58 protein-coding genes (2 of these 58 only partly in view) are annotated in these 56,081 nt (G+C 53.6%); 29 read left to right on the plus strand and 29 right to left on the minus strand.

What is annotated here, in order from left to right; all coding sequences use genetic code 11:
• Nucleotide 1 carries a 1-nt sliver of a YdcH family protein gene (locus AAC622_RS01190; protein ID WP_340259925.1) on the plus strand. 239 nt of this gene lie to the left of the window's left edge, so just 1 of its 240 coding nucleotides falls inside the window; the start codon falls outside the window, past its left edge; its stop codon straddles the left edge of the window (only 1 of its three bases is visible, at nt 1).
• A 44-nt stretch (nt 2-45) separates the two neighbouring features.
• Here the strand turns inward: AAC622_RS01190 and AAC622_RS01195 are convergent, their stop codons facing one another.
• From AAC622_RS01195 to serS, 4 genes are all read right to left on the minus strand, one after another.
• On the minus strand, nt 46-501 hold the full coding sequence (locus AAC622_RS01195) for a CoxG family protein (RefSeq protein WP_340259926.1): 456 nt from the start codon (nt 499-501) through the stop codon (nt 46-48).
• A gap of 71 nt (nt 502-572) precedes the next feature.
• Nucleotides 573-1,985 carry a helix-turn-helix domain-containing protein gene (locus AAC622_RS01200; protein ID WP_340259927.1) on the minus strand — a complete coding sequence of 471 codons (1,413 nt, stop codon included), beginning with the start codon at nt 1,983-1,985 and terminating at the stop codon, nt 573-575.
• 64 nt (nt 1,986-2,049) lie between these two features.
• Nucleotides 2,050-2,775 (minus strand): hypothetical protein, encoded by a 726-nt coding sequence (locus AAC622_RS01205; protein ID WP_340259928.1) that lies wholly within the window; start codon nt 2,773-2,775, stop codon nt 2,050-2,052.
• A complete protein-coding gene (gene serS / locus AAC622_RS01210) occupies nt 2,759-4,051 on the minus strand; it encodes a serine--tRNA ligase (RefSeq protein ID WP_340259929.1) in 1,293 nt (430 codons plus the stop codon). Before serS ends, AAC622_RS01205 begins: the two co-directional genes overlap by 17 nt.
• A gap of 335 nt (nt 4,052-4,386) precedes the next feature.
• Between serS and yajC the strand changes: the two genes are divergently transcribed.
• Genes yajC through AAC622_RS01230 form a run of 4 tightly spaced genes read left to right on the plus strand, consistent with a single transcriptional unit; the run spans nt 4,387 to nt 7,740 of the window.
• The gene (gene yajC / locus AAC622_RS01215) at nt 4,387-4,668 is read left to right on the plus strand and encodes a preprotein translocase subunit YajC (protein ID WP_340254518.1); all 282 of its coding nucleotides are present in this window, start codon (nt 4,387-4,389) and stop codon (nt 4,666-4,668) included.
• Between the two features lie 58 nt (nt 4,669-4,726).
• Complete coding sequence (secD, locus tag AAC622_RS01220; RefSeq protein ID WP_340259930.1) at nt 4,727-6,394, plus strand: protein translocase subunit SecD; 1,668 nt, start codon at nt 4,727-4,729, stop codon at nt 6,392-6,394.
• Between the two features lies 1 nt (nt 6,395).
• Nucleotides 6,396-7,364: a protein translocase subunit SecF gene (secF, locus tag AAC622_RS01225; protein ID WP_340259931.1), complete on the plus strand. Its 969-nt coding sequence runs from the start codon at nt 6,396-6,398 to the stop codon at nt 7,362-7,364.
• A 22-nt stretch (nt 7,365-7,386) separates the two neighbouring features.
• On the plus strand, nt 7,387-7,740 hold the full coding sequence (locus AAC622_RS01230) for an Mth938-like domain-containing protein (RefSeq protein ID WP_340259932.1): 354 nt from the start codon (nt 7,387-7,389) through the stop codon (nt 7,738-7,740).
• Here AAC622_RS01230 and AAC622_RS01235 read toward each other — a convergent pair.
• The 10 genes from AAC622_RS01235 to secG form a co-directional block, all read right to left on the minus strand.
• Complete coding sequence (locus tag AAC622_RS01235) at nt 7,737-9,113, minus strand: aminotransferase (protein ID WP_340259933.1); 1,377 nt, start codon at nt 9,111-9,113, stop codon at nt 7,737-7,739. The two genes, AAC622_RS01230 and AAC622_RS01235, sit on opposite strands and share 4 nt — an antisense overlap.
• Before the next feature lie 144 nt (nt 9,114-9,257).
• A complete protein-coding gene (locus AAC622_RS01240) occupies nt 9,258-10,484 on the minus strand; it encodes a DegT/DnrJ/EryC1/StrS family aminotransferase (protein WP_340259934.1) in 1,227 nt (408 codons plus the stop codon).
• 132 nt (nt 10,485-10,616) lie between these two features.
• The gene (locus tag AAC622_RS01245; RefSeq protein ID WP_340259935.1) at nt 10,617-11,918 is read right to left on the minus strand and encodes an NAD(P)/FAD-dependent oxidoreductase; all 1,302 of its coding nucleotides are present in this window, start codon (nt 11,916-11,918) and stop codon (nt 10,617-10,619) included.
• Nucleotides 11,915-13,282, minus strand: a complete 1,368-nt coding sequence (locus AAC622_RS01250) for a glutamine synthetase family protein (protein WP_340259936.1) — start codon at nt 13,280-13,282, stop codon at nt 11,915-11,917. Before AAC622_RS01250 ends, AAC622_RS01245 begins: the two co-directional genes overlap by 4 nt.
• On the minus strand, nt 13,279-13,968 hold the full coding sequence (locus AAC622_RS01255; protein ID WP_340259937.1) for a type 1 glutamine amidotransferase: 690 nt from the start codon (nt 13,966-13,968) through the stop codon (nt 13,279-13,281). The genes AAC622_RS01250 and AAC622_RS01255 overlap by 4 nt, the downstream gene beginning before the upstream one ends.
• 66 nt (nt 13,969-14,034) lie before the next feature.
• Nucleotides 14,035-15,369 carry a glutamine synthetase family protein gene (locus AAC622_RS01260; protein ID WP_340259938.1) on the minus strand — a complete coding sequence of 445 codons (1,335 nt, stop codon included), beginning with the start codon at nt 15,367-15,369 and terminating at the stop codon, nt 14,035-14,037.
• Between the two features lie 74 nt (nt 15,370-15,443).
• Nucleotides 15,444-15,881, minus strand: a complete 438-nt coding sequence (locus AAC622_RS01265) for a tellurite resistance TerB family protein (protein ID WP_340259939.1) — start codon at nt 15,879-15,881, stop codon at nt 15,444-15,446.
• Nucleotides 15,882-15,921: 40 nt separating this feature from the next.
• Nucleotides 15,922-16,710 carry a 23S rRNA (adenine(2030)-N(6))-methyltransferase RlmJ gene (gene rlmJ / locus AAC622_RS01270; RefSeq protein ID WP_340259940.1) on the minus strand — a complete coding sequence of 263 codons (789 nt, stop codon included), beginning with the start codon at nt 16,708-16,710 and terminating at the stop codon, nt 15,922-15,924.
• Between the two features lie 20 nt (nt 16,711-16,730).
• The gene (locus AAC622_RS01275; RefSeq protein ID WP_317655514.1) at nt 16,731-18,374 is read right to left on the minus strand and encodes a CTP synthase; all 1,644 of its coding nucleotides are present in this window, start codon (nt 18,372-18,374) and stop codon (nt 16,731-16,733) included.
• Nucleotides 18,375-18,566: 192 nt separating this feature from the next.
• The gene (secG, locus tag AAC622_RS01280; protein ID WP_340259941.1) at nt 18,567-18,950 is read right to left on the minus strand and encodes a preprotein translocase subunit SecG; all 384 of its coding nucleotides are present in this window, start codon (nt 18,948-18,950) and stop codon (nt 18,567-18,569) included.
• A gap of 283 nt (nt 18,951-19,233) precedes the next feature.
• Between secG and AAC622_RS01285 the strand changes: the two genes are divergently transcribed.
• Both AAC622_RS01285 and AAC622_RS01290 read left to right on the plus strand, forming a co-directional pair.
• A complete protein-coding gene (locus tag AAC622_RS01285; RefSeq protein WP_340259942.1) occupies nt 19,234-20,529 on the plus strand; it encodes an adenylosuccinate synthase in 1,296 nt (431 codons plus the stop codon).
• Nucleotides 20,530-20,562: 33 nt separating this feature from the next.
• The gene (locus AAC622_RS01290) at nt 20,563-20,796 is read left to right on the plus strand and encodes a DUF2842 domain-containing protein (protein WP_340254560.1); all 234 of its coding nucleotides are present in this window, start codon (nt 20,563-20,565) and stop codon (nt 20,794-20,796) included.
• 4 nt (nt 20,797-20,800) lie between these two features.
• Here AAC622_RS01290 and AAC622_RS01295 read toward each other — a convergent pair whose 3' ends face one another.
• Nucleotides 20,801-21,535, minus strand: coding sequence for an SDR family NAD(P)-dependent oxidoreductase (locus AAC622_RS01295; protein ID WP_340254563.1), 735 nt, complete (start codon nt 21,533-21,535; stop codon nt 20,801-20,803).
• 47 nt (nt 21,536-21,582) lie between these two features.
• Nucleotides 21,583-22,329, minus strand: coding sequence for an SDR family NAD(P)-dependent oxidoreductase (locus tag AAC622_RS01300; protein WP_340254566.1), 747 nt, complete (start codon nt 22,327-22,329; stop codon nt 21,583-21,585).
• Between the two features lie 208 nt (nt 22,330-22,537).
• Here AAC622_RS01300 and AAC622_RS01305 point away from each other — a divergent pair, with 208 nt between their 5' ends.
• The 11 genes from AAC622_RS01305 to AAC622_RS01355 all read left to right on the plus strand — a co-directional run bounded on the left by AAC622_RS01305 (nt 22,538) and on the right by AAC622_RS01355 (nt 32,270).
• Nucleotides 22,538-23,260, plus strand: a complete 723-nt coding sequence (locus tag AAC622_RS01305; RefSeq protein ID WP_340259943.1) for a thiamine diphosphokinase — start codon at nt 22,538-22,540, stop codon at nt 23,258-23,260.
• Nucleotides 23,261-23,364: 104 nt separating this feature from the next.
• Nucleotides 23,365-24,147, plus strand: a complete 783-nt coding sequence (rpiA, locus tag AAC622_RS01310) for a ribose-5-phosphate isomerase RpiA (protein ID WP_317655508.1) — start codon at nt 23,365-23,367, stop codon at nt 24,145-24,147.
• A 21-nt stretch (nt 24,148-24,168) separates the two neighbouring features.
• A complete protein-coding gene (gene gorA, locus AAC622_RS01315; protein ID WP_340259944.1) occupies nt 24,169-25,524 on the plus strand; it encodes a glutathione-disulfide reductase in 1,356 nt (451 codons plus the stop codon).
• A gap of 124 nt (nt 25,525-25,648) precedes the next feature.
• Nucleotides 25,649-26,785 (plus strand): FtsH protease activity modulator HflK, encoded by a 1,137-nt coding sequence (gene hflK / locus AAC622_RS01320; protein WP_340259945.1) that lies wholly within the window; start codon nt 25,649-25,651, stop codon nt 26,783-26,785.
• A complete protein-coding gene (gene hflC, locus AAC622_RS01325) occupies nt 26,785-27,663 on the plus strand; it encodes a protease modulator HflC (RefSeq protein WP_340254580.1) in 879 nt (292 codons plus the stop codon). The genes hflK and hflC overlap by 1 nt, the downstream gene beginning before the upstream one ends.
• Complete coding sequence (locus tag AAC622_RS01330; RefSeq protein WP_340259946.1) at nt 27,663-27,866, plus strand: DUF2065 domain-containing protein; 204 nt, start codon at nt 27,663-27,665, stop codon at nt 27,864-27,866. The genes hflC and AAC622_RS01330 overlap by 1 nt, the downstream gene beginning before the upstream one ends.
• A 192-nt stretch (nt 27,867-28,058) precedes the next feature.
• Nucleotides 28,059-29,561 (plus strand): Do family serine endopeptidase, encoded by a 1,503-nt coding sequence (locus AAC622_RS01335; protein WP_340261375.1) that lies wholly within the window; start codon nt 28,059-28,061, stop codon nt 29,559-29,561.
• Between the two features lie 273 nt (nt 29,562-29,834).
• Complete coding sequence (locus AAC622_RS01340; protein ID WP_340259947.1) at nt 29,835-30,266, plus strand: hypothetical protein; 432 nt, start codon at nt 29,835-29,837, stop codon at nt 30,264-30,266.
• A gap of 699 nt (nt 30,267-30,965) precedes the next feature.
• Nucleotides 30,966-31,283 carry an H-NS histone family protein gene (locus tag AAC622_RS01345; RefSeq protein ID WP_340259948.1) on the plus strand — a complete coding sequence of 106 codons (318 nt, stop codon included), beginning with the start codon at nt 30,966-30,968 and terminating at the stop codon, nt 31,281-31,283.
• A gap of 117 nt (nt 31,284-31,400) precedes the next feature.
• A complete protein-coding gene (locus AAC622_RS01350) occupies nt 31,401-31,691 on the plus strand; it encodes a hypothetical protein (protein ID WP_317655500.1) in 291 nt (96 codons plus the stop codon).
• Nucleotides 31,692-31,721: 30 nt separating this feature from the next.
• Nucleotides 31,722-32,270 (plus strand): hypothetical protein, encoded by a 549-nt coding sequence (locus AAC622_RS01355; RefSeq protein WP_340259949.1) that lies wholly within the window; start codon nt 31,722-31,724, stop codon nt 32,268-32,270.
• Between the two features lie 461 nt (nt 32,271-32,731).
• Here the strand turns inward: AAC622_RS01355 and AAC622_RS01360 are convergent, their stop codons facing one another.
• Nucleotides 32,732-33,631, minus strand: coding sequence for a LysR substrate-binding domain-containing protein (locus AAC622_RS01360; RefSeq protein ID WP_340259950.1), 900 nt, complete (start codon nt 33,629-33,631; stop codon nt 32,732-32,734).
• A gap of 92 nt (nt 33,632-33,723) precedes the next feature.
• Between AAC622_RS01360 and AAC622_RS01365 the strand changes: the two genes are divergently transcribed.
• Complete coding sequence (locus AAC622_RS01365) at nt 33,724-34,866, plus strand: TauD/TfdA family dioxygenase (RefSeq protein ID WP_340259951.1); 1,143 nt, start codon at nt 33,724-33,726, stop codon at nt 34,864-34,866.
• Nucleotides 34,863-35,591 (plus strand): class II aldolase/adducin family protein, encoded by a 729-nt coding sequence (locus AAC622_RS01370; protein WP_340259952.1) that lies wholly within the window; start codon nt 34,863-34,865, stop codon nt 35,589-35,591. Before AAC622_RS01365 ends, AAC622_RS01370 begins: the two co-directional genes overlap by 4 nt.
• Nucleotides 35,592-35,603: 12 nt before the next feature.
• Here AAC622_RS01370 and AAC622_RS01375 read toward each other — a convergent pair whose 3' ends face one another.
• The 7 genes from AAC622_RS01375 to AAC622_RS01405 form a co-directional block, all read right to left on the minus strand.
• On the minus strand, nt 35,604-37,082 hold the full coding sequence (locus AAC622_RS01375; protein ID WP_340259953.1) for an inorganic phosphate transporter: 1,479 nt from the start codon (nt 37,080-37,082) through the stop codon (nt 35,604-35,606).
• A 26-nt stretch (nt 37,083-37,108) separates the two neighbouring features.
• Nucleotides 37,109-37,606 (minus strand): NUDIX hydrolase, encoded by a 498-nt coding sequence (locus AAC622_RS01380; RefSeq protein WP_340259954.1) that lies wholly within the window; start codon nt 37,604-37,606, stop codon nt 37,109-37,111.
• A 121-nt stretch (nt 37,607-37,727) separates the two neighbouring features.
• Nucleotides 37,728-38,903 (minus strand): enolase C-terminal domain-like protein, encoded by a 1,176-nt coding sequence (locus AAC622_RS01385; RefSeq protein ID WP_340259955.1) that lies wholly within the window; start codon nt 38,901-38,903, stop codon nt 37,728-37,730.
• An 11-nt stretch (nt 38,904-38,914) separates the two neighbouring features.
• Nucleotides 38,915-39,877, minus strand: a complete 963-nt coding sequence (locus AAC622_RS01390) for a 2-hydroxyacid dehydrogenase (protein WP_340259956.1) — start codon at nt 39,875-39,877, stop codon at nt 38,915-38,917.
• An 11-nt stretch (nt 39,878-39,888) separates the two neighbouring features.
• On the minus strand, nt 39,889-40,656 hold the full coding sequence (locus AAC622_RS01395; RefSeq protein WP_340254619.1) for an SDR family oxidoreductase: 768 nt from the start codon (nt 40,654-40,656) through the stop codon (nt 39,889-39,891).
• A 119-nt stretch (nt 40,657-40,775) separates the two neighbouring features.
• Entirely contained in the window at nt 40,776-41,720 is a 945-nt protein-coding gene (locus tag AAC622_RS01400; protein ID WP_340259957.1) for a 2-hydroxyacid dehydrogenase, read from the minus strand.
• Between the two features lie 88 nt (nt 41,721-41,808).
• The gene (locus AAC622_RS01405; protein ID WP_340259958.1) at nt 41,809-42,609 is read right to left on the minus strand and encodes an HpcH/HpaI aldolase family protein; all 801 of its coding nucleotides are present in this window, start codon (nt 42,607-42,609) and stop codon (nt 41,809-41,811) included.
• Between the two features lie 228 nt (nt 42,610-42,837).
• Here AAC622_RS01405 and AAC622_RS01410 point away from each other — a divergent pair, with 228 nt between their 5' ends.
• Nucleotides 42,838-43,536, plus strand: coding sequence for an RraA family protein (locus tag AAC622_RS01410; RefSeq protein ID WP_340259959.1), 699 nt, complete (start codon nt 42,838-42,840; stop codon nt 43,534-43,536).
• 137 nt (nt 43,537-43,673) lie between these two features.
• Here AAC622_RS01410 and AAC622_RS01415 read toward each other — a convergent pair whose 3' ends face one another.
• From AAC622_RS01415 to AAC622_RS01425, 3 genes are all read right to left on the minus strand, one after another.
• Entirely contained in the window at nt 43,674-44,627 is a 954-nt protein-coding gene (locus tag AAC622_RS01415; protein WP_340259960.1) for a phytanoyl-CoA dioxygenase family protein, read from the minus strand.
• 205 nt (nt 44,628-44,832) lie between these two features.
• Nucleotides 44,833-45,435: a membrane protein YczE gene (gene yczE / locus AAC622_RS01420; protein ID WP_445322519.1), complete on the minus strand. Its 603-nt coding sequence runs from the start codon at nt 45,433-45,435 to the stop codon at nt 44,833-44,835.
• Nucleotides 45,436-45,575: 140 nt separating this feature from the next.
• Entirely contained in the window at nt 45,576-46,619 is a 1,044-nt protein-coding gene (locus AAC622_RS01425) for a LacI family DNA-binding transcriptional regulator (protein WP_340259961.1), read from the minus strand.
• 163 nt (nt 46,620-46,782) lie between these two features.
• Here AAC622_RS01425 and AAC622_RS01430 point away from each other — a divergent pair, with 163 nt between their 5' ends.
• The 3 genes from AAC622_RS01430 to rarD all read left to right on the plus strand — a co-directional run bounded on the left by AAC622_RS01430 (nt 46,783) and on the right by rarD (nt 49,627).
• Nucleotides 46,783-47,691 carry an NAD(P)-dependent oxidoreductase gene (locus AAC622_RS01430; protein ID WP_340259962.1) on the plus strand — a complete coding sequence of 303 codons (909 nt, stop codon included), beginning with the start codon at nt 46,783-46,785 and terminating at the stop codon, nt 47,689-47,691.
• Nucleotides 47,688-48,554 carry a sugar phosphate isomerase/epimerase family protein gene (locus AAC622_RS01435; protein WP_340254647.1) on the plus strand — a complete coding sequence of 289 codons (867 nt, stop codon included), beginning with the start codon at nt 47,688-47,690 and terminating at the stop codon, nt 48,552-48,554. Before AAC622_RS01430 ends, AAC622_RS01435 begins: the two co-directional genes overlap by 4 nt.
• 140 nt (nt 48,555-48,694) lie before the next feature.
• Complete coding sequence (rarD, locus tag AAC622_RS01440) at nt 48,695-49,627, plus strand: EamA family transporter RarD (protein ID WP_445322610.1); 933 nt, start codon at nt 48,695-48,697, stop codon at nt 49,625-49,627.
• A 104-nt stretch (nt 49,628-49,731) separates the two neighbouring features.
• On the opposite strand, the gene dddP is transcribed toward rarD, so the two are convergent.
• On the minus strand, nt 49,732-51,072 hold the full coding sequence (gene dddP, locus AAC622_RS01445; protein ID WP_340259964.1) for a dimethylsulfonioproprionate lyase DddP: 1,341 nt from the start codon (nt 51,070-51,072) through the stop codon (nt 49,732-49,734).
• 274 nt (nt 51,073-51,346) lie between these two features.
• On the opposite strand from dddP, the gene AAC622_RS01450 reads away from it, so the two are divergent.
• Both AAC622_RS01450 and AAC622_RS01455 read left to right on the plus strand, forming a co-directional pair.
• Nucleotides 51,347-52,765, plus strand: a complete 1,419-nt coding sequence (locus AAC622_RS01450) for an FGGY family carbohydrate kinase (protein ID WP_340259965.1) — start codon at nt 51,347-51,349, stop codon at nt 52,763-52,765.
• Complete coding sequence (locus AAC622_RS01455; RefSeq protein WP_340259966.1) at nt 52,762-53,451, plus strand: class II aldolase/adducin family protein; 690 nt, start codon at nt 52,762-52,764, stop codon at nt 53,449-53,451. The genes AAC622_RS01450 and AAC622_RS01455 overlap by 4 nt, the downstream gene beginning before the upstream one ends.
• Nucleotides 53,452-53,553: 102 nt before the next feature.
• On the opposite strand, the gene AAC622_RS01460 is transcribed toward AAC622_RS01455, so the two are convergent.
• Nucleotides 53,554-54,402: a 3-methyl-2-oxobutanoate hydroxymethyltransferase gene (locus AAC622_RS01460; protein ID WP_340254662.1), complete on the minus strand. Its 849-nt coding sequence runs from the start codon at nt 54,400-54,402 to the stop codon at nt 53,554-53,556.
• 87 nt (nt 54,403-54,489) lie between these two features.
• On the opposite strand from AAC622_RS01460, the gene AAC622_RS01465 reads away from it, so the two are divergent.
• The 3 genes in view from AAC622_RS01465 to AAC622_RS01475 are tightly spaced (each overlapping or abutting the next) and all read left to right on the plus strand, a layout consistent with a single transcriptional unit that may run on beyond the window.
• Entirely contained in the window at nt 54,490-54,948 is a 459-nt protein-coding gene (locus tag AAC622_RS01465) for a c-type cytochrome (RefSeq protein WP_340259967.1), read from the plus strand.
• The gene (locus AAC622_RS01470; RefSeq protein WP_340259968.1) at nt 54,948-55,292 is read left to right on the plus strand and encodes a copper resistance CopC family protein; all 345 of its coding nucleotides are present in this window, start codon (nt 54,948-54,950) and stop codon (nt 55,290-55,292) included. The genes AAC622_RS01465 and AAC622_RS01470 overlap by 1 nt, the downstream gene beginning before the upstream one ends.
• Nucleotides 55,292-56,081: the 5' portion of a copper resistance D family protein gene (locus AAC622_RS01475; protein ID WP_340259969.1), read on the plus strand. The gene runs 74 nt beyond the window's last position; only the first 790 of its 864 coding nucleotides appear in the window; it begins with the start codon at nt 55,292-55,294; its stop codon lies off the right edge, out of view. Before AAC622_RS01470 ends, AAC622_RS01475 begins: the two co-directional genes overlap by 1 nt.

A 56,081-nucleotide genomic window follows, 5' to 3' on the forward strand; every position in this document is an offset into this window, starting at 1 on the left:
ATCGCAGATTAAAAATTTGGGGGCGGGCCTAATTGGCCCCCCGCCTTAGCCCTCAGCAGTGCCTTCGACCTGCGCCTGAAAGCGTTCAAAGAATTGATCAGCCATTTTAGTGGCAAAGCTATCGATCAAGCGCGAGCCAAGTTGTGCGATTTTACCGCCAACTTTGGCCTCAACCTCATAGGTCAGTTCGGTGCCACCGCCCTCGGCATCGGATAAGGCCACTTTCGCGCCCCCTTTGGCAAAGCCCGCAACACCGCCTTTGCCTTCGCCTGTGATCGTGTAGCTTCCAAGCGGAACGATATCGGAAAGCGTGACCTCGCCCTTAAAGGTTGCTGAAACAGGTCCAACCTTCTGTTTGACTGTAGCGGCGAAGCCTTCCTCAGGGCTGCCTGTCAATTCCTCGCATCCCGGGATGCACGCCTTGAGCACCTCGGCGGAATTCAGCGCCGCCCAAACGGTTGCGCGGTCTGCGTTTAAAATACGAGAGGCTGCTAATTCCATGGATGTCATCTCCGTCACTATGTTGCGAAAACCCTATATCCTAGGGTAGTCAGCCGTCAATTCAGCATGGTCTAAGTTTCGAGGCGATAGGGCAGTGTGCCGCGTTCATGCGGATCAACGCGCAGTTTTCCTTCGAGAGGCGGCACAGAGCGTTGGTGACAATTTTGCCGTTCGCAAATGCGGCAAGAAATCCCGATGGGCTGATAGGCCCCATCATCATCCAAGGGCATGCCATCGGCATAGATCAATTCCTTGGCATGTTTAACCTCGCAGCCCAAAGAGATCGCAAAGCGGCGCAGCGGTGCGCCCCATGCCCCGCCTGATTTCGAAACATCCCGCGCCAAAATGAAATAGCGCACCCCGTCAGGCGTTTCGGCCAATTGACGCAAGAATTGGGTCGGTGTTTCAAAAGCCTGATGGACATTCCACAAAGGGCAAGCCCCGCCAAAGCGCGCGAATTGAAAGCGTGTCGCAGAATGGCGCTTGGTGATCGTGCCTGCTTGATCGACACGGGTAAAGAAAAACGGCACCCCTTTGGCCCCTGGTCTTTGTAGGGTGGCCAGACGATGGGCAACTTGTTCAATTGAAGCGCCAAACTGGATCGACAGGCGTTCTAGATCATGGCGTGTGGTGCGCGCGGCCTCGGCAAAACGGGTATAGGGCATTAACACAGCACCCGCGAAGTAATTGGCCATGCCGACTTGGGCAATGGCGCGCGCTGTCTCCGATTGGAACCGCGCGAAATCAAGCGTTGCGTCCAACAACTGCGCCTGCCCCAAAAGCGCGTATTGATGCAGCAATTGAAAGCGCTGTGTTTCGGGCGCGGCGCGTGGCGACAGCGTCAAAACGCGCGTTTCGGTGTCATAACGGCGCAATCCCTGATCTGTCGCGCGCCGAATTGTGACGCCTTGCGCGGCCAACATGGCCTCGGTATGCGCGGCCAAGTCCCCTTGCGCTTTCGCGGCAAAACGTTCGGCGGCATGATCCACGGCATCAATGTAATTGTCGCAATAATGGAAGAAATCCCGCACCTCCTCCCAAGGTGAGGGGGCAGCGCCGCTGCCATCGCGGCCCAATGCCTCATCCAAGGAGGCGAGGCGCTCTTGCGCCTGACGATAGGCGCGATGCAGGGACAGGAAACTGCGGGCAAGCGCGGGCGCGTTCGAGGCGGCCAGCCTCAGATCGGTCAGCGTGGGATGGCCATCCGTGAAAACGGGGTCTGCCAAGGCCTCGCGCATGTCAGAGATCAGGCGTTCCGCATCGCCCGCGGTCAGTTCAGTCACATCAAAACCAAATTCTTGCGCCAAGGCCAAAACAACCACAGTCGAAAGCGGGCGGTTGTTGTTCTCCATTTGGTTCAGATAGGGCAAGGAAATGCCAAGCTTGGCCGCGAAGTCCTTCTGCGTCAGCTCAAGCCTTTGACGCAATTCGCGCAATTTCGCGCCAACATAGAGCTTGCGTTTATCTTGGCCATTCGCGCGCATGGATCCACCCCTTGGTTGGCTTTGCAAACCCTATTTTGCCAATTTGCAAGATTGCGCGCAAGCCTCACGCGCGGGCACGGATCCCTTGATAGGCGAGGGCGGCGATCCCGCCAACGGCGGCAAGGCTTAGCGATGGATCACTTTGCCATTGCGACACAATCACGCCAACCAAGGCCCAGGTCACGGCAATCGGATAGGTGATGACCCTGAGCCGCGTGGTCAAGGCGGAGGCGGTGGCAAGCGCCCCCAAAAGACCTGCCCAACCTGCGATCTCGCGGGGCACTATGCCAAAACCCGTCAAGGTTGTTGCAAGCGCCACAAACCCCGCAGCCGAGAGCCACCCCGCGTATAGGCCCAAAGGCGCCCGCGCCCATGCGGTTGGGCTTATTGGTGCACGCAAACAGGCCAGAACGGCGGTGATCAGCATGACGAAAATAAGGATCGTGGCCCAAATCGGACTGCGCAGCGCCACCTCAATCCAGATTGCGCCAATGCCTGCGCTGACGATTAGGGGCCAGCGCATGGCATCCCAGTTTGGAGTGTTGGCATGGTGCCACAACCCATAGCCCGCGCTTGCAATCAGCCATAGGTAAATGACCCCCCAAATCGCGAAAGCATAGCCCGCAGGTTGCACAGGGGGCGTGCTGACATCATAGGGCAGGGTTGCGGGGTCAAATCCTGTGAAAGGCGCGGTTAAAAGCGGCGCGCCTGCAAAGGCCAAAACCAAGACCAGCGTGACCGCGGCGCGCAATGTTGTGGGGTTTAGGCCTAAGTTAGCCAAGCGTGCCATCCACCAAAAGCCGTGTTTTGCTGCCCAAATAGGGGTGCAGCGCCGCGGGCAGGGTGACGGAGCCATCTGCCTCTTGCCCATTTTCAAGCACTGCGATCAAACAGCGCCCGACCGCAAGGCCAGAGCCGTTGAGGGTATGCACAAATTCAGGCTTGCCGCCGCCTGATGGGCGGAAGCGCGCATTCATGCGGCGTGCTTGGAAATCTCCGCAGCTTGAGACTGAGGAAATCTCGCGATAGCAATCCTGACCCGGAAGCCATGCTTCAATGTCAAAGGTGCGCACCGCACCAAAGCCCATATCGCCCGTGCAGAGCGTGACGGTGCGATAGGGAATATTGAGCGCCTCTAAAATGCCCTCAGCACAGCGCAACATCCGCTTTTGTTCATCATCCGACTGATCGGGATGCGTGATCGAAACCATTTCAACTTTTTCGAACTGGTGCTGACGCAGCATCCCCGCCGTATCGCGCCCTGCGCTGCCTGCCTCAGATCGAAAGCAGAGAGAATGCGCGGTATAGCGCATTGGCAATGCGGCCTCCTCCACAATTTCGCCCGAGACGATATTGGTCAGCGTCACTTCGGAGGTTGGGATCATCCACCAACCATTGGTGGTTTCATAACTGTCTTCGCCGAATTTCGGCAATTGGCCCGTGCCGAACATTGTTTCAGGGCGCACAAGGACAGGGCCGTTCATTTCAGTCAGGCCGTTTTGATCGACATGGGTGTCGAGCATGAATTGCGCCAAGGCGCGGTGGATCCGCGCCACAGCACCCCCAAGCATCACAAAGCGCGAGCCTGACAGTTTTGCGGCTGTCTCAAAATCCATGCTTGGCGCAACAGAGGCCAATTCAAAATGCTCCACAGGTTTGAAATCAAAGCTGCGCGGGGTGCCCCATTTGTGCAATTCCACATTGTCATTCTCATCCGCCCCATCGGGCACATCAGCGGCGGGCGCGTTAGGGATCGTGGCCAGCATATCGCGCAAAGCCGCATCACGGGTCTTGGCCTCGTCCTCAAGGCGGGCAATCTCGTCTTTCTTTTCTGCAACAAGGGCGCGCAGGCGCTCGAATTCAGCCTCATCACCGCGGGCTTTGGCCGCCCCCACATCTTTTGATGCGGCATTGCGTTCGGCCTGCGCCGCCTCGGATGCCGTGATGCAGGCGCGCCGTGCCTCGTCCAACGCCAGAATTTCCGCAGATAGTGGGGCGAGACTGCGGCGCGCAAGGTTTGCGTCAAATTGTGCAGGGTTTTCACGAATGGCGCGGATGTCATGCATTGGATTTGCCTTTATCTCAGAACGGGGCGCAGGTTCCCTTTTGGGCGGTATGCAATATTGCGCGGCGCGGGGAAAGGGGGTGTTACAATTCTTGGCGCCCCAGGGGCTGACAGCACTGCATCTTATACCCATATAGGGCGCGATGGCAGGATTGCCGCAGGGCGCGGTTGCAGTATTGGCCTGCCTTGCGCTTCGGGCGGGGGGAAAGTAACGTGCCGCCAAATTGAGGGGCCTTGGATCATTATACACCCAAGGCCGCCAACCATCTGCCCGATCTTGGGTGAATTTGATCAAGCCTCCGCCGCTGCGGGCGCGAATATAAGGAAAGACCGACCATGGAAGCATTTGCACAATTCGTGCCGCTGATTTTGATCTTCGCGATCATGTATCTGCTTTTGATCCGTCCCCAGCAGAAAAAAGCCAAAGAGCATCAGGCGATGGTTGCCGCCCTGCGCCGTGGCGATCAGGTTGTGACCGCAGGCGGTATCATGGGCAAGGTAAGCAAAGTGAAGGATGAGCGCGAGGTCGAGCTTGAGATTGCAGCGGGTGTAAATGTCCGCGTTGTGCGCAACACCATCACGCAGGTTGTTTCAAAAACAGAACCCGCCAAAGAATAATTTTCGACTGACCAAGCCCTGCCATTTGGCGGGGCTTTGTGTGAGAAAAGGCTAAGATATGCTCGATATCCCGCTATGGAAACGCATCCTGATTTGGGGGGTGGTTCTGGTTGCACTGGCTTTGGCCGTTCCAAATTTGGCCTATGATCGGGTCGAGCGTCACAATGATGCCCTTGCTGCCCTCGAAGGTGGCGCGCCCTCTACGCCTGAACTCGAAGCGGATTTGGCGCTTTGGCCGTCTGTTCTGCCCTCAAGCCTTGTTAATCTTGGGCTTGATTTGCGCGGTGGCGCGCATCTTTTGGCTGAGGTGCGGGTTGAGGATGTCTATACCGCACGCATGGACGCGCTGTGGCCCGAGTTGCGCGATGCCTTGCGCGATGCCCGCGATGAGGTCGGCCCCATTCGCCGCACCGATGCCCCCGCAGGCGAATTGCGGGTGCAATTGGGTGAGGCTTCGGGCATGGCCCGCGCGGTGGAATTGGCCCGCGGTTTGGGCGGCCCTGTTGTCAGCCTAACAGGTGTAGGATCAGCCAGCCTTGAGGCGCGCGGCGAGGGCGATGTGCTGATCGTCTCGCTCTCTGAGGCGGAGAAGATCGCAACCGATGATCGCACTATGCAGCAATCTGTGGAAATTGTGCGCCGCCGTGTGGATGAGGCAGGCACCCGCGAGCCGACAATCCAACGCCAAGGCGAAAATCGGATTTTGATCCAAGTCCCTGGTGTCGGCTCTGCACAAGAGTTGAAAGACCTGATTGGCACCACGGCACGCCTGACCTTTCACCCTGTCATCACCCGCACCAGCGACCCTGAGGCCCGTGTGGACGCGCGGCAACTGCTGCTGCGCTCCATGGATGAACAGGGCGCGTATTATATTCTAGAAGAAACCCCTGTGGTGACGGGCGATGATCTTGTTGACAGCCAACCCGGTTTTGATGCGCAAAATGGCCAACCCAATGTCAGCTTCCGCTTTAACCCGCATGGCGCGCGCCTCTTTGGGGAATATACATCCGCTAATGTCGGTGCGCCTTTTGCCATTGTTCTGGACAATGAGGTTATTTCAGCGCCCACAATCCGTCAGGCGATCACGGGCGGCTCTGGTCAGATTACAGGAAGTTTTACGGTCGAAAGTTCGACCCAATTGGCGGTTCTTCTGCGCGCAGGGGCCTTGCCTGCTGAGATGACCTTCCTTGAGGAACGCACCATTGGCCCTGAATTGGGGGCTGATAGTATCGCAGCGGGTCGGATTGCCGCGATTGTGGCCTTTGTGGCGGTGCTGCTGTTCATGCAGGCGAGCTACGGCCTTTTCGGCCTTTTCGCCAATATCGCGCTGCTGATGAACGTGGCGATGATCTTTGGTATCCTAAGCCTTGTGGGTGCTACCCTGACATTGCCGGGGATTGCGGGGATCGTCCTGACGATTGGTATGGCGGTTGATGCCAATGTGTTGGTCTTTGAACGGATCCGTGAAGAATTGAAAACTGCACGCGGCCCCGCCCGCGCGATTGAACTAGGCTATGATCGTGCGATGTCGGCGATTGTGGATGCCAATATCACAACCTTCCTAATCGCGGTGATCCTGTTCACCCTTGGCTCTGGCCCTGTCAAAGGCTTTGCCGTCACTTTGGCCATTGGGATCATCACATCTGTTTTCGCTGCGCTTTATGTGACGCGGGTCATGGTCGTGACATGGTTCGAACGCGCCCGCCCCAAAAAGATCGAGGTCTGATATGAAACGTCTGAGACTGGTTCCAGAAGTCACCAATATCGACTTCTTCCGTCATGCCCGTATCACCTTTGGGGCCTCTGTGGTGGCGGTGTTTCTGTCCATTGGGATTTGGTTCGCGCTTGGTCTGAATTTTGGGATTGATTTTTTGGGTGGCACGACCATCCGCGCCGAAAGCTCGACCCCTGTCGATGTTGGGGCCTATCGTGAAGCCCTCAGCCCGCTGGGCCTTGGCGATATCGCGATTTCCGAAGTGTTCGATCCAAGCTTTGGCGAAAACCGACATGTGGCCATGATCCGAATTCAGGCACAGGCGGGTGAAGAGTCTGTTACGCCCGAGATGATCGCGGCGGTTGAAGCCGCGTTGCAAACCATCGCCGCTGATATGACATTCCCATCGGTGGAATCCGTTGGCCCCAAAGTCTCGGGTGAATTGATCACCACAGCCCTCATTGCGGTGGGCGCGTCCCTTGCGGCGATTTTGATTTATATTTGGCTGCGATTTGAGTGGCAATTTTCGGTGGGTGCAATTGCGGCGCTGGTGCATGACGTTCTGCTGACCATTGGCCTCTTTTCCCTTCTCCAAATCCGTTTCGATCTGGCGACCATTGCCGCGATTCTGACGATAATCGGTTATTCGATCAACGATACTGTGGTGATTTTTGACCGCCTGCGCGAGAATTTGATCAAATACAAAAAACGCGATTTGCAGGAGGTGATGAACCTATCGGCCAATGAAACACTCAGCCGCACCTTGATGACATCTGGCACCACCCTTTTGGCGCTTTTGGCGCTGCTTGTTTGGGGGGGGGATGTGATCCGCAGCTTCGTCTTTGCGATTTTCTGGGGTGTCATCGTTGGCACCTATTCCTCGATCTATGTTGCAAAGAACGTGGTGTTGATGATTGGCGTAAAGCGCGATTGGTCAAAACCAGACCAGAAGGCAGGCACGACCTTCGCGGAAAAAACCTAATCCGAAGGGGGGCGTATGTCCGATGGAACTTAACGAGGTGCGCTATAATGGCGGCATGCCGATTGATGGATATGGTGCAGGCTTTTTCCGCATTGACGGGGCGGTCTATCACGGCGCTCAGCTGATCTTGCCCAATGGGCGGCAGGATTGGGGCGGCTATGATGATCCCGCGCCCCTGCTTGCAGCGGCGGGTTTAATTGATGTTTTTCTGATTGGCACAGGAGCGGAAATTGCGCATATCCCCGCCAAACTACGCGCGGCACTTGAAGGCGCGGGATTGGGTGTGGAGGTGATGGGCAGCCCCTCAGCCGCGCGCAGCTATAATGTGCTCCTTGGCGAAGGGCGGCGCATCGGTGCGGCCCTACTCCCTGTTTAGGCAACCTCCCGAAACACGGCGTTCAATGCGCTGTTCAGCTTGTCGCACATTTCGTCCATTTGCATATTGGTCAGATTGAACGGCGGACACAGAACCACGGACTGTCCCAAGGGGCGGCAAATTAGGCCGTGATCCGTGCAGGTGTTGGCGATGCGCTCACTGACCGATAAATCAGAGGCAAAGGGGGTTTTTGTGGCGCGATCCTGCACCGCCTCAAGCGCCCACATATAGCCGATCCCGCGCAACTCGCCGATATTTGGGTGCTTCGCGATCTCGCGAAGACCTGCCTCCATGCGGGGTGCGCCGATCTTTACCATATCGGCCAATCCCTCGTTCAGAACCACATCGATTGCCTTAAGCGCAACGGCGCAGCCCACAGGATGGCCTGAGGCGGTGAAGCCGTGCGGAAATTCCTCGACCGGGTCGATGGTGGATTGCAGTCGCGCGGATAATTCTGGCCCTAAAATCACGGCGCCCATCGGGAAATAGCCTGCGGTCAGCACCTTGGAGGAGATAATCGCATCAGGCACAAACTGATAAGTGTCGCATCCCCATATGTTGCCCGTGCGACCAAAGCCGCAGATCACCTCATCTGCGATGAGAGGGATGTTGTGCTTGCGCAAGATCTGTTGCACGATCTGGAAATAGCCTGCTGAGGGGGGTATCACGCCGCCTGCACCCATGACGGGTTCTGCGACAAACCCTGCGATTGTGTCGGCACCTTCCCGCGTGATGACCTCCTCCAATTCTGCGCCAAGGCGGGCGCTGAATTCTGCCTCGGTTTCATCTGCGCACCCTTCACGCCAGTAATGCGGACAAGTCAGGTGGATGAACCCCTCCATCGGAAGACCAAAGAGGCTGTTGTAAGGTTTGCCTGTCATCGAGGCTGAAACCGCGGTAACGCCATGATAGGCATTTTTGCGGGTCAGAATCTTGCGCCTCTGTGGCCGCCCCTCGGCCTGTGTCATGAACCATAGCATCTTGACCATGGTGTCATTCGCCTCAGACCCAGAATTGGTGTAAAACACCTTGCCGCTGTCAAAGGGGGATACCTCAATCAGACGTTCAGAGAGAGCAACAGTCTGATCTGACATCCGCCCGAAAAAGGCGTGATAGCCAGGAAAGCGGTCATATTGCGCCTTGGCGGCCTCGGCCAAACCTTTGTGATCAAACCCCGCCACCATATTCCAAAGGCCAGAGTTCGCGTCCAAATAGCGTTTGCCGTTTGTGTCGAACACATAAGGCCCCTCGCCATGGGTTAAAACGACAGTGCCACGATCCCGAACGGATGGCAGATCGGTAAAGCCATAAAGACTATATTCTTCAGCGCGGGCTTCCCATGAATTGAGCGGGCTATGATCATGCGCGGGCATCTGGTCACTCCTTCAAGCGTGTCTGTGCAGAGGCTAGCGCCGCATCTGCGCTGCTGCAATTGGGCAAATGCGCCAAAGCCATAATAAAAAGCCCGCGCAAAATTGTGCGCGGGCCTGTCTTGCTATTGGATCAAGGGTGCTGTGTTACGTGCCGTAGGCGGCCTCCTCTGACCCCATCACATCTTCAGCCGCCATCACCAGCGCGTTAATGATAAAGTCAAGCTCGCTGCGTGTCAGGCGGGCAGGCAGGCGCACATCGCAGGCGCGCATCAACATCGCGCGGGTCTTTGGCAGATCAGGCTTCTCACCGGGAATGAATTGCCAGTTCCAAAACGCACGGGCATTGTCGGTCGATAGGCCAAAGACCTGCACCTTCACGCCGCGTGCTGCTGCTGCATCTTGAAAGGCGACCGCATCCTCATCATGCGCAAAATCCACCAGATTAAACTGGATAGAATCTGGTGCGCGGGTTTCGGGCGCCAAGGCAGGGGGAACATTCAGCCAAGGTGATTTGTTCAACTCACCCGCGACATAGTCGTGATTGGCAAGGCCATCGCGCACACGGCGCGCCAATTCAGGCAATTGCGGACGGATCACTGCGGCAGACAGGTTTTGCAGGCGCATGTTGTAAAGCGGCAATTGGTTTTGCCAACGCGCAAAGGCCTCAGCCAATTCTGGGTCATTTTGACCATTCGGGCCTTTGTGCTTTTTCCAATTATGTTCATAGGCCCCTGACATGATCACAGCGCGGGCAATCAGGTCGGGATCATTCGAGATTAAAATCCCGCCTTCGCCCGCGTTGATCATTTTATAAGACTGGAAAGAGAAACACCCAACTTTGCCAATGGTGCCAATTTTTTCGCCATGCCAAAGCGTGCCAAGCGAATGGGCCGCGTCCTCAATCACGGGGATATTGCGCGCGTCACACAGCGCCTTGATGGCATCCATATCGGATGTATGGCCGCGCATATGGCTGATCAAAACCGCATCAATGTCTTGGTCGATCTTGGCTGTGAAATCGTCCAAATCAATGCGGTAGTTTTCACCCACTTCGACCAATACAGGCTGCATCCGTGCATGCACGATGGACGAGGGAACAGCGGCAAAGGTGAAGGCAGGAATAATCACCCGCGCGCCCTGTTTCAGGCCAAGCGCCTCGAGCGATAAAAACAGCGCGGCGGAACAAGAAGACACCGCAAGCGCGTATTTCACGCCCATCAAATCTGCAAATTCGCGCTCAAGCAGCGCAACAGGCGCATCGGCGGGGGCGGTGTAGCGGAACAGATCGCCAGAGTTCAGAAGGCGGTCGATCTCGGCACGCGCGGCTTCGGGGATCGGTTCTGCGTCATAAACATTTGGCGCAACGGTCATGATTTCACCTTTTTGAAAAAGTCCCTTTCAAAAATCTTTACATAAAACGCGGTTCAAAATCTAGCGAAGCTTTTGTGACACTGGGGCGGTCAGGGCCATTCGCCATGCGTCTGTGGCATCATTGCCGCAGCGCTAAATTCCCAATCGGTCGCGCAAAGCGAACCATGTCATTGCAAGGGCAAGGATTGGCGCGCGCAATGCGCTGCCACCTGGAAAGCGGGGCGTGGGAAGGGTTGCGAATGTCTCAAGCCCGCGCCCATCCCCCAAAATAGCCTCGGCCATGATGCGCCCCGCCATGCCTGACAGCGCAACCCCCTGTCCCGAAAACCCGCCAGCAGCGATGATATTGGGCGCGATGCGCTTGACCATCGGCAAACGGGTGGGGGTGATGCCAAGCGCGCCACCCCAAACATAGTCGATCTTCACCCCCTCAAGCTGAGGGAATAGGCGATGCATCCGTGCGACAAGCGCGGTGGCGATGTCATCGGGAAAGCCAATCGAATAGCTTTCCCGCCCGCCGAATAAAAACCGCCGATCTGCGCTGAAGCGATAGTAATTCACAACGAATTTGCTATCCGCCACGGCAATATCTTGGCTCAGCACCTCTTGCCATTTTTGGGGCAGGGGTTCGGTCGCAGCAATGAAACTGTTAATGGGCATCACGGCCGCATTCACTTGCGGCAGAATATTGGGCAGATACCCATTTCCTGCGACAATCACCTGATCTGCTGTGACGCTGCCCTTGGCGGTTTTCAGGGTTGCCTTTGCCCCGCGGACAATTTCTGTCACCTCGCTGCATTCGTGGATGACCGCCCCTTCGGCCTCGGCCGCGCGGGCAAGGGCTTGGGCATAGGCCAAGGGGTGTAGATGTCCGCCACTTGGGTCAAGCGTGCCGCCGCGATAAAGCGGGGATTTGACCAATTCCAAAAATTGGGAACGATCCATCACATGGATCTCATGGTCATAGGTGCGGGCCATATAATCAGCCTCGCGGGCCAATTCATCCCGCTCGGCCATGCTATAAGCGCCATGCGCGATCCCTGAGCGATATTCTGCTTCAGGCGCGTGGGTCTCGCAAAAATCGCGCAGGTTTTTCTTTGCCGCTTCGCTAAGGGCCCATAAGGCACGGGCCGCATCGGCCCCAAGTCGCGCCTCAAGCCAATCTTGCCCTTTATTAAAGCCAGAATGCACCTGCCCGCCATTGCGCCCCGATGCCCCAAACCCCACGCGATGCGCGTCTAGAACCACAACCCGCACGCCACGGCGGGCAAGGGTTAGGGCCGCCCAAAGACCTGTGAACCCTGCGCCCAAGATGGCCACATCAGCGCGGATCGTGTCGGCCAATGCGGGCCGATCAGGCGCGGGGGGTACTGAGGCCGCATACCAAGAGGGGGCATGATGTCCCGAAATGTCGTTGCGATAAAGCGGGTTCATACGTTCAACAAAAGATGCTCGCGTTCCCAAGGGCTGATAACTTGCAGGAATTCTTTATATTCGAGGTCTTTGACCGTCTTGTAGACGCTACAAAATTCAGGCCCTAGGATTTTTGTCATTGCCGCGTTTTCCACGAATAAATCCAAAGCATCGCCAAGACCGCGGGGAATATTGTCATCGCCTTGATAGGCATCGCCCTTGAATTCTGCGCTTGGCATTTTGCCCTCTTGCAGCCCGATCAAACCGCAGGCCAGAGAGGCGGCAATCCCAAGATAGGGGTTGCAATCCATGCCTGGCAGGCGGTTTTCGACACGGCGGCTTGCAGGGTCAGACACGGGCACGCGCAGGCCTGTCGTGCGATTATCGCGGCCCCATTCAAGGTTAATGGGGGCTGCGAAATCAGGGACATAGCGGCGATAGCTGTTTACATATGGGGCTAGTAGGGCAATCGCAGCAGGCAGGTTGTTCTGTAGCCCTGCGATGAAATGTAGAAATTCAGGCGTTTCATCACCTGACAGGGTCGAGAAGATATTTTGCCCTGTGGCCATATTCACCACTGAATGATGGATATGCATCGCTGAACCGGGCTCGCCCTCGATCGGTTTCGCCATAAAGGTGGCATAGCAGTTGTGGCGCAACGCGGCCTCGCGGATCATGCGCTTGAAATAGAAAATCTCATCTGCCAATCGCACAGGGTCACCATGGCGGAGGTTCAACTCAATTTGGCCTGCGCCGCCCTCTTGCAAAATACCATCAATCTCAAGGCCCATGGCTTCGGCAAAGTCGTAGATATCGTCAATCACGGGACCATATTCATCGACCGCAGACATGGAATAGGCCTGTCGGGCGGCAGCCCGCCGCCCTGAGCGGCCCATAGGTGGCTCGATCTCGCGGGCGGGGTCGGTGTTCGGGGCCACGAGGTAGAATTCCATCTCAGGCGCCACAATCGGCGCGAGCCCTTTGGAGTTATACATTTCGACCACGCGGCGCAGCACATTGCGCGGGGCAAAGGGCACCATCTGACCCTGTTGGTCATGAATGTTATGGATCACCTGTAGCGTCCAATCGGCTGTCCATGGTGCAGGCAGGGCAGTATCCCAATCAGGGGTCAACACCATATCAGGTTCAGTCAACCCATCAGGCGAAGCATCCGCCCAATCCCCCGTGATCGTTTGGAAGAAGATAGAATTGGGTAGGTAAAACTGAGTTTGGCCTGCAAATTTCTGGCCGGGCATGGCCTTGCCACGCGCAACACCTGCAAGGTCGGAGACGATACATTCCACCTCGTCCAAGCGGCGATTTTCTAGAAAACTGCGCGCAACCTCAGGAAGCTTGTCGAGAAAACTGTCATAAACGCTGCTCATGCAGGCACCTTGGCGCTTTTGAATAGGCTTGCCATCTGTTCAGCCAAAATCCCATTATCGGTGGGGGCTGACAGTTCGGCCTTGGCGCGCTGCAAGAGGGGGTCGGGCACAATCCCTTGACCCCGATGCGCAATCAACCCCGCAATCACATCAGCCCCGAATTCTGGATGGGCCTGCACAGTAAAGGTATGCCCCCCGTAAGACAGCATCGCATGGGCGCAAAATTCATTCCAGGCAAGGGTTTCCGCCCCCTCACAGGGGGTAATGACCTGATCCTGATGCCATGCGTTCAAATGCAATTTGCGGCCATCTTTGAGGTGGTATTCTTGCCGTCCGACACACCAGCCGCCTGAAAATTTTTCAACCCGCCCGCCAAGGGCCTGCGCGATGATTTGGTGCCCGAAACATACCCCAATCAACGGAATGCGCGCGGCGTGGATGTCGCGGATCAATGCCTCGAGCGGCGGGATAAACGGATGATCCTCATAGACCCCATGGCGTGAGCCGGTAATGAGCCACCCATCGGCATCAAATAGGCCTGTGGGAAACTCCATATCGACCACGTTATAGACGCGGAATTCGAAATCTTGCCCGTCTAAAAGCTGTGCAAAAAGCCGCGCGTAATCGGTGAAATCAGGTTTTAATTCATCAGGCATATGGCCTGTTTGTAAAATGCCAATGATCATGGGTGGCCTGTAAAAAAAGGATATCCAAAGGCTACGCCGCCGCGCATCGTTCGGCAAGGGGGCAGTTTAGACAGTGTCGAGGTAGAGTTGCATCTGCTCTTCGGGTGAAAGTTCGGCCATGTAATGCATCTCTTGACGCTTGGTGGCGAGGTAGTTTGCGACCAACTCCCACGGAAAGATTTGCGCGGTCATCTGGCAGTCTTCAAAGGCCGCGATAGCCTCACCCCATGTGGTGGGCAAATGCGGGCTTGCCGCATCATAGGCGTTGCCATGAGTGGGCGTGGGTGGTGTGAGTTTGCCCTCCATCCCTGTGAGTGCCGCACCAAGGATACTGGCCACCAAGAGATAGGGGTTCACATCGCCCCCAGCGACCCGATGTTCGATCCGCCGCGCCGCAGGCGTGCCAGAGGGAACCCGCAGCGCGGTTGTGCGGTTTTCATAACCCCACGCCAAAGCAGTCGGGGCGTGGGCGCCTGGCACAAATCGATCATAGCTGCTGGCATGGGGAGCGAAGATCAGCATAGACCCTGCCATCCCTGCCAAGCACCCCGCAATGGCATGGTGCAGCGCCTCTGACCCTTCAGTGCTGCCATTGTCGAAAATATTGCGCCCCTGCTGATTAAGAACCGAGAAATGCATATGCATTCCGTTGCCCGCGTAATCCTCGTAGGGTTTGGCCATAAACGAGGCGGCAAAGCCATATTTGCGCGCAACGCCTTTGACCAAAAGCTTGAACAGCCACGCGTCATCCGCCGCCTTCAAAGCATCGGATTGGTGCATCATATTGATTTCGAACTGTCCGGGGCCTGCCTCGGAAATCAATGTGTCGGCGGGTATATCCATCGCCTCGCAGGCATCATAAATTTCGGTAAAGAACTGATCAAAGGCATCAAGCTGCCTGAGGGCCAGAATTTCGGCTTGATTACGTCTTTTGCCTGAGCGGGGCGATGGCGGCACGCGCAAGTCGGGGCCGCGATCATCGATGATGTAGAATTCCAACTCAGTGGCCACAACAGGGGTCAGGCCAAGCGCCTTATACCGATCTAGAACCCGCGCCAGCGCGTGGCGCGGATCACCGGCAAACGGGCGGCCATCTTCGTGGAACATCCAAAGCGGCAGCAGCGCGGTTGGATTGCTCAGCCACGGCATTGGCACAAAGCCCCGCTCGGTCGGCAGAAGCAGACCATCGGGATCACCGCTTTCAAAGACGAGCGGGCTGTCATCGATATCTTCGCCCCAAATATCAAGATTCATGACGGAGAAGGGAAAGCGTGTTCCGTCTTCCCATGCTTTTTGCGCATAGCGCCGCGCAATGCGTTTTCCGCGCGGCTGACCATTGAGATCAGAGGCCGCAACGCGGATCGTTTTGATCTCTGGATTATCGTTGAGATAGCTGCTCATGCGGCCAGTCTAGCGCGGCATTTTTGAAATGGCAGCGAAATTCGCGCAGGCTTGCGCGTAATTTACGCGCCTGCCTAAAGTTTGGCCACACGTTGGCGCGCAAGGGCGCTGTCGCGGTCGTTGATCCCCAACATGGGCGCCACCATACGCAATAGCGCGTCCTCATCCGCGCTGCGGTGCCCATCGGCTAAGGCAATCGCCCAAAGGGCCTCAATCACCACGATCCGATCTTCATAGGCGACCGACTCCTTGATGGCGCGTGAAAAGCGCACCGTGTCTGGGGCTTCTGCTTCAACCGCCTCGGCCTCATGGATCAGGGCATCAACGCCTGACGGGTCAAGCCCGTAGCGCGCCGCTAAGGTTTCCGCGATTTTCGCGCGTTCTGCTTGGGCATAATCGCCGTCACTGCGCGCAAGACGTACGAGTAATGCGCAAAGCGCCAGCCGCGCATCGCTGTAAGTGATGGGTTCTGGTTTAGGCGCGCCAAGGCGGCGAAGGAGATCTGCAAACATAGGCCCCAATATAAGCTGTTTTTGCGATAAGAGAACCCGCCTAATGCGCCTTGGCTTTTGCAAATACCGCTGCAATCTCGGCCAATGCGGCCTCCATGCCGAAAGGCGGGTTGAGGACAAACAGGCCCGAGCCAATCATCCCATGCCCTTCGCGGGCGGGGGGGAAGGTCTGGCGGTGAAGCATCGCATCAGCAAAGGTTTGGCGTAACTCTGTTTCCATCGGCTGATGGGCTTTGTTTGCGAGGATCGGATACCACAAGATTATAATCCCAACATTCCATTTGCGCGCTAACTGCCCCATGATTTTTGGGATGCGGGCATAGTCGGTCTTCACCTCATAAGAGGGATCAATCAACATCAGGCCACGCCGTGGATCAGGTGGGCAAATGGATTGCGCCATCTCGAACCCGTCTTGGCGATAGAGCTGCGCCCCGCCCGCTTGGATCATTGCCGCCTGCAGGGCCTCATGTTCCTGAGGATGCAATTCCGCGAGATGTAAATTATCCATAGGCCGCAATAATTCAGCCGCCAAAAGGGGGGAACCCGCATAGGCCTGTGGGCCGTATTTTGCGGCAATTTTTTTCTGTAGGGTCGCATAAGGATGATCTGCTGCAAAACCTGCGCGCAAGCGGGCGATGCCTGCCTCTGCCTCGCCCGTTTTTACGGCTTCGGGGGCGGCAAGATCATAAAGCCCCCGCCCCGCATGGGTTTCAAGATAACTCAGCGGTTTGTCTTTGCGCGTCAGGTAATCCAATACCCATGCGAGGGCCGCGTGCTTATGCACATCGGCCAAATTGCCCGCATGATAGATATGTTGATAAGACAGCATCGCGGGCCTGTCAGGCAGGCTTAGACAAGCCTGCTGACATCCTTGGCCGCCCGCACAAAGTCACGGAACAGCGGGTGCGGTGCGAAGGGTTTCGATTTCAATTCTGGATGGAACTGAACCCCGATATACCACGGGTGGTCTTTGATCTCGACAATCTCGGGCAGTTTCCCATCGGGCGAAAGGCCCGAGAAAAGCAGACCGCATTTTTCAAGTTTATCACGATATTTGATATCGACTTCATAGCGGTGGCGATGACGTTCCTCGATGGCGGTTGTGCCATAGGCCTCGGCTACGCGGCTACCTTCTGCGAGAACCGCATCATAGGCGCCCAAACGCATCGTGCCGCCTTTGTCATCATCTGATTTGCGGGTGACTTTATAATTGCCCTGCACCCATTCTTTGAGGTGATACACAATCGGCTCGAACCGCTTTTGACCCGCTTCGTGATCAAATTCCTCCGACCCTGCTTTGGCCATGCCCGCTAGATTGCGCGCAGCCTCGATCACCGCCATTTGCATACCCAAGCAGATGCCCAAATAGGGGATCTTGCGGGTTCGGGCGAATTCTGCAGCCTTGATCTTGCCCTCTGTTCCGCGCTCGCCAAACCCACCAGGGACAAGGATCGCATGGAAGCCCTCAAGATGTGGCGCAGGATCTTCGCGGTCGAAAATCTCGGCATCAATCCATTCGGCGCGCACTTTGACGCGATTGGCCATGCCGCCATGGGTCAGCGCCTCGGCGATAGATTTATAGGCATCTTCCAACTGCGTGTATTTGCCAACAATCGCCACGCGCACTTCGCCTTCGGGATTGTGGATACGATCTGATACATCTTCCCAACGGCTGAGATCTGGTTTCGGGGCGGGGGCGATTTGGAAAGCATCCAACACCGCCTGATCCAACCCTTCGCGGTGATAGGCCAAAGGTGCATCATAAATCGTGCTGAGGTCTTGTGCGGCAATCACGCTATCGGGGCGCACATTGCAAAATAGCGCAAGCTTCTCGCGCTCTTTGCGCGGGATCGGCCCCTCAGAACGGCATACCAAAATATCGGGGGCAAGCCCGATAGAGCGCAGCTCCTTTACGCTGTGTTGGGTGGGCTTCGTTTTCAACTCACCCGATGCTTTGATATAGGGCAGCAGGGTCAGGTGCATAAAGATACACTGGCCACGCGGGCGCTCTTGGCCGAATTGACGGATTGCCTCAAAAAACGGCAGGCCCTCGATATCGCCGACCGTGCCGCCGATTTCGCACAGCATGAAATCCACTTCATCCTCGCCGATGGCGATGAAATCTTTGATCTCATTGGTGACGTGGGGAATCACTTGGATGGTTTTGCCTAGGTAATCACCACGGCGCTCTTTCTCCAAAACGTTGGAATAGATACGGCCTGATGAGACGCTGTCTGTCGCGCGGGCAGAGACGCCTGTGAAGCGCTCGTAATGGCCCAAATCCAGATCGGTTTCCGCACCATCATCGGTCACGAAAACTTCGCCATGTTCAAAGGGCGACATCGTCCCAGGATCAACGTTGAGATAGGGGTCAAGCTTGCGCAAACGCACGGTGTAGCCACGTGCCTGTAGCAATGCACCAAGCGCGGCTGACGCGAGGCCCTTGCCAAGCGAAGAGACCACACCACCCGTGATAAAAATGTATCGTGCCATATACCTGTATTCTCCCGCGCGGGCTATTTTGTCTGTTGGAAACAGACCGCGTTTGCCACCTGTATCACGGGATTTGACCGTATCAGGATTCGTGTCCTTAGGGCAAGCGGTCAGCGCTATATCATGTGGCTAAAAATAACAAAGACCCAATATTTATTGGGTCTTTGCGGTGAATTAATTTTAGATGCTGCGTTATTCCGCCCGTGGCGGCAGCGCAGGCGCATCCCCCAATGCTGGGGGCAGAAGGCTATCTGCCGCGGGCGCGCTGTCGCTTGTGCCATCGGTTGCGGCCCCGTCAGCGGGGGCTGATGTGCCAATGCGGTCTAGCACAGATGTGGTGGCCGAGTTTTGCGCCGCCAAAATAGTCAATGTGACCGATGTAATTAGAAACGCAGTCGCAAAGGCCCATGTGAGTTTGCTGAGGGCTGTTGCCGCTTGACGGCCTGTCATAAGACCACCGCCTGCACCACCGCCGCCACCAAGGCCCATGCCGCCCCCTTCGGAGCGCTGCAAAAGCACCACGGCAATCAAGCAGATTGCAAGGATAAGATGGATGACGAGAACGATATTTTCCATGAGCGGCCTCAGGTGCGTGTCTGTAACAATCCGTCACTTTTCGCGGCTTACTTAGGGGATGCGACCCGCCGCCGCAAGCCAAGAGTTTCACAACTTTAAGGCGAATCCTTTGAATATTGCAACACATATGACAGTTCCATGACCCAAGGATGTGGGCCCGTCCCGCGTTCTGCTGCAGGCGGGCTATGCGTTTCGCGCTTTTCACCGAGGCTGCGTGTCGTTATAGACGCCATCGTTTGCAAGAGCTGGCCATTCTGGCCTGCGGATAAGGACGGATCGTAAAATGGCGAATGTTGTGGTTGTTGGCGCGCAATGGGGGGATGAAGGCAAGGGCAAGCTTGTCGACTGGCTCAGCGAGCGCGCGGATGTGATTTGCCGCTTTCAAGGCGGGCACAACGCAGGCCATACATTGGTTATTGATGGCAAGGTCTACAAACTCAACGCGCTGCCTTCGGGTGTAGTGCGCGGCGGCAAGCTTAGCGTTATTGGAAATGGCGTTGTTCTCGATCCTTGGCATCTCATAGAAGAGATTGCAAAAATCCGCCAAGATGGTGTGACCATCAGTCCTGAAACATTGATGATTGCGGAGAATACCCCGCTGATCCTGCCAATCCATGGTGAGTTGGATCGTGCCCGCGAAGATGCGGCCAGCGCCGGCACCAAAATCGGCACCACAGGCCGCGGCATCGGCCCTGCCTACGAGGATAAGGTTGGTCGCCGATCGGTGCGGGTTGCGGATTTGGCGGATGAGGCCACCTTGATCGCCCGTGTTGATCGCGCGCTACAGCATCACGACCCGCTGCGCCGTGGCCTTGGCATCGCGCCTGTCGATCGCGATGCGCTGATCGAAAAGCTTAAGGTCATTGCGCCTGAGATTTTGCCCTATGCCACACCTGTTTGGAAGTTTCTGAACGAACAGCGCCGCGCGGGTAAGCGTATTTTGTTCGAGGGCGCTCAAGGTGCGCTGCTGGATATTGATTTTGGCACCTATCCCTTTGTGACCTCCTCCAACGTCATTGCAGGGCAGGCTGCGACAGGTGTCGGTCTTGGGCCAGGTGCGGTTGATTATGTGCTGGGCATCGTAAAAGCCTACACAACCCGCGTGGGCGAGGGGCCGTTTCCAACGGAATTGGACGATGACGATGGCACCCGTCTGGGCACGCGTGGCCATGAATTTGGCACGGTCACAGGGCGCAAGCGGCGCTGCGGGTGGTTTGACGCCGCCCTTGTGCGCCAGACCTGTGCGACCTCTGGTGTGAACGGGATCGCGCTGACGAAGCTGGATGTTCTTGACGGGTTTGACACGCTCAAAATTTGCGTGGGATATGAATTAGACGGCACGCGGATTGATTACCTTCCAACCGCGTCTGAGGCGCAAAAACGCTGCACGCCAATCTATGAAGAGATGGAAGGGTGGCATGAGACGACCGAAGGCGCGCGCTCTTGGGCGGATTTGCCTGCCAACGCGATCAAATATGTGCGCCGTGTGGAGGAGTTGATCGACTGCCCCGTGGCGCTACTTTCCACCTCACCCGAGCGTGAAGACACAATTCTTGTGACTGACCCGTTCGCGGATTGATCTGATCACCGACCAAAGGGAGAGCTGCCTGTCATGGCCCTTGGCTATAAAACCCGCAAGCGTTTGTCCCTGCTTATCCTGATCTTCGGGCTGCCTGCCTATATCGCGGCGGCGTGGTGGCTGATGAGCTTGTTTGAGCGCCCCTCCATCTGGGTGGAGTTTGCCATATATGTGGGTCTTGGTATTTTGTGGGCCCTACCATTCAAAGCCGTTTTCAAGGGCGTTGGACAGGCAGATAACAACGGCGACAAAGACGGTAAACACTAACGCTTTAGTACGTGGCTCTGCCTCCCGACATATCAAAAACAGCGCCGGTGTTAAATGAGCATGCACTAGAGGAAAGCCACATTACTATATCGGCGACCTCCCGTGCATAGCCAAGGCGCTTCATCGGTGACTTTGCTATCATAGTTTCCACAAAGTCAGGTTCCATCTGGTCGAGAATGTTCGTTTTTACTGCAGCAGGTGCCACACAATTCACTCGAACATTGGTTTCGGCCAGCTCTTTTGCGAGCGACTTAGTAAAGCCTATTACACCAGCTTTTGCCGCAGAATATGCAGATGCGTAGGGTGTACCCTCTTTGCCTGCAAGAGACGCCATATTAATTATGCGACCGTACCCCTCAGAGACCATACATGGAGCTACTGTTTTTGCTACGATATAAGTGCCAATTAAATTGACTTGCACAGTTTTGATCCAAGCTTCCGTGTCGTAGTTAATTGTGTTCTCAGTTGGGCCGGCATAACCAGCATTGTGTGAGAGGAAATCAATCTTGCCCCAATTGTTAATTGTGTCTTTGGTTGCATTTTCGACTTGGCTGAGGTCACTAACGTCAACTTCCTTGAAAATTGCATTTTTTCTTTTGTTCTTTGGGGGATGGAGATCCCATATGACTACCTTGGCTCCGGCATCAAGGTATTGTGAGGCAATCTGAGAGCCGATTCCGTTTGCCCCCCCCGTCACTACAGCAATTCTATTGGAAAAATCGTAAGTTACTTCTTGCATCGACTTCGGTATCCTTTTGGTTTGGTAGGTCCATCGTAACCCTGTCACTACTGGGCCAAAAAACCTCCATCGACGGGGAGAGTATGCCCAGTGATCATAGATGCTGCTGACGACGATAGAAAAGCGACAGCGGCAGCCACATCTCCTGGCTCAGCAATCTTGCCTAGGGGCGTCATTTCCTCGATGCGTCGAACAGTATAGGGGTCATCAAGTAACGGTCTAATAAATTCCGTTCTCACATACGTAGGGGCAACAGAGTTGACACGGATATCATAAGGGGCCCACTCAACTGCCAAGGCACGTGTCATATTTACTATAGCTCCCTTTGACGTTTGATACGAGACATTGGGGTAAATACCCCCCCCTGAAAGCCCCATAATTGAGGCTATATTTGTGATGCATCCCGGTTGTTTTGCTTTGACCATCTTTCTGGCTGCAGCCTGAGCACATAGAAAAGATCCGGTGGTGTTGACGTTTGCAACCAAATCCCAGTCCGACTTGTTATGGTCCAGAGCCGGTTGCCGACGCGCTACGCCGGCACTATTCACCAAGACGTCTACGTTCGGGACTTTCTCGAACACTTCGTCGATTTGGTTTGCGTCGCAAATATCAAGCTCGAATGAGAGTGAGTTTGGTATATTCTCGCTAACCGATTTGGCTGCAGCTCCATCTTTGTCCAATATTATTATATGCGAACCTAAAGACGCCATATAATTTGCACAAGCTTCGCCAATACCGTTTGCTCCACCTACTACAACAACAACTTTATCTTTGAGCTTGAATTGATTTATCAACTGGTAATCCTAACATTTTAAAGCCAAATTCATTGGCGTAGCTTCATAAGCTATAGAGCCCCTCAGTATTTTGTTTAGCTATGCTCTATGTATTTTTCAAAAGCGTTTTTTAGCTTCTGCAGTATCACTTTGAGTGATACGCTAGGGCTAATGAGCTAAAACCAAAACGATTTTTTTCACTGTTGCAGAATTTGGATTGAACGCATTCGTGAGCGTAGAGGTGAATGATAACGAGCTTAGCTTTGGCGGGATATCAGCGTCAGAGAACAGTTTAGCCTACACCGAACGTCTTGTGTGCCTGATAGGTGGTGGAGAAATTGAAGAACAGCCAGTAAAGGCGCTGGTCAACTCTGGAGCGATTGTGGTCGCGGCTGACGGTGGTGCTAATCACGCCTTACGCCTTGGTCTGCAGCCCGTTGCCGTGATTGGCGATATGGATTCCATCAGCCCTGAGACGCGCGCCCAATTCGGGGATGTTCTGCATCACATTCCCGAGCAGGACAGCACCGATTTTGAGAAATCTTTGCGGGTTTTGGATGTTGCGTGCATCATAGGTTTTGGGTTTCTAGGGCCGCGCGCCGATCATGGATTGGCCGCGATGCAGGCCTTGGCGCGGCATCAAGGCGCGCCCGTCATTTTGCAAAGCGCGCAGGATGTGGTTTTCCACCTCCCTGCGCATCGCGAAATGGCTTTTGAATTACCGCGAGATACGCGGGTCTCTTTGTTCCCTTTTACCCCTGTGGCCTGTGCCGCTGAGGGGCTGCGTTGGCCTCTCGATGGTTTGACCTTCGATCCGATGGGGCAGATTGGCACATCCAACAAGGCCGAGGGTGGGGAGCTGCGTCTGATGGCCAAGGGGGCAGGGCTGCTTGCCATTTTGCCTGCGCGCTACCGTGATCAGGTTTTGCAGAGTTTCGGTTTGTCTCTTTGACCCTCGCATCCATGAACAAGTTTCGTTAAACATGATGCGAGATCGACAAACGCCACTGGCGCAGTGCGGCTGACCCTTTGGCATGACAATATGGAGACGCGCGAATGGCGGCTGACCTTAACCCAATTGATAAAGCAAAATATGTGGCGGCAAAGCGCGCTGTTGATTTTGTTGAAGATGGGATGCGCCTTGGGCTTGGGACGGGATCAACGGCAGCATGGATGGTACGCTGTCTGGGCGAGATGGTGCGCGAAGACGGATTGCAGGTCACAGGTGTTGCCACATCAACCCGCACAGCAGAGCTTGCCCGTGAAGTTGGCATCACAGTCAAAACCTTGGACGAGGTGAAATGGCTGGATCTCACGATTGACGGCGCGGATGAGTTTGACCCAAACCTGAACCTCATCAAAGGTGGTGGTGGTGCTTTGTTGCAAGAAAAAATCGTAGCAACCGCTTCGGATCAGATGATCGTGATTGCCGACCCTGCAAAAGAGGTAACGGGTCTTGGGGCCTTCCCCTTGCCCGTCGAGGTTATTCCGTTTGGATGGCAAACCACCAAAGCCCTGATTGAGGAAGTTTTGGTTAATCTCGATGTTCTGGGTCGCAGCACATCTTTGCGCCTTTCGGGGGAAGAGCCCTATCGCACAGATGAAGGGAATTTCATCATCGACTTGCATCTCAAGCGCATTGCCAACCCGCAACAAGCCTCGCTTGTTCTGAACCAGATCCCAGGTGTGGTGGAGAATGGTTTGTTCCTCGATATTTGCGACATTATCGTGATCGGCAATGGTGATGGCACCGTTGAGGTGCGCAATATCAACGATGGCACGGTCGAGCGAGAAAAGATCGAAATTCTTGAGGGTGATAACCTCTTTAACCTCTCCTAATCCCTCAACTCAGGCTGATTTATGACATTTGACTATGATCTTTTCGTAATTGGTGGCGGCTCTGGCGGGGTGCGCGCCGCACGCGTTGCAGCAGGTTTGGGGATCAAGGTGGCCTTGGCTGAGGATAGCCGCATGGGGGGCACCTGTGTGATCCGCGGATGCGTGCCCAAAAAACTGATGGTCTTTGCCTCGGAATATGCGCCGATGGCAGAAGATGCAGCGGCCTATGGGTGGGACATTTCACTGGGGGCATTTCATTGGCCGAATTTCCAGCGCAAATTATCCGCTGAGTTAGATCGCTTGGAAGGTGTTTATAACGGCCTGTTGGACAAATCAGGTGTCACTGTTTTTGCGCAGCGGGCCACCCTGTCGGATCCGCATTCCGTGCGCCTTGCCGATGGCACAATCAAATCCGCGAAACATATCTTGATCGCTACGGGCGGTCGGCCCGTCCGCCCCGATGTCAAGGGCGCGGAATATGGCATCGTATCGGATGATATTTTCAACCTGCCGCAACTGCCGAAATCAATATTGATTATGGGCGGTGGCTATATCGCGTGCGAGTTCGCCTGTATTCTCAATGGCCTTGGGGTTGAGGTCACGCAATATTATCGCGGCGCACAAATTCTGCGTGGCTTTGATGATGAGGCGCGTGGGCTGATTTGCGACCAGATGCGGGCCAATGGGGTTTCTATCCATATGGGCACTGATGTGATTGGGATTGAGAAAAATGACACGGGCTTGCGTGTTGAGGCGACAAATGGCGAGACGCAAAGTTTCGATCAGGTTTTTTTTGCCACAGGTCGCCGCCCCAACGCCGATGGGTTGGGGTTAGACGCCCTTAGCGTGGAATTGGGCCGTGGTGGTGAGATTGTGGTGGATCAATTCAGCCAAACCGCCGTGCCTTCGATTTATGCAATTGGGGATGTGACCAATCGTGTGAACCTGACCCCCGTTGCCATTCGCGAAGCGATGGCCTTTGTTGCGACAGTCTTCGAAGGCAAGAAGACGCCCGTGGATCATGACTTAATCCCCTCGGCGGTGTTCACACAGCCCGAATTTGGCACTGTGGGCCTGTCTGAGGAAGAGGCCCGCGCAGCAGGCCCAATTGAGGTCTACGCGACCTCTTTCAAACCGATGCAATCCAGTTTTGCGGGGCGGTCTGATCGGGTGATGATGAAATTGGTGGTTTGCGCTGAAACGCGCCGCGTTTTGGGCTGTCACATTGTCGCCCCGCAGGCGGGTGAGATGATCCAATTGGCGGGTATTGCTGTGAAAATGGGCGCAACCAAGGAAGATTTTGACCGCGTCTGCGCCGTGCATCCCACCATGTCGGAGGAATTGGTGACACTGAAAACACCCGTCCGCGTGGCTTGAAAATCAGGCGCAAAGGCACATCTGTGACAAGACGGTGATGGCCCATGTGGTGCAGCGTGGCGCGGCAGGGCACAGATTTGACTGAATATGTAAGACGAGAGATCACAAGAGGATATAGCGCAGCATGGCTGGAAATAACGGCGGCCCTTGGGGCTCTGGTGGAAATCGAGGTGGCGACGATGATGGTCGCAATGGCGGCCCGCGCCGCCCTGAACAGGGAGGTGGGCAACAGATCCCCGAATTGGATGATTTGGTTCGCAAGGGCCAAGAGCAACTCCGCGTTTTGATGGGGGGGCGCGGTGGCGGCAATGGCGGCTTTGGCGGCGGCGCAGGCGGCGGTGGTTTTAAACCGACACGCAGCATGTTCCTGCTTGGCGCGGGCGCAGGCATCGTTGCTTGGTTCTTGGCGTCCTTTTACACGGTTCAGCCGTCTCAGCAAGGCGTTGAAACATTCTTTGGCAGTTTCTATCGCACCACGGGCGATGGCCCGCATTTGGCGCCTTGGCCCTTTGTGCGCGCCCAAGTGATCGAAGTCACCACGCAGCGCACCGAGGCGATTGGGTCTTCCCGCGCGGGCGAAGGCCTCATGCTGACCACGGATGAAAACATCGTCGATATTGATTTCCAAGTTGTTTGGAACATCAAAGACCCCGCAGAGTTCCTCTTTAACCTTCGAGATCCAGAGGCAACTGTACGCTCTGTATCAGAGGCCGCGATGCGTGAAGTCATCGCGCAGTCCGAGCTGTCTCCAATTTTAAACCGGGATCGCGGCCTAGTTGCAGATCAGGTGCGGGATTTGATCCAAGCCACGATGGATGGATATGATTCAGGCATTAATATTGTGCGCCTTAACCTTGACCGCGCTGACCCGCCCGCCGAGGTGATTGACGCCTTCCGTGACGTGCAAGCCGCAGAACAGGAGCGCGACCGACTAGAGCGTCAGGCGGATGCCTATGCCAACCAAGCCCTCGCGGGCGCGCGCGGTGAAGCGGCGCAGCTGCTGGAAGAGGCCGAAGGGTATCGCGCCCAAGTGGTCAATGAGGCCGAGGGTCAAGCAAGCCGTTTCTTGGCGGTTCTTCAAGAATATCGCGGGGCGCCCGAAGTGACACGCCGCCGTATCTATCTTGAAACCATGGAGCAGGTTTTGGGTGATGTGAACCTGATCGTCATGGATGAGAATAGCGGAGGGAATGGCGTTGTGCCGTATTTGCCACTCAATGAATTGCGCAGAACTGACCCTGCAGCAGGGGGGAATAACTGATGTCTCGTATTGCTTTCCTAATCCCCGTTGTCGTTCTCGCTGTTGCCGTGGCGTTCAGCTCACTGTTCATCGTGGATGAGCGTCAAAAGGCGCTAGTTCTGCAGTTTGGTCAAATCCGCCAGGTCATCGAGGAGCCAGGGTTGAACGTCAAAGTGCCGTTCATCCAAGAGGTGGTTTATTATGACGACCGGATCCTTTCGCTTGACACCCAACCGATTGAGGTGACCCCGTCTGATGATCGCCGCTTGGTGGTTGATGCATTTGCGCGCTATCGGATTTCGGATGTTGTTGCCTTCCGTCAGGCGATTGGCGCGGGCGGTCTGCGCGCGGCTGAGGCGCAGCTACAAGATATTCTCAACCCACAGATCCGTGCCGTGTTGGGTGCTGACGGTGTGACGTCAAACACGATTTTGTCCAGTGAGCGCGCCTCACTTATGGCACGCATCACGGAACAGGCACGCAACCTGGCCGATCGGGTTGGTCTTGAAGTTCTAGATGTGCGCCTCAAGCGCACGGAATTGCCACAGCAAAACCTTGAAGCCACCTTTGCCCGCATGGAGGCAGAGCGGCAGCGCGAAGCCACAGATGAACGCGCACGTGGTGCCGAGGCTGCACAGCGTGTCCGCGCCCAAGCCGACCGCACCGTGGTTGAGACCGTGTCAGCGGCAACCCGCGAAGCCGAAATCATCCGCGGTGAGGCAGATGGCGAACGGAACCGCATCTTTGCCGAGGCGTTTTCGCAGGACACAGAATTCTTTGAATTCTATCGTTCGATGAATGCCTATAGCCAAGCCCTGCGCACGGGGAATTCCACCTTCCTCTTGGCCCCTGATAGCGAATTCTTTGATTACTTGGGGTCTTCGCAGAGCCCGCGCTGATGCTGGGATTGTCGTGGGACATTATAATTGCAGGGCTTGGTATGGCCCTGCTGATCGAGGGGCTGGTCTTTGTGCTGGCCCCTTCGCGTTTGGAGAATCTGATTGTTTTTCTCGCGGCGATCCCCGTGGAAACACGCCGCCTCATCGGCTTTGGCGCGGTGTGTTTTGGGGTCATCATTCTGGCCTTTACGGGAAGTTTGTAATTTACTTTCACGGCCTTGTGACGGGGGTGTGAGATAGGGTGATAGGGACGGTTCTTGAATAACCTTGTGGGCGGCCAAATATTCATCTGACCCTATTGGTTATGACGGAACCTAACCACAGCTCGTCCGGGCGTGGTTTGGGAGATAAAAAGGAGTGTGCAGGTGAGACGCGATTATCAAACCACGGAATGGATGCGGCCAAGAGCTGTGGCGCGAGTGAAGGCAATTGCCATTGCGCCACCGCCGGTCTCGCGTCTGCGCCAAGCGGCGCTATTACTGGCTGCCGCACTTGTGGCGCTGGGGCTAATCACCCTGCAAAGCCCCGCGCAGGCGCAATCGGCGCGGCCTGACACATTTGCAGATTTGGTGGATCAAGTGGGCGATGCGGTCGTGAATATCACCACAACCTCAATCGTTGCCGCCCGCCAACAAGGGCCGCAGGGCATCCAACCCATGTTGCCACCTGGATCGCCATTTGAAGATTTCTTTAACGATTTTATGAACCGCAATGGTCAAGGGGGCCAAGCCCCCCGCCGCTCTCAGGCGCTGGGATCGGGGTTTGTGATCTCTGACGATGGGTTTATCGTCACCAATAATCACGTGATCGAGGGAGCCGATGAGATTTCGGTCGAATTCCGCACGGGCGAGGTGTTGCAGGCTGAATTAATCGGCACAGATCCCAACACCGATATCGCGCTTTTGAAGGTCGACCCTGAAAGCCCGCTCACCTCAGTCTCCTTTGGGGATAGTGACGCGCTGCGCGTGGGGGATTGGGTTATGGCCATGGGAAACCCGCTCGGGCAGGGGTTCTCTGTCTCGGTCGGTGTCGTATCGGCACGCGGGCGGGAATTGTCGGGGGCCTATGATGATTTCATCCAGACAGACGCTGCAATCAATCGCGGTAACTCGGGCGGGCCATTGTTCAACCTCGAGGGCGATGTCATCGGCGTGAACACTGCGATCCTGTCACCCAACGGTGGCTCGATTGGTATCGGGTTTTCTATGGCCTCGGCCGTGGTCAGCGATGTGGTTGATCAATTGCAGCAATTCGGCGAAACGCGCCGTGGATGGTTGGGCGTGCGCATTCAGGACGTGACCCAAGATATCGCCGATGGCCTGTCCTTGGAGGAGGCACGCGGTGCATTGGTCACAGATGTGCCAGAAGGCCCCGCCCGTGATGCGGGTGTCGAGGTGGGGGACGTGATCCTCAGCTTTGATGGGCAGGATATTCAGGATACCCGCGAATTGGTGCGTGTTGTGGCCGCGGCCCCTGCTGGGGAAACGGTGGATATGGACGTTCTGCGCAGTGGTGACGTTGAAACCCTCTCTGTTACCTTGGGGCGCCGCGAGACCGCGGATGCAGGCGGCGCGGGGCAGCCCGAACCGATTAAACCCGCATCCGTGGATGTGCTTGGCCTGCGCCTTGGCCCTATCACCGAAGAGGATCGTGTAGATCTCGCGGCACGGGGCCTGAGCGGTGTGGTGATTGAGGCGGTCGATCCAAGCTCGGACGCGGCGGCAAAGGGACTACAGGCGGGCGACATTGTGACCGAAGTTGCGCAAATGCCGATTTCCACTCCGCAGGAATTTGACCAAATTGTTGGAGAGGCGCGTGATGCGGGGCAAAAATCTATTCTCTTGCTGATCCGCCGCGCGGGGGATCCACGCTTTGTGGCCCTAACCCTAACTGATTAAGGCATCCTGCCAAGTAGACACAGGCGCGGGCTGAATTTATCTTCGGCCCGCGCTATTTCTTTGCCCCAAGTGCAAGGGTTTGCTAGGGGAGGCGTGACCAGAATTTCGACTGCCCCAAGGAGGGCCAAACCCATGCGCCACTTGCCCGTTGCTTTGATCTTGACCGCCACCCTCCTTGCCGGGTGTCAACCGATGAGCATGCCCCCTGTGGAAGAGTTGAGCCCCCCTCAACAGGCTTTGGCGCAGGTGATCCCGCCCCGTGGTGGGGTGGTTATGGCCGCTTTCACAGATCCCGAACTGCAGCCGCAATATCTCACCGATGATTTGGTGCAGGCCTCGGCCCGTGCCGCTGCCTGCCATCAAGAAGCTTATGGGGGGCCACTAGAGATGGGCGACGTCTTGCCAGTCCTCGCGGAACTCCCTGAAACCTTGGTCTATGAGAGCCAGATAGAGACCTTGCAAGCAGCACAGGTATCCGTATTGACCGGTCGCACTCCAGGCTCGCAGCGCGTGGACGTGACGTTATTGCGCGACGGGTATCGTTGGAAAATTGCTGACCTTTCGCATGACGGTAAATTACTGTCGGCTCAATTGGGTGCTCACTGTGACTTTATAGCCCGGCAGGCAGCTGCACTCGAGCGTGCGGCCGCCCAGTCGGAAGCTGAAGCAGACGCGTCAACTCAAGAGGCGTCGCCAGCGAGCTGATGGCCTATATGGTCATGGATATCTTGGGGCCGCTCGTCTCACGATGAATTTTTATCATTTCTGGCGATTGCTAATGTAATGGTAGCTTGACTAAATGGCTGCCATTGCATGAATAATATTACCCTCGATTACTGGCCCAATTGATTGATTTGACCTGCTGAGATACGTTGTCCGCATGGAATAAATTCTTTGGAGTGCTTCTAATGGGGCGGCATGCAAGTTTAGCTCGTATCTGTGCACTGGCATCGCGTCTGGAGCGCATAGAGCAGGCTGCTGGGATTGGCAGCCTGTCTCATCTTGAGAGGAAGGTGTTGAGGGCAGCCTTTGCGGCATCCAATTCGGAAAATATATTTTCTCCGGTTGAGGTTCTTGAAATGTTGAGGGGAGAGGACGGTGTGTCTCGGAGTTCTTTTTTCGTTCACTCAAAGCTTTGTGTGTAGTTGGCTACGTAACTAGGCTCGGAACTGACAAGAGAGCTGGATACGAAATTTCGTTGCCAGATTAGTATTATTATATTTTTGGTATTAAATCTATTTTTTCATTCTGAGATTTTTGCGTTACTTACCTAGTTTTTCTTAATTAAATTATTATCGACGAAAAATTTAAATTAAAATTTATTGGCGACTCTGCTTAAAGAGCGTCTTGATTTTTTTATAAAATTATTTAAGTAGTTTTAGGTAATTTATTTGGAGCGTCAATATGAATATAGATCTTGACAATCTTTCCTTAGCTGAACTCCGTGATTTGAATAAGCGCGTCAGTAAGGCTATCGATGGCTACGAAGACCGAATGAAGAGGGAGGCGCTAGCCAAACTTGAGAAGCAGGCTGCTGAGATGGGCTTTTCGCTTTCGGACTTATTGGGCGGGAAGCCAAGGAAGTCAGCATCCAAGGTGGCGCCAAAATACGTGAACCCGGACAATTCAGAGCAGACTTGGACTGGGCGTGGGCGCCAGCCAAAGTGGGTCGAGGCAAACCTTGCCTCTGGCAAATCACTTGACGCTTTGCTCATAAAGTAACCGAAGCGTTATGTGGCCGGGTCGTGCTTGGCCACATGAGCGGCTATCCAGAAAGTGTTTCGCGGGTTATAATTTAACCCAGCGAGGCAAACTTTTGTAAGGTGGAGGCACTTGGCTATGAATTTTGACATCCTCACCAATGTCGCGCGGTTGCGCTATACGTTGGAAAAAATGGAGGCGTCAGTGGGCATTCACCAACTCACTGAGGCTGAGAAATATGTGCTCAGTGCCGCGGCATTGGCTGCAAAAGCAGACGGCTCATTTTCGCTGCATGATTTAGAGGCGCAGGATTTGATTGCTGACATGCCCGTGAGCACAAAGTTTCGCACCCTGCGCTGCCTGATCGATAAGGGCAAGCTGAAGCGCGCAGGCGCAGGTCGCAAGTCCGATTATATTATCGTGGCTTGATCTTTTAATTTCCCGAGTAAGGCTGTGCGTATGCGGCATGCACTTATGACCGATCTTGTGGCCTTGGTCATGTGTTCGATCTTTTACGCGATGGCCTTTGAGGCTGTATTCGTTGTGTCGGATAAATTGCAGCAGTCCGTGGTGCCGGGCATTATTTATGGCAGTGTGCTGTTCTTCCCGCATGGTGTTCGGGTGCTAGCGGCCTATTTATTTGGGTGGCGAAGCATCCTCTACCTCCTGCCTATCAGCGCGGTCTATGCGGGGCTTGGGGGTGATGCGGCCACGATCCTCGAAGGGCTTGTTCTGGCGTTGGGGAGTCTCGTGGCCTGCGTTCTGGCCTTTGAGGTATTGAGCCGCTTTGACTTTATCGAGCGTAATTATCTCGCGGTTTCAATCGATTGGAAAAGTCTGGTTCTCGCAGGTGCGTTTGGTGCAATGATGAATGCAGCCCTGCACTACACTTTGGATGTAACAGACGTGCGGGCTTCGGGTGCGATATTTGTCGGAGATGTGTTAGGTTTTGCAGCAGTGCTCGTAGTTTCGATGCTTTTCTTCAGATTGCTCCGCGAAGTCTCCTGAGCCCATCTGCAAATGCGCTGATTGGCAAGCAGACTGCCCGTGTAAGTAAATTTTTGCACACCCAAACATAACTTATCCCCACTAGCAGTATAGCTCAGTCGCCACTACTACTCGGCGGCAAAGTTTTTACTTTGTTTGTGTGGTGCTAGGTGCTCTAACTTTTCTGATAGTGCTTTATGAAGCCGCGGGTGTACAAAATCAGGTTCCAAGTTCGCCATCATACACACTTCTCGAAAGTCCCTCGATGGGTATTCCCCAATCCAGCGCCTGACGTCTTGAAACTCTCGACCTCTGCTGCTTTCGCTTGTTTGTAAATCCTGAGTGGCCCTCCACAGGACGGCTTGCCACAGTCTCAACTCTGGAATCGGATCGCTCATTAAGTGAGGCTACCATGCGTGTTTTTTCTATCAAGATGAAAGATAACTGCACGTCGATATAATTTGCAGACTTAGCCCCGCAGACTAAGCCACCGTCTTGATCCAGTTAATAAACGAGCGGGTATTTTGTGTCGGTGTTTTCGAGCTTGAGATGTAATATGCCGTGCCAAAATTATGGGCTAGATCTGCGAGTGGTCGAAGTGTTCCGTCATTAATTGCGCCAGCAGTAATTGAGCGCCACCCCAGCATGAGGCCTCGACCATCCAGAGCTGCCTGCATGGCTTGGACATAGTTATTGAATGAGTGCCCTGCCTGCTTGGGCGCTGGCATGCCCTTGGCTGAGAGATAGGCCTCCCACCCGGCCCAGTGTTGTGTGTGCGGGTTTCGCACATGTATCAAGGGGGCGCTCCATATTGGAGTGCCACTTGCTCGCAGTGTGTCGATGAACTTAGGGGCTCCCACGGGACAGACCACTTCATCAAACAGCTTTTCGTTGTGCCCGTCGCGCCAATTCTGAGCCCCATAACGCAGGGCCAGATCGATATCCGGCGACAGTACCGGTAAGTCTGTGGGTGGCGCCTGGACATTCACCGTTATTTCTGGGTGCAGCGCGTAAAACTGCGGGAGGCGGGGCATCAGCCAATAGGTTGCAACCCCCAGAGTGCAAGCGACTGTGATTTGCAGCTCATGTCCCGCTTGCGCTGCCTGAATGTCGCTGATGGTAGCGCGAATTTGGCTCAATCCCTCCCGCACAGAGCGTGCCAGCATCTCACCTTCTTCCGTCAAGCTTGCTGGTTTGCGGCGCCGATCCAATAGTGTGGTGCCAATATATTCCTCGAGCGTCTTAATCGCCTGGCTGATCGCTGGCTGGCTCACGTTCATTTGTGCGGCAGTCTCGCGCATGGATCCGTGCCGGGCGAATGCCTCAAAGCAGACTAACAAGCGAAGTGGGGGGAAGTGGTCCATAATATGATTATAACTCATGACTTATTTTATATTCATATAAATCCATCTATATTTAAAAAATCAATGTGCAATTGTAATTATTTATTATTGCAATCATCTGGACTAAAGTAATGCTTGACGGAAAATCCTCAGTCGTGACGGCAGTAGAGTTGGGGGATAGGGGCCTGTTCGTGACCCTGCCCAAGCAGGGCCGTCGCTACCTAAATTATTATTGGCTGCGCGACAATTGCCCTAGTTCCTTCAGCCCAATCACGCGTGAACGCAGTTTTGACATTTTTCATTTAGAGCAAGCGCCACGAGCGAAAGCAGCCCGGATTGTTGATGGCATCCTGCACGTTGAGTGGGCAGACGAGGATCACGTGACGCGCATGCCGCTGCACTGGATTGAAACTTATGCAATTGGCAAGCCCCGCCCAGATCCAGCTGACCTCAAGCGTGAGGCTTGGTACAGCGATCACTACCCCAACGTTCCGCGTTTTGCGCAAGCGGATCTCCTTGCAGACACTGGACAGCGCTCAGCGTGGATTGAGGCCATGATCGTCCATGGCTTTACGATAGTCACGGACATGCCCGACAGTGACGAGGGATTGACCCAGACTGCTGAGTTGATGGGGTATGTTCGCCCGACATTCTTCGGCACGTATTTTGATGTGCGCACTCACATCAATCCAACCAACACCGCCTACACCTCGGCTGCGCTGGAGTTACACACAGACACACCCGCCGAGGAGTTTGCGCCGGGCATTCAGTTCCTTCACTGTCGTGTCAACACAGTTGAGGGAGGGCAGAGCCTTTACTCTGATGGCGTTGCAGTGGCTAATGACTTCCGGCTGCGAGACCCACGGGGGTTTGAGCTCCTCTCAACGATCTCAATTCCGTTCTTCTGTGAACACGACCACTACGATGCACGCTCACGCCAGACTGTGATTGAACTAGACAATCATGGCGAGGTGTCGGGTCTCACAATTAGCCAGCACATGGCAGATATTTTTGACCTCGATCAGACGCTGTTGGACGAGTATTACCCCGCCTTCTGCCGGTTTGGCCGTATGCTCCAAGAGGACAAGTATATGATCCGCTTCATGATGAAAGGCGGCGAGTGCATGGTGTTTGATAATCACCGAATTGTTCACGGGCGCGCGGCCTATTCAGCAACGAGTGGAGATCGCTATCTGCGCGGTTGCTACGTTGATCGCGGCGAGATGCGCTCGACATATCGCGCATTGGTCAGTGAGGGGCGGTTCAAGTCATGATGGACGAACATGAAATTACCCTGCGCGCAGAATTAGCCGATGCGTTTCGAATTTGTCACGCTCTCGGCTGGAGCGAAAGTGTCGGTAACCACTTCAGCGCGGCGCTAGACCCGGATGGCAAAGTCTTTCTTCTAAATCCCCGGTGGCAGCACTTTGCGACTATCAGTCCCGGGGATCTCTTGGCCTTAAACTCAGGTGACCCATCCGTCATGACGCGGGATAATGCGCCCGATGCATCTGCTTGGTGTATTCATGGGACAATCCACCGGCGACTGCCGAGCGCGCGTGTGGTGTTGCACGTGCACTCGCCCTATGCGACTGCCTTAGCCTGCCTTGAAGACCCCACACTCTGGCCGATTGACAATAACACTGCACGCTTCTTCGGCCGGGTCGCGTACGACCTGCACTTTGGTGGCATTGCGGACGCGCTAGAGGAAGGCGAAAGGATTGCAGAGGCACTGTCTGATAAATCAGTGCTCGTGATGGGCAACCACGGCGTCACTGTCGTGGGACCTACCGTTGCCGATGCGTTTGAGGACCTTTATTTTTTCGAGCGTGCGGCCCAGACCCTCATGCTGGCCTATGCAACTGGACGCCCCCTGGCGGTGCTAGAGGATAAAGTGGCGAGGGATACCGCAGAGGGTTGGGTGGCCTATCGTGGTATGGCGGCACGCCACTTTAACCACCTGAGGACTGCCTATGGGCTAGCAAATAACGCTGGCTAGACAATAGTCGTCTCAGAGGTTTGAAAATACCAAGTAAATTGCTGCTGAAATTAAGGCCGCAGATGGGACTGTTATCACCCATGCGGCGATAATCGTCATGAAGTGTGACCGGCGTACCAGCTTGCGGCGCTTCTTCTCCTCGCGCCCCGGTAGGTCAGATTTCGAAAGGCCAATCTGTAGTCTCTGTCGCCGACGATCTGCATCCCACTCTCGGAAGAAGCCCACTCCGAAGACACCACCAACCGCTATGTGAGTTGAGCTTACTGGTAGCCCGAGCCAGCTGGCCACAATAACCGTAATAGCCGCTGAGAGGGCCACGCAGTAGGCCCGCATTGGGTTAAGTTTCGTGATTTGATTGCCAACCATGTGGATCAGCTTAGGGCCAAATAGGAATAAGCCAAATGAGATCCCGAGCGCCCCAATAATCATGACCCAAAGGGGAATGGCTGCGGTACTTTCCACCATACCTGATTGCGAGGCCTGCACAATGGCAGCAAGCGGACCCACGGCATTGGCCACGTCGTTTGCGCCATGTGCGAAACTCAACAATGCCGCGGAGACGAGTAGCGGTATGCGGAACAATACCTTGAGCGACTTATTTCTATTTTCCAGTCCCTCGGATTGTTTCTTGATCACTGGAAACATTAGGATTGTGACTAAGATGCCCGCTGCCACTCCGATACCGAGCGCTGTGGTGAGATCAATCTTCACTAACTTCTTGATGCCCTTGAGCGCCAAGTAAGTTGCAAATGCACCGGCCATAATTCCAAGTAAAATCGGCACCCACTTTCGAGCCGCCTGAATTTTATCTTCCTGATAGATGATCCGAGACTTGATCAGCGCCAAAAAGCCCGCCGCGATGACGCCACCCAACACGGGTGAGATGACCCAACTCGCCGCAATCGCACTCATGGTGGGCCAATTAACGCTGGCCAACCCCGCGGCGGCGATGCCCGCGCCCATGACCCCGCCCACAACTGAGTGAGTGGTGGAAACTGGCGCGCCAATCCAAGTCGCTAAGTTAACCCACAGGGCAGAGGCCAATAGGGCGGCGAGCATAGCCCAGATGAAACTCTGGGTGTTAGATAGTGCGGATTGGTCAATAATGCCCTTCGCAATGGTCGAGACCACATCTCCGCCCGCTATCAACGCGCCCGCGCTCTCGAATACAACGGCAATCGCGATTGCGCCGGCCATTGTAATTGCCTTTGCGCCTACGGCTGGCCCCATGTTATTTGCGACGTCGTTGGCTCCAATGTTGAGTGCCATGTAGGCACCAAAAATTGCTGCCAACACAATTAGGAAGCCACCATCGGAGAAGCCGAACATTGTGGCACTGGCTAAACCGGCTATCGCAATGAAAACAAACGCAAGGCTGGGGCCAACAATTGGGCGCGAAACATAATTAGACGCAACTTCAATTGCAGAAAGACGATCGAGGTCACGGTCGAGGGTCTCCAAGTGCCGTGGATCAAACTGATTTTGTGCCATATCTCTCTCCAAGGCCGTGAAGTTCGTCAGCGCCCCACGGGTGTATCTTGTCCTGCTATCGCTGTCGAGAAATCTAAGATCATCTTTTTTAATTCGGGTTCCGAAACTTTTTTGGCTGCCTTCTTCGGGGTGAACCACTTACGCTTACGCTGGCTTTTCTCGGGGTAGTTTTTTGTGACCTTCGATACCTCGCAGGGATACACAAAAGTCGTGACGGGCAGGGCCAGGCCACTCGCCATTTTCTTGCGATAGCGATATTGTCCGAGCGGTTCACTTTCAATCTGAGCAACAGCTACGCCGGCCTCCTCCCAAGCTTCCTGCTTTGCGGCGGGGGACCCGTGCTTGCCCGGCATTGGCCAGCCCTTCGGAATAATCCAGCGCTTTGTGCCGCGGCTCGTAACCAGAAGGATCTGTAATTTCCCTTTTTTGTGGCGATAGCACAGTGCGCCGACTTGAACCCACTCGGGGCGCTGCACCAACAGCTTAAGGCTCTCTTCAACGATTTTTGGAATAAACTTTTTCATGCGGTGCGGATGCCGCCTCTCTGCCGAAGGTGCTTTTGAGCCTCAATGATATTTTGTAGTGTGGATTAGATCCAATAGCCAGCTCAGGGCCCAATATTGTCTTGATGACTAGATCGGCCCTCTAGTTGTAAATGAGCTGGTGTGTTTTGTGCGCGGCAATAAACTCCCAGTCGTAAGCCACGCCAAGCCCCACGCCATCAGGCAATTGGACCATGCCGTTTTCGTCAATGCAGTCGAGTTGGTCAGTGTAGCCGCATTCATACACTGGCGGAACTGCATTTGGGCAGTCAGGCCCCACCAGGGCCACCTCGTAGAAATTTGAGTTGCGGCTGCGGGCGATCATATGGCGATGCGCGGGCCCACAGGCATGCACTTCGACATCCACGCCAAAACTTTCGGCCATATTATGAATTTTAAGGCAGCCCGTGATCCCCATGTCATATTCGGGATCAGAGCGCAGGAAGTCAGTGCCGCCGGCAATTAAGAAGTCAGCTTTGGGTTCAACGCCACGCACGTGTTCAGTTTGTAGCAACGGAGTGCGCAACATTTCGCGTAATTTCTTGTGGGCAAAGGCTGAGACGCCGCTGTCGCGGTAGGGATCTTCAAGCCAAAAGTAATTAGCCTCGTCGCAGGCCTTCCCGACGTAGAGCGTGTCCGCGAAATTGCGCAACTGACAGGCTGGGTCGAGCATCAGCGTCATCTCATCTCCCACAACCTTACGCACGTGAAGCACTAACTCTGCCTCCTCTCGGGCATTGCCATCATGCCAGCCGTGGATTTTAAAGGCGCGATATCCCATTTCCTTGCAGGCCAAGGCGAAGTCACCGTAGGCCTCCTTGCAGTCTAGCCCACCACTGCGGTCGCCGTGGTAGGTGCTCGCATAGGCGGGGAATTCCCGCCGGTGGCTACCGAGTAGTGTTGCTATTGAGCACCCAAGCGCTCTCCCCTGCCAATCCCACAGGGCGATATCAAGCGGCCCATGCCCCATATGATCAAACTGGCGGGCCTCACGCTTGAGGTCGTCGTAGATCCCCTCACGCTCCTCCGCCTCGCGGCCAATTAGCATTGGCGCCAGCATCTGCATTTGCCCAAATACCGAGAGTGATGCTCCCCAGTTCACGATGTAACTTCCAATGCAGCCGTCTCCTGTCTCTATTTCGACGGCGTATTTTTTGATTGGAGTGGATGCGCCCTTTCTGTAATAGAGCCCGCCGATTGAACTGCCCCCGGCGGATGGCGCCAGATTTGCGGCTTCAAATTCGAATTCAGTGAGGGTGACGCGCGTAATCTTGGTCATTGGAGAGTTTCCTAATTTAACTGATTTATGAGTGGGCGGCCCTCAGCGAGGCGCGTGATGTTGTCCGCGATTGTTGCCTGCCGCCGCGCTACAGTGCCGTCCGTCCAGCCGGACATGTGCGGCGTCATAACTATGTTTGACAACTCCTCGAAGCGGCGTGTCGCGGGGCGGTGCGGTGTGGCGGCGTCGGTCGGATAGCTGTACCACGTGTCTATGATTGCGCCGGCAATTTTCTCGTCCGCGAGGGCCTCGTATAGTGCGTCTTCATCTACCACGCCGCCACGGCCCACGTTCAGTAAAACGCAATGGCGCCTCATGGCGGCGAAGGCTGAGTGGTCAATCAATGAGACTGTAGAGGGCGTGAGCGGGAGTGTGTTGACCACTATGTCAACCGCGCCCAGCATATTGTTTAGTTTGTCGAGACCGTAAACGGCGGTATAGCGTCTGTCGGTGACGGGGCTTCGATTGGCAACGTGCACCGCCATGCCAAAGGCTACCGCCCGATCCGCGACTGCCTGCCCGATGTGGCCATGCCCAATGATCCCAATGCCCTGCGCACCCAGTTCGGTTCGCAGCGCCTTGGGGCCGGCACCAGCCCAAAAATTCCAAGCCCCCGCTCTCAATTGAGCGTCTGCCGTCGCCAGGGGTACGTGACGGGTTAGGAGGGCAGACATCACATATTCGGCAATCGCATTCTCGTGGCCGAAGGCGTTACACACTTTGCAGGTGGAGGGCAGGGCATCAAACGTTACCTGGTCGTAGCCTGCCGCGGGTAGCTGGAACAGCTGCGCATTTCGAGCTGTGACGGGTGACTTGAAATGGACACCCACTACAACGTCCGCCGCGTTCAGTTCATCCTGCGCAATTTGATCAACGGCGTCGGGTACGCTGGTGATCTCATGGGGGATTGTTAACAGGTCTGACACTCCCGGTAGAAAACTGACTGCATTCGCTCCGTAGAAGACAATTTTCATTCTGATCACCTTTAGAGAACTGAAATCATGCCACCATCGGCATAGATAATTTGTCCTGACACGTAGTTAGAAGCGTCCGAAGCAAGATATATGCACGTGCCGGCTAATTCCTCAGGCCGCCCCCATCGCCGCATTGGTGTGCGTGACTTGACCCACTCATCAAACTTTGGGTTGTTAATAAGCGCCTCGTTCATGTCTGTGATCATGTAACCGGGTCCAATAGCATTGGCCTGAATGCCTAATTCTCCCCACTCTGCTGCCATGGCTTTAGTAAGCATTTTGATGCCGCCCTTGGCTACAGTGTAGGGAGCCACCGTCGCACGCGCGAGCTCTGAGGTGAGCGAGCCGATATTGATAATCTTGCCGTGTCCGCGTTCGGCCATCCGCTTAGCTGCCTCGCGACCAACAATGAAGGCGGCAGTCAAATTTGTGTCTAGTACGCGATGCCAGTCCTTAGTCTCCAGTTCAAGCATTGGTTTGCGAAACTGGATCCCCGCATTGTTGACCAAAACGTCAACTTTAATTCCGTTTGCATCAAGTTCTTGGAACGCACAGATAACGGATTGCTCATTGGTGACATCAAAAGCGGAAACTCTAGTGCTCAATCCCAGTCCCTGTAGCTGAGCACGGGCAACCTCGAGGTTCTCGTCGTTAGTACCATTTAGGATTACACTTGCTCCGGCCTGTGCCAGACCCTTGGCAAAAGCAAGTCCCAGCCCGCGTGAAGACCCTGTAACCAGTGCGGTCTTTCCTGTCAGATCGAAGAGCGTAACGCTCATATTAACCCTCCTAATAATGCCTTTTGGAGAGCTTGGCTTTTAAGGCGTCAGGAAGCAAGGCCATCGCAATCTTAGTCAAATTTTGGTCAGGATGAAAATAGACCAATGAAAAACAATCTTTAAAACCAGGATTGTTGCCTCGGATGCTCTAGCACGCTTCTGTTTACAATGTATTGAGGTGTTCTCCGGTCAGCGTATGACAGAACGCTCCCGATCGCATCTCGTGCGATGTTATCGAAGCATTCATCTGTCCAGCATAATGAGTGAGATGTAGTGATCACATTGTCCATTTTGAGAAGTGGGTTCGCCATGTCTACAGGCTCTTGTTCAAAAACATCTAACCCTGCGCACGATAGATAATTTTTTTGAAGCGCCTCGATCAGATCAACTTCCTTAATCACTGGACCACGTGCCACGTTTATTAGAGCTGCAGTTCGCTTCATTCTGGACAGCTTACTCATGTCTACCAGGTGATAAGTATCCTGGTTGAGTGATGTCGCTATAATTAGGACATCACTTTTTTCAAAAAGCTCTTCAGTACTTAACTTTTCCGCGCCCAACGCACTTAGTTCTGCTACGGAGCAATTTGGGTCAGCAGCTGCTAATTTCATTTCAAAAGGTTGCGCAAGGCGAAGTATTTCTTTGCCGATGCTGCCCGCCCCGAGGACACCTAACACCTTACCAGTCAGCCCCGTGCCCATGTAATCGGCATTGTGGGACCACCCGCCGGCACGCGTCAAATTATGCTTCTCAATAATGCGATGGGTCACAGCCAACATCATAGTCATGGCCATCGTGGCAACCGGGCGGCGCACCGCATCAGGAGTATTGGTGACCATAATTCCTAAGTTGTTCATGCCATCAATATCAACTGAGTCAAAGCCCACTCCGTGGCGCGCCAGCAGGCGTAACCGACCAGTGAAGGGGCCAGTGCGTGGCGCTATTTGTGAGAATGAAACTTTCTCCAGCATTAAGTAGATTGCATTGAAATTCTCGGCATCATGCGCGTCAATTTCGGTCTTTTCTACCGGTAGGATCGTGGCATCAACGTCCGGGCGATCCATGAGTTTTTGCAAGATCTGTGGGTCGAAGCACGGTGCACCGTCACTTCCAAAAATTGAACCCGATATTCCTACCCTGAACTTTTGCACATCAATTCTCTACGGTTTTGTTACTGAGAGAATTGATGAAATTAATTCCGCTGTTTAGCTCCGCCTTGAGCAAAATGTGATCTATGCCATAGGCAATCATACGAAATCCATGCCCCCAATACTCCTCAGCGACCGCTTTGTTGACGGCCATGAAGCCTGCAAGTTTCCCATTTTTGTTGGCTGCAGATACAATCCGCGACACAGCGGCAAGATAGTCGGGGTGATCTAGTTGCCCGGGTATACCCATAGAGCTGGTTAGGTCGAAATGTCCTAGCCATAGCACGTCAATACCCTCGACGGCAGCAATTTCGTCTACGTTTTTAAGCCCTTCAGCTGTTTCGATCATGGCGATTAAAATGGTTTTTTCATTGGCGTCTGCCATGATTGCCGCCGGGGCCCTGTCTGAATAGTCGTCGTGTGCCACACCAAATGCAGTGCCTCGCTTGCCAATCGGTGGGTAGTAGGCCCGCTTTACAAGGTCTCTTGCCTGGTCAGCAGTTTCTATCATGGGTATCATCACACCATGGGCGCCTATATCTAGTGCCTGGCAGATTGTGTTCCCTTCTACCGTAGGTACCCTAACAAACGGCGCTATATCGAGCCCTCTACATGCCGCCATTTGATTTTTTAATGTCTCAAATCCAATGCCGGTGTGCTCCATGTCGTACATCAGAAAATCAGCACCCGCGGATGCGGCTATCATGGGCATTCCAGTCGAGAAAAATTCGAAGACTAACATCCCAGAAAGGTGGCCTTTAGCTACTTTATTCTTTGTTACGCTTTTTTTGTTTTCTAGAACCATTGTCTCGACACCTTGTGACTAAACTAACTGTGTCTAGTGGATCACTTTAAAAGCAAGAAAATTTTAACCGCGCACCGATCCATTTTTTCGGTCAACTTCGCCAACACGCTCCTGAAACTGGCCTAAATTGAGGGCTATCGACGTAATCTCCATCTAACGAAAATTGATAGCCAGTGCGCTGTAAATTTGTCATTCTTTGATTTTTACAAGTTAAAGAAAAGGTGCATCATGATTGAAAATCCGCCTAGGTTAATCATCAAGAAGAATATTAGCCGTCCTACCAAAGCTCAGGTTGCGGCTTTTCAAAATGTACCGACCAGCTTTGTTGCAGATGCGCTAGATGGAAAAGGCGCTCTGAGTGAGAACATACAACCTCTGGGTGCAGGCCGAGACATCAAGTGTGTCGCGGCAGGACCAGCAATAACGGCTTATTCTGGTCCTGCTGACGTTTTAGCAAGCTTTGCTGTCCTGGATTTAATCGAAGGCGGCGAGATGGTGGTTGTGTCTTCTGACGCCCATCAGGGTTGCGCTGCGGCTGGCGATCGATTGATAGGAATGTACAAAAACTCTGGCTCTGCTGGATTTATAACCGATGGCCCCGTCCGCGATTATTCAGGCATCGTCGAAGTAGGTCTGCCGGTTTGGTGTACAGGCCTCACACCTGCATCTCCCTACATGTCGGGGCCCGGAACAGTTGGCTTTCCAATTCAAATTGGTGGCCAACAGGTTGAGACCGGTGACATGATTGTTGCTGACCTTGACGGAGTAGTTGTAGTTCCCTTTGCCAAGATCGATGATGTTATTCAAAAGCTGGAACGCATCAAATCCCTCGAAGCCGAGTTGGACGCACAGGTCGCACAAGGCCTCAAAATGCCGAAGTGGTTGCCAGATTTAATGAAAGGCAGTGATGTCAGATACGAAGATTAGAAGTTCCTAAGACTTAACGCGCTGCTATTCACTAAATGGTAGAAAACCAACTAATTTCAGTCGCGCCTCCTGCGCACCTGGAGGTTTGGTTGTACGCGGTCACCGTGAAGCCCACCATGTCATACAGAAAATAGGAGTTAAGCACAAAATGGCGCGTCGCTGGCCCAGCGGTGGATCGGTATATGGCTCTGCATCGAGAGTTTTTTCCGTGCTTCTTCCCATGATTTTTTCCAAGCTTTCCAGTCTGTCAGCACCTGGCTGGGATCTGCTTTGCTACGCGCAATAAATTCTGGGAAGTGTGATCTACCTGTAGGCTGCCCAGTTTTGTTGAAGCGTATATCGAAAGACCATCTGAATTTATCCGTCATGTTGTCTAGTGAGGCGTGGGGCGTCAACGGATGTAGGATCAAAATACCACCCGACTTAACGGGCAAAGGTATTGCACTACTTTTTTCTATAAAGCCGTCCGCTATCGCGGTCTGCCGCTGCGGGCAATGAGGCAATAGGCTCTGGTCAGTTTTCTTTGGAATAACTTGCAGGCAGCCGTTACTGACAGTTGCGTCGTTCACAGCACACCAAACAGTAACCATGTCGGTGGTGTCGGCTTCGTCGTGGGCAACGCCGCGGTCTTGATGCCACGCCGTGTTGCCAATGTGAGCACGCACTTCGTCCTGGTGCAGTCTTTTCGCAGGAGGTTTCAATCGGACATGTTGGATTGGGTTAGAAGTAATTTCAGGACCAATGAGATGTTCCACGATATCAAGAAGTCGGTCAGCGGTGAGGAGTTTGAAGACGGCGGGACCAAAGTGCATGGGCGTGTTTTCAGTGATCTCATCTCCTGGCAGGGAAATATCCATTGGCTGGAACCAGTCGCACCCTGCTTCATAGCAGTGCATGAGCTTGGTGTAGAAGTCTTCTTTTTTTATGCTAGCTGCTATTTTCCCTTCAGAAATCCAGCCGTCAACGAGCTCATCGAGTAGGTTTTCGTATTCTTTGCGTACGGGTTCCAAGATAGTTTCTTGATCGAACACATCCTCGACCACGAGGTAGCCATTGGCGTGAAAAGATTCTTTTTGTTTATCTGTCAGCATATCAATGCCCTCCCAAGCTCAATTCACCACGCATCTGAGAATTACAGTCGCGCTCTAAGCTAATCAGCAGATAAAAATTTGGTCAAGTTTTTAGCGTATTAGGCCGGTCTCTCAAAAATTGTAGCAATCTACAGGAGGACTTCGAAGGTTCTGCCTAGCTGCTTGGCATGCGTTTTATTTGATAAAAAACTTAAAAATCTTTCCATTAGTGTGAATTTTTTTTGCCAAATAAGGAAATTAAAATAGCCATGCTGAGTGCAATCGACGGGCCAATCCCGAATGCGAATAAAAGAGTTCCGATTCCCACAATTCCACCGAGCAGCCACCCTACGGTCACCACCAAAATTTCAATAGCGCTGCGAACCCATACAATCGGTAATCCCGTAATCCTCTGAGCTCCTGTCATCAGGCCATCACGCGGCCCCGGGCCAAGATTGGCAATCAAATAAATTGCTCCACCAAATCCAGTCGTGAATACACCCAATGCGCCTTCAGCTATTTTGAAGATTGGTTCTTCAAAAACTGGGATATGTGGCAGCGCCAAATCCATCACTGAGGCTACGATGATAATGTTTAGAATGGTCCCGATGCCTGGCATTTGTCTTAGCGGGATCCACAGAAGAAGCACTGCACAGCTGACCACGAAAGTCGTCAACCCTATGCTCCAGCCGGTAAGGCGTGAAATCCCTTGAGCAAAAACCGTCCATGGGCTCACCCCTGATCCTGATGCTATGAGGAGTGTCTCCCCAAACCCAAAAATTATTAGCCCAAATATGAGCATGGCGCACGACGTAAAAGGGGGGCGCATACTAAGTGGGACCGGCGCACTCCAAAAGAGCTGTGGTATGGTTTTAATTTTGAGAAAGCTCAAGAATACTCCGAAGTCATATCGTTTATGTTGTGAGCATGACGCTCACACATGATCGAAAGTGGCAATAAATAAATCATTTATTGAGGCAAACTATTCAATGTTTGCTGGCCGCTATCACGAGGTTCCAGATTTTCCCTGGTTATAATCTCCACAGGCACGTGAATGTTGTCACTTTGCCCGTTGATTAGGTAGTTTAGGCAAACATTTATGGCGCGCTCAGCCATCAGTCTCATATCTTGGTGAAGAATAAATTGAAAAATGCCCTCTCCTAGATGACTTCGGGTTCTGGGTGTTAGGTTGTGTGCAATGACGCAAATTTCTGAAGTTAAATTGGCCTCACACAGGGCACGCACAATCCCTTCGTTGCCGCCACCTACATTGTACAGCCCGACCAAGCCGGGAGTGTTACGGATAATTCGGCTTAAGTTCTCGTGATTTTGTTCAGCCGTGTCATGGCCTAGCACAGTTTCAAGTATTTTAAGGTGCTTTGCGTGGCTCCTGAGATAAGAGCGAAACCCCATTTCTCGATTTTCGTGGGAACGATATAACTGGCCACCCGAAATAATTACAACTTCGCCGCCGTGAGGGCATGCTAGTCCCATTAAGAGCCCCGCAGTTCGCCCCGCCGCTCGTCCGTCACTACCAACAAACCCAATAACTGGCGCATTAGGCAGGGGAGAGAGAAGACTAAGGCAAGGCACTCCTCTGTTATTAAGATAGGAGACAGCATCACGAACCCTTGGATCTTCCAGAGCTTGAAATATAACCACGTCCCACTTGCCCGAACCACAGTTGCGTAGTTTGCGAGCTAAGGCGGCAGGCTCCAGCTTGGGCGAAAATGCGCATTCGACAATGGCATTCCCCAGAGCTCCAAACTCGTTAAAACATTGGGCAAGATATTCGGTAGATAGCCCGGCCATTTCAGGCAAAATCACCTTCAAATGCCATGGCCTAGGGCTGCGCACCGTCCACGCACCACTCTCTATTGCAGATTTGGCCTGAAGAACCTTTTGTCTGGTCGTGTCCGACACATGGCTGCGTCCATGTATAACCCTATCGACAGTGGCACTGCCAACATTTGCGAGATTTGCAATTTCTTTAATACGAGCACGACCGGTCATAGGGCACTTACTACATCAAAATACATCAAATAAATCCATTCTAAGCCATACTTCACATCAAAATTCATCAAATATGAAAGTTGCAAGTGATTTTTCTTGGCTTTTGGCTGCTTCTGCGATGCTTTCGAACGGCGGATGGCAAGCACAACGGTGGAGGGTGATAATGAAAGCAGCGGTTGTTGGTCTTGGGGATATGGGCAGCGGCTTGGCTTTGAATTTGATCAAGGCTGGCTTTGAGACTTGGGGCTTTGACATTGATCAGAAGCGGATGGCTAGCTTTTCTGAGTTTGGAGGAAAACCAGCAGAAAATTTGTTCGAGTTAGGCCGCAATGTGGACGCAGCCTTCGTAATGGTGATGACTGGCGCGCAGGCCAAGGAGGTAATCTTTGGAAGAGGTGGGCTAGTGGAAGCCATGCGTAAGGGTGGAATTATTCTGATCACGGCCACGATCAAACCGCATGAGCTTGTAGAGATCGCAGAAGGATTAAAATCGACTGGGCTCGATTTGGTCGATACTCCAGTGTCGGGCGGGTTCCCGGGAGCACAATCGGGCACACTTACAATGATGGCCGCAGCTCCTTCAGATATCCTTGATCGTGCGGTGCCAGTCATGGAGGCTGTGTCAGCCAAAATTCATCGGGTTGGGTCAGTCCCCGGACAAGGTCAGACAGTTAAGGCGTGCCTACAGACAGTAATTGGATCGATTTTCGCAGCGAATTTTGAGGCGTGTGTTCTTGCTGCAAAGGCGGGCATTTCGGGGCAAGTGATCCACGATGTTTTCACCACATCTGGAGCTGGATGTGGCGTTACTAAGGCGGCTCTAGAGAATATAATCGACCGTAAATTCGAGGGGACGGGCAGTCACATCTCTACCATGCACAAGGATTTAACCATTTCCCTTGATTTGGCACAGCAAATGACTGTGCCGCTGCATATGGCTGCTCAAGCGATGCAAGTGTTTCATGCAGGTAAAATAAAGTACCCCAATGGAGACAATTGGGTTTGTACGCGGGTTATTGAGGAAATAGTCGGTGTAGAATTGCACCGCGATGGGGCGAGGGCCATTAGATGAAACTTGGTGTGATTTGTGACGGTATCAGCCGTGATCTCTACCATGCCGTCGATGTAATGGATGAGTTCGACTTAGAATACGCAGAATTACAATTTGTTTGGGATGCCGAGGTGGGTGATCACACGCCAGAGCAGATCAAAGAAATGGACAGTCTCTTGAGAGATCGCGGTAAGCCCGTCTCCTGCCTCTCCCGTCACATCTTTGCGGGTATGACCCAAAACAACAAGCCAGGTGACACACTCCACACAACCCATATGGACGCACTTAAGCGCGTCATCGACATGGCACACATTTTAGATGCGGGATTAGTGCGGATCATGACGCCAAAGAAGGAGCAAATACTTTGGGGTAGTCATGGAGCAGAGCAATGGAACGTCGCGAAGGGCGCGTGGGACGCTATTCTGCCGCTGATTGCGCCAGCAATCGAGTTGGCCAGGGCTGAACGTGTCAAGTTAGTGGTTGAAACGGGTAATGGCACGATGGTTAATTCCAGTTACACGGGTCGTCGTCTGATTGATGATCTGGATGCAAAGGACGTCTTGGGCGTTCTGTGGGATCCAGCTAATAATTGCTGGTGTCACGAGGTGGCATTTCCTGATGGCTACAAGGAATTGAGCCAGGGTTACTTAGGCCACGTTCATATAAAGGACGTCCAAGTTGACACCCCAAGGGCACACCTTGAAGTGCGCCGAATGGATGAGGGACAGCTAGCGCCCTACTTTCCGAAAATTGCTAGTTCCTTACGACAAGACAGCTACCAAGGGGTAATCTCTTTTGAGAGCGTATACCACAAGGGAGACGGAGACTTTGAAGCTGGTTTCAGGAGTTGCATTGATCGCTTCAAGGCGCATTTTTCTAGCTAAGTTGTGTATTTCTTACTACAGCTGACCCTGTAAATCCATAAAGCGCTCAGGATACTGGCGAATACATTCACCAATCGCTAATGGTGATGAAGTAACAGTGTGTGCTGCTTGAACACTATAATGTTGCGCTAAAGTTTTTTCTGCGAGTTAGGGTTGATCGAGTGGCAAACGAAAGCACAGATAGCCGTTCGGGCCTCGCATTTGCTGTATCAGCTTACCTCCTTTGGGGAATACTTCCTATTTACATGAAGCTACTTGCTCATGTGCCACCGGCGGAGGTTGTCGCTCATAGAGTGGCTTGGTCTGTTCCAATAGCTGCCGCAGTTTTGATATCATTGGGTAGAGTGTCTGACCTTGTGCAAGCCCTAAGGTCGCCGAAGATGTTGTCTATGGGCCTTCTGACCGCGGCACTCATCTCTTTCAATTGGACAGTTTATGTTTGGGCGATAGCTAATGACCACGCGCTAGATGCCGCGCTAGGGTACTATATTAATCCCCTCTTTAGCGTTGCACTTGGGGCTATTTTTTTAAAAGAGCGCCCTAACTTAATTCAGCTTGTGGCAATCGGTTTTGCAGTAATTGCTGTGGTAATATTGACAGTTTCAGCGGGTAGCCTGCCTGTGGTGACAGTGGCACTTTTTGTGAGCTGGGGCATGTACGCACTAGCCAAAAAACGTTTGCCCATTGGCCCCAATCAAGGCTTCCTTTTGGAGGTCTTAGTTTTGCTGCCATTCGCCCTGGGTTACATATTTTATTCAATTTTAACTGGAGCGGGTAGCTTTCTCGCAGAGGGTCCTGTGACAACACTGCTACTTCTGGGGTGTGGTGCGGTGACTGCTGTCCCTTTGTTGTTGTACTCCAACGGCGCTAAGCGGCTGCGTCTGACAACGATTGCTATCTTACAGTATATTGCTCCGACCATGATATTCCTGTGCGCGGTGTTCATTTTTAAGGAACCGTTTACTGGGCCTAAAGTAATTGCTTTTCCACTTATTTGGATCGCACTTGTCGTGTACACAGCGTCATTGATTAGTAGCCTTGGCAGCACAAAGTCGGGCTCAAAAATTCGCTAAAGCGAAAATATTTTTAAAGGTTAAGTACAACGCTGAACCACGCAGGCTAGATTTTGCCGCGGGTTGGAAAAAATCGACATGACTGGGTGTGCGTCTCTAGAACACTATGAAGCCAATAATGCTGGGTCAAACGGATAGGTCGAGAGATTTTCGTATCCGCACTCAGTGATGACGACCTGGTCTTCCAACTTGATCGAGAAATCCTGTCCCACTTCACTCACCAGTACCTCCACGCAGAGCGTCATGCCGGGCTGCAGAGTGTAGTCGAATGCCCCGGCGACCTCCTGGTCGGGGTAAGCCACCAACGGCCACTCGTCGCACAGTCCGACGCCGTGCATCAGGCACCCATACTTTTGGGCTTGGTATTTGTCTGCGAGGCGATGCGATTTCGCCACGAGCTCTGGGATGCTGATGCCGGGCCTCAGTAAGCTCATGTTGGTCATCATGTGCTCGTGAGCGTGCCGCATTGCCTCCACCATATCGGGGCGAGGGCGTTGATCGCCCACCCACCAGGTCCGGCTCATGTCAGTGCAGATGCCATAACTGCCGACGAGGTCAGTGTCGAAGGCTATGATTTCATTGTTCTGCACGATCCGTCCACCGCACTCCTGAAACCATGGATTGGTGCGCGGGCCCGAGGTGAGTAGGCGTGTCTCGATCCACTCACCCCCTCGGCGAATGTTTTCTGCGTGCAGCACCGCCCATATGTCGTCTTCTGAAACTCCGCCAAGCGGCACCTCGGTCCGGGCAAAGTCCTCCATCTTCTGCATGGCGGTCTCGCAGGCGTGGACCGAGCAGCGCATGGCCCGTATCTCGTCGGGCCCCTTAATTGAGCGGGCCTTCTCGGTCAATTCCTCGCCCTCCATGATCTCCAGGCCCTGAGCCTCGAGCGCGCGGAGCCCGTGGATCATGATTTTGTCAACGGCGAGGCGGTGGTTTTGGCCGGCGTGCTCCTCAAGGAGGATCCTCACCTCATTGGAGAATTGATCCGCGGCCACGTCAATTTTGTCGCCGCGGTCAAAATAGAAGAGATCAGCCCCGGACCGGGCCTCGCGCACAAGTGGATTGAATCGTGACAGGAATGGCGCGTTCTTGTAGTCCCACATGACCATATACCCGTCCGCACACAGCAGGACTGCGCGGAATGGGTTGTGGGTGTTCCACAGCTGCATGTTGGTGCTGTCAGTCGCATAGCGAATATTGAGGGGGTCAAAGAGCAAGAGGCCGGCGTAGTCGCGCGCCTGAATTGCCTGCGTTAGGCGGAACCAACGATAACGTCGCATCTCCTGCAAATCAGGTAGAAGTAGACCCGCATCGGCCCACTCCGCATAGGCAAGTTGAGTCGGGCCAATTTCAATTCGATCTTGGTCATTGGACGTATTGTCACCGGTGACAGCACCGCGACTGGGGTCAATCTTGCGACTGTCTCGAAAGTGATTGTTCATAACACGCCTCCCGCCTCTAGCGTTATGAAAGTTCGGCGGACGAACGCGTCAATTTGCGACCAAGTTTCGAGGATTTCTTGACGCTTTTGGATCTCTGTACCGCTACTAGTACGCTTTGTTTGTGTTATGAATGGTGTTCCGGACAAGCGATGATCGGATGTGGCTGCAACTAATAACCCCATTGAGCCAAAACTTACGCAAAGGTAGCGTGCAGTAGGCGTAATACGGTTCTTCGTAAGTGTATTGTGCCTTTGTGGTAGGGGAGTGAGTGAGCATGGATAATCAGACAGTTGCCGTCCTCGACCACGGCAAATCAAACGTCAAATTATTCATATGTAGCAAGAGTGGTGACGTCATAGATAGCCGCTTGACTCGGAATGTGTCGGTAGAATCTAAAAATTGGCGGCATACAGATCTTATCGGGCTAAACGAATGGGTGTTCTCTACACTAGCTGAATTAAATCAAAACCACTCCATTGGAGATCTCATCGTAGCGGCCCATGGGTCGGGTGGAGTGTTGGTTGAGGATCGTAATGAGGTCGTTGGCGATGGAGCCTTAGTACCTATGATCGACTATGAACAAGAGCTTCCAGAAGACATCGCTATGGCGTACGAAAATATTGAGGCCAGCTACCTAGATCGTGGTTCGGCCTTAATGATGGGTGCCAGTCACGTAGCCCGTCAGCTTTTTTGGATTGAAACTGAGCTACCTGAAGCCATTAAGCATGCTCGGTGGTTTTTATGCCTTCCACAGTACTGGGCATGGCGTTTGAGTGGTGTGGCTGTCAGTGAATTTACAATTTTAGGTGCCCAGTCTCACTTGTGGAATGTGCCTCAGTCTAGTTGGACGGAGTTAGTGCGGGATCGCAACTGGCAGAGAATATTACCACCCATGACCTCGTCTGATGCGGTGCTTGGAAAGATACGACCGGAATTGGCCCGAAAATATTCACTGCCTCTTGATATTAAAGTGCACGCGGGGATCCATGATTCATCGGCCAATTTTTATAGTTATAAATCGTTAGGCCTTGAGGAGTTCACCGTTGTGTCTACCGGCACTTGGACCGTGGCCCTCGCTGGGGGATTTGACCCGCTGCAGCTGAATGAGGCACTGGGGATGACGTGCAATTCAGATCCGTTTGGCAACCCAGTTTGTGGCGCACTGACGATGGCTGGACGTGAATATGAGACTATCGCAGGTGTCCAACCCGCCGGAGCAAGAGCCGACCTCAGTGTGATCCAGGAATTGGTATTGCAGGGGACCATGGTGCTACCGAGTTTGGGCGATGATAATGGCCAGTTTCCAGGTTCTGCGCGTTCTGGGCAGATAGTCGGTCCAAAACCAGACACACAAGAACAGCGTCTTGCCTTGGCGGTCATTCACAGTGCGCTTCTTACGGTGGAGTGCGCAAACACCTTGGGACCTGATCGAACATGGATATTAGACGGGAGCTACTTGCAGGAGCCACTCTACGCAGCAATGGTAAACTCAATACGCTCCCTATCCGCGCCTAATGCGAAAACTTTTATAAATGAGGCGGCTGATGGCCTCTCAAGGGGAGCGGTCGCATTATGTTACCCATCTACAGTTTTACCACCAACGCTCGGGCATCCATCCAAACTGGATAAGGTCCAAGGTTTGAAAAAATATGTCGATGATTGGCAAAGGCTTGCAAGGGAGAGAGTTGAATGAAACCTGATGAGAAGAAACTGCGCGGCAATATGATTGAGACCTGCTTAAAGATGAATGCGCACGGTATAAATCAGGGCACATCTGGAAATCTTTCCGTACGCTATGGTGATGGATTTTTGATTACACCCTCTTCAACCCCATACGATCAAATCAGCCCTGAGGATATTGTGCAGATGGATTGGGACGGCACCTATCTTGGGCCCCGGCCGTCATCGGAGTGGCGCTTCCATCGCGATGTACTAAAAAAACGTGTAGACGTTGATGTTGTGTTGCACTGTCACTCCACCTTCGCCACTGCTGTGGCTTGTCACCATCGAGACATTCCGGCTTTTCACTATATCGTTGGGTTAATGGGCGGTAATACCCTTCGATGTGCCCCTTATGCGACTTTTGGCACCCAAGAGCTCTCCAATGCAGCGATAGACGCCCTGGAAGGCAGAATGGCGTGTTTGCTCGCGCAGCATGGTCAAATTAGCCTAGGGAAGAATGTTGACGGCGCCCTTGCAATGGCCATCGAGGTAGAGTCCCTAGCAAAAATTTACATTAACGCCTGTGCGTTAGGTGAACCGCCAGTGCTCTCCGATAATGAAATGGATCGGGTATTGGAGCAAATGAAACGCATGAGCTACGGTAGAGGGCCTGAGGCTGACGACGCACTGGATATCGCGAAACCAAGGTTGGCGTGAAATCAATGCTTATGCCGGCTCTGAGGAGGGTTTGTTAAAGACTTACACGTGCGGTTGCACGTGTGATCCAGGTCCACATTTCTTATATATCAAGTCAAAATTTTATTGATGCGTTGGCCTCCACTTATCTAAGGCCTCGAGAAATTTGTCTTTCTCGCCTTCGTGCATCGAAATGTTATTTTTTGGATATGGGAAGTTTTCGTTTGCTACCTCATTATGAAATTGTGTGAGTGCGGCGACGCGTTCCTCGTGAATTTGTTTCTGTAAGCGTCCAACATTGCCAAATGCGTGTGCATGCTTTGGCGGCCTTTCCTCTTCGCTATCTTCCCCACAAATGTCGGCAACAAAGGACATAATCACGTCCCCGGCCATACCTGATCCCAGCGAGAACGTGACGATGGACGTCTTGTAGTTCACGGCCTCCAAAACTTCCTCTGCGATGCATTCGGCTTCGACCGCAATTACGCCCACTTCTTCGAGGCGTTTCAGATTTTCAAAAATTTTAATTGCTTCATCGGCATTGCGTCCCCAACCCCTTAGGCCACCACAGTACTGACTGAAGGTTGGGATCAACCCAATGTGGCTCTGAACCGGGATCCCCTCTCTCGACATCATTTCCAAAGCATCAAGCGAGCGCAGTGTGTAGTACATGTCTGCGCCACGTCGCATGGCCTCAAATGCGTCAGCTAGAATTTCTGCATTTGAACCAAATTGCGCCCATCTTGAGCCTACTCGTGCGAAATGGGTCGGCGCAATTTCTCGAATGTCATCTATTTGCTCCATCCCTCCAACGAACAAGTCTATGCCTGCCTCTTTGCACGCGAGTATTTCAGCGCGGTTTGCCGGGTTGGCCATCGACAGTTTTTTGGGATTTACCTTTAGGTCTTGCAGGTCCGCTATGGTGTAATTGCGCTTCGCGGGTTTTCTTGAGAAATCATAAATGCGTTTCATATCGGGCATGCTCCTAGCAATTATTTAAGCCATCAGTCATTGTGCTGAGATAAGGCAATTCGCTGAGAGATGAGGATACACTTAGAAATGAAACGAGCAATAAAACTTGGTGCAGGATTCCTCGTTATTAGTGTCATTGGCTATGTTGCATTAGGTAGTAATAAGCCCGCTGAAGCGGTCACACTCGACGCTGAAAACCCTTTTTTGGTCTTACAGGGCAGCCAAATCTATCGAGACAATTGCGCAGCCTGTCACGGCGCTGATCTTCAAGGCGAGCCTAACTGGCGTCAAAGGGGGTCAGACGGACGTCTTCCAGCGCCTCCGCACAACGAAGATGGTCACACTTGGCATCACGATAGCTTAACTCTGTTTAATTTAACAAAATACGGTGTGGCTGCGCTGATAAATGACCCTAGCTATCAGTCGAACATGCCCGCGTATGACGGTGTATTGAGTGATGAAGAAATCATAGCGGTTCTGAGTTATATAAAATCCACTTGGCCCGAGCAAATTAAGACCATGCACGATGAAATGGAGCGACAGTAATGAAACCTCTTTTGTTAGCGTGTGTTTTAGTTTTGTGCAGTTATGGAGGGGCTCAGGCTCACTCAAAATCTGAAGAAACCACCCCCGTAAACATGTCCTCCGTGACTGAAGTTGATCAGATTGAGATCCGGTTTGACGATCCGATGCGCGTGACTGCTATCTCGCTAACTGGGCCTCATGGAGAGGCCGAAATCGAACGCCAAACTGGTTTAGAGCCAACGACTGAGTTTATTGCAACTCCACAAGGAGTATTAGCGCCAGGGAACTATCAGGTGGAATGGCGGGGCCTCTCGAGTGATGGTCATCCGATGGAGGGTGCCTTCTCATTTGAGGTTGTCGACTAATGTTCGACGGCATTATCGTGATCGCAATTGCACTCAAAGCTGGGAATTATGTCGCCAGTCTATTATGTTTAGGCGGTCCACTATTTATAATGTCCTTTCCGGCGGCGGGAAGTGGGCTCCGGCAGGTCGTAAAGCGCGTCACCATTGCCTGCGCAATTCTAGTGCCCTTTCTTTTGATGCTTCGCATTGCCACTAGGTCGGCTCGTATTTCTGGGATTGGGCTTGATGGTATGCTGGACCAGGTCATGCTGCAGATCGTCTGGGAGAGCCCGTTGGGCACCTTCGCCGTGCTGCAAATTTTAGGTGCATTCCTAGTCTTTATTGCCATCCGGCTGAAAGGCTTTCTATATATTGGTGGACTTATTGGATCCCTATGCTTGGCGTCTTCATTCGCTGCCATTGGCCATTCCCTTGGAGAGCCACGCCTTATTCTCGCTCCACTAATAGTTATACACATTTTGTTTGTTGGTTTTTGGTTTGCAAGTTTGGCTCCATTGTATCGAGTATCAATGACTTCAGGCGGTGTGGTAATCCTCCACAGGTTCGGGGTCGTTGCGAGCCTGGCAGTGCCGGCTTTGGCAGTCGTTGGACTGATTTTTGCTTCCAATATGCTGGGTTCTTGGCACTCACTAGTCACGACTGACTATGGCGTCACACTTCTCGCAAAACTGATACTAGTGACAGCGCTCTTGGGATTGGCCGCTATTAACAAGCTAAAACTAGTTCCTGAAATGGCCCGATCCACCGCATCGGCTGGTCAGGGCCTACGGCGCTCCATCCTTCTGGAAG

The sequence above is a fragment of the Roseobacter sp. HKCCA0882 genome, from assembly GCF_037805225.1.
GTDB lineage: Bacteria > Pseudomonadota > Alphaproteobacteria > Rhodobacterales > Rhodobacteraceae > M30B80.

Excerpts from the sequence above, each read along its gene's own strand:
- AAC622_RS01200 (WP_340259927.1), bottom strand. The coding sequence starts at position 1,985 with ATGCGCGCGAATGGCCAAGATAAACGCAAGCTCTATGTTGGCGCGAAA.
- AAC622_RS01465 (WP_340259967.1), top strand. The coding sequence starts at position 54,490 with ATGAAACGAGCAATAAAACTTGGTGCAGGATTCCTCGTTATTAGTGTC.
- AAC622_RS01395 (WP_340254619.1), bottom strand. The coding sequence starts at position 40,656 with ATGAGCGTTACGCTCTTCGATCTGACAGGAAAGACCGCACTGGTTACA.
- AAC622_RS01285 (WP_340259942.1), top strand. The coding sequence starts at position 19,234 with ATGGCGAATGTTGTGGTTGTTGGCGCGCAATGGGGGGATGAAGGCAAG.
- AAC622_RS01260 (WP_340259938.1), bottom strand. The coding sequence starts at position 15,369 with ATGAGCAGCTATCTCAACGATAATCCAGAGATCAAAACGATCCGCGTT.
- AAC622_RS01415 (WP_340259960.1), bottom strand. The coding sequence starts at position 44,627 with ATGCTGACAGATAAACAAAAAGAATCTTTTCACGCCAATGGCTACCTC.
- AAC622_RS01470 (WP_340259968.1), top strand. The coding sequence starts at position 54,948 with ATGAAACCTCTTTTGTTAGCGTGTGTTTTAGTTTTGTGCAGTTATGGA.
- secD (WP_340259930.1), top strand. The coding sequence starts at position 4,727 with ATGCTCGATATCCCGCTATGGAAACGCATCCTGATTTGGGGGGTGGTT.
- AAC622_RS01250 (WP_340259936.1), bottom strand. The coding sequence starts at position 13,282 with ATGAGCAGCGTTTATGACAGTTTTCTCGACAAGCTTCCTGAGGTTGCG.
- AAC622_RS01405 (WP_340259958.1), bottom strand. The coding sequence starts at position 42,609 with ATGGTTCTAGAAAACAAAAAAAGCGTAACAAAGAATAAAGTAGCTAAA.
- AAC622_RS01455 (WP_340259966.1), top strand. The coding sequence starts at position 52,762 with ATGAAACCTGATGAGAAGAAACTGCGCGGCAATATGATTGAGACCTGC.
- AAC622_RS01400 (WP_340259957.1), bottom strand. The coding sequence starts at position 41,720 with ATGGATCGCCCGGACGTTGATGCCACGATCCTACCGGTAGAAAAGACC.
- rlmJ (WP_340259940.1), bottom strand. The coding sequence starts at position 16,710 with ATGCTGTCTTATCAACATATCTATCATGCGGGCAATTTGGCCGATGTG.
- gorA (WP_340259944.1), top strand. The coding sequence starts at position 24,169 with ATGACATTTGACTATGATCTTTTCGTAATTGGTGGCGGCTCTGGCGGG.
- yajC (WP_340254518.1), top strand. The coding sequence starts at position 4,387 with ATGGAAGCATTTGCACAATTCGTGCCGCTGATTTTGATCTTCGCGATC.
- AAC622_RS01435 (WP_340254647.1), top strand. The coding sequence starts at position 47,688 with ATGAAACTTGGTGTGATTTGTGACGGTATCAGCCGTGATCTCTACCAT.
- AAC622_RS01230 (WP_340259932.1), top strand. The coding sequence starts at position 7,387 with ATGGAACTTAACGAGGTGCGCTATAATGGCGGCATGCCGATTGATGGA.
- AAC622_RS01290 (WP_340254560.1), top strand. The coding sequence starts at position 20,563 with ATGGCCCTTGGCTATAAAACCCGCAAGCGTTTGTCCCTGCTTATCCTG.
- hflK (WP_340259945.1), top strand. The coding sequence starts at position 25,649 with ATGGCTGGAAATAACGGCGGCCCTTGGGGCTCTGGTGGAAATCGAGGT.
- AAC622_RS01425 (WP_340259961.1), bottom strand. The coding sequence starts at position 46,619 with ATGACCGGTCGTGCTCGTATTAAAGAAATTGCAAATCTCGCAAATGTT.
- AAC622_RS01275 (WP_317655514.1), bottom strand. The coding sequence starts at position 18,374 with ATGGCACGATACATTTTTATCACGGGTGGTGTGGTCTCTTCGCTTGGC.
- AAC622_RS01375 (WP_340259953.1), bottom strand. The coding sequence starts at position 37,082 with ATGGCACAAAATCAGTTTGATCCACGGCACTTGGAGACCCTCGACCGT.
- AAC622_RS01370 (WP_340259952.1), top strand. The coding sequence starts at position 34,863 with ATGATGGACGAACATGAAATTACCCTGCGCGCAGAATTAGCCGATGCG.
- AAC622_RS01360 (WP_340259950.1), bottom strand. The coding sequence starts at position 33,631 with ATGAGTTATAATCATATTATGGACCACTTCCCCCCACTTCGCTTGTTA.
- AAC622_RS01255 (WP_340259937.1), bottom strand. The coding sequence starts at position 13,968 with ATGATCATTGGCATTTTACAAACAGGCCATATGCCTGATGAATTAAAA.
- AAC622_RS01340 (WP_340259947.1), top strand. The coding sequence starts at position 29,835 with ATGGCCGCTTTCACAGATCCCGAACTGCAGCCGCAATATCTCACCGAT.
- secG (WP_340259941.1), bottom strand. The coding sequence starts at position 18,950 with ATGGAAAATATCGTTCTCGTCATCCATCTTATCCTTGCAATCTGCTTG.
- AAC622_RS01460 (WP_340254662.1), bottom strand. The coding sequence starts at position 54,402 with ATGAAACGCATTTATGATTTCTCAAGAAAACCCGCGAAGCGCAATTAC.
- AAC622_RS01295 (WP_340254563.1), bottom strand. The coding sequence starts at position 21,535 with ATGCAAGAAGTAACTTACGATTTTTCCAATAGAATTGCTGTAGTGACG.
- AAC622_RS01430 (WP_340259962.1), top strand. The coding sequence starts at position 46,783 with ATGAAAGCAGCGGTTGTTGGTCTTGGGGATATGGGCAGCGGCTTGGCT.
- rpiA (WP_317655508.1), top strand. The coding sequence starts at position 23,365 with ATGGCGGCTGACCTTAACCCAATTGATAAAGCAAAATATGTGGCGGCA.
- AAC622_RS01385 (WP_340259955.1), bottom strand. The coding sequence starts at position 38,903 with ATGACCAAGATTACGCGCGTCACCCTCACTGAATTCGAATTTGAAGCC.
- AAC622_RS01345 (WP_340259948.1), top strand. The coding sequence starts at position 30,966 with ATGAATATAGATCTTGACAATCTTTCCTTAGCTGAACTCCGTGATTTG.
- AAC622_RS01265 (WP_340259939.1), bottom strand. The coding sequence starts at position 15,881 with ATGTTTGCAGATCTCCTTCGCCGCCTTGGCGCGCCTAAACCAGAACCC.
- AAC622_RS01390 (WP_340259956.1), bottom strand. The coding sequence starts at position 39,877 with ATGAAAATTGTCTTCTACGGAGCGAATGCAGTCAGTTTTCTACCGGGA.
- hflC (WP_340254580.1), top strand. The coding sequence starts at position 26,785 with ATGTCTCGTATTGCTTTCCTAATCCCCGTTGTCGTTCTCGCTGTTGCC.
- AAC622_RS01355 (WP_340259949.1), top strand. The coding sequence starts at position 31,722 with ATGCGGCATGCACTTATGACCGATCTTGTGGCCTTGGTCATGTGTTCG.
- AAC622_RS01240 (WP_340259934.1), bottom strand. The coding sequence starts at position 10,484 with ATGACCGTTGCGCCAAATGTTTATGACGCAGAACCGATCCCCGAAGCC.
- AAC622_RS01350 (WP_317655500.1), top strand. The coding sequence starts at position 31,401 with ATGAATTTTGACATCCTCACCAATGTCGCGCGGTTGCGCTATACGTTG.
- AAC622_RS01245 (WP_340259935.1), bottom strand. The coding sequence starts at position 11,918 with ATGAACCCGCTTTATCGCAACGACATTTCGGGACATCATGCCCCCTCT.
- AAC622_RS01450 (WP_340259965.1), top strand. The coding sequence starts at position 51,347 with ATGGATAATCAGACAGTTGCCGTCCTCGACCACGGCAAATCAAACGTC.
- secF (WP_340259931.1), top strand. The coding sequence starts at position 6,396 with ATGAAACGTCTGAGACTGGTTCCAGAAGTCACCAATATCGACTTCTTC.
- AAC622_RS01195 (WP_340259926.1), bottom strand. The coding sequence starts at position 501 with ATGGAATTAGCAGCCTCTCGTATTTTAAACGCAGACCGCGCAACCGTT.
- yczE (WP_445322519.1), bottom strand. The coding sequence starts at position 45,435 with ATGCGCCCCCCTTTTACGTCGTGCGCCATGCTCATATTTGGGCTAATA.
- AAC622_RS01380 (WP_340259954.1), bottom strand. The coding sequence starts at position 37,606 with ATGAAAAAGTTTATTCCAAAAATCGTTGAAGAGAGCCTTAAGCTGTTG.
- AAC622_RS01335 (WP_340261375.1), top strand. The coding sequence starts at position 28,059 with ATGCGGCCAAGAGCTGTGGCGCGAGTGAAGGCAATTGCCATTGCGCCA.
- AAC622_RS01205 (WP_340259928.1), bottom strand. The coding sequence starts at position 2,775 with ATGGCACGCTTGGCTAACTTAGGCCTAAACCCCACAACATTGCGCGCC.
- AAC622_RS01235 (WP_340259933.1), bottom strand. The coding sequence starts at position 9,113 with ATGCCCGCGCATGATCATAGCCCGCTCAATTCATGGGAAGCCCGCGCT.
- AAC622_RS01410 (WP_340259959.1), top strand. The coding sequence starts at position 42,838 with ATGATTGAAAATCCGCCTAGGTTAATCATCAAGAAGAATATTAGCCGT.
- AAC622_RS01365 (WP_340259951.1), top strand. The coding sequence starts at position 33,724 with ATGCTTGACGGAAAATCCTCAGTCGTGACGGCAGTAGAGTTGGGGGAT.
- AAC622_RS01330 (WP_340259946.1), top strand. The coding sequence starts at position 27,663 with ATGCTGGGATTGTCGTGGGACATTATAATTGCAGGGCTTGGTATGGCC.
- serS (WP_340259929.1), bottom strand. The coding sequence starts at position 4,051 with ATGCATGACATCCGCGCCATTCGTGAAAACCCTGCACAATTTGACGCA.
- dddP (WP_340259964.1), bottom strand. The coding sequence starts at position 51,072 with ATGAACAATCACTTTCGAGACAGTCGCAAGATTGACCCCAGTCGCGGT.